The organism is Marinomonas sp. ABL3_031 (assembly GCF_056161265.1).
On the sequence record NZ_JBSWYU010000001.1, the window covers coordinates 400,776 to 458,446 of the forward strand.

The window sequence follows — 57,671 nt, forward strand, 5'->3', positions numbered from 1 at the left end:
TCACATCCATTGGGTGAGCGTCTTTAGGAATCAGTTCTAAACAGGCTTTTAGGGCATCGGGGAGGGGGCGTAATTGCGTCAATTTGGCCTGATAATTTTCCAGCTCATGACGATTGGGTAATTTGCCATAGAGCAGTAAATATGCCACTTCTTCGAAGCTAGCCTTGTCGGCCAATACGTCTATGCCATAGCCTCGGTAGGTGAGCCCAGCGGCGGCTTTGCCGACGGTACAGAGTGCGGTTTCACCTGCACTTTGACCGCGTAGGCCTGCGCCTGAAAGTACTTTTGCCATTGCCTATCTCCTTTTTTATTGTTACCAAGCTGCACTCAAGCAATGCGTTGGTGTTATTTGAGAATCGTGTCTAGCGTTTTGTTTTATCTGAAATTGTCTGATTATTTTTGGACTATTTTTTAGAGAAGAGCTGATCCAGCTTATCTTCGTAAGCGTGGTAATTTAAAAACTCATATAGCTCGCTTCGTGTCTGCATTTGCTCCACCACTTCTCGCTGGTGGCCATCTTGTAATAGGTGTTGATAGACATTCAGTGCGGCTTTGTTCATGGCGCGAAAGGCGCTCAAGGGGTACAACACCATGTCGACGCCAACACTGGCTAACTCTTCTTTGGAGAAGAGGGGCGTGGCGCCAAATTCGGTGATATTCGCCAACACAGGGACTTTCACCGCACTGACAAACTCTTGATATTGCTCCAATGTCAGCATGGCTTCTGGGAAAATCATGTCAGCTCCGGCTTCAACACAAGCAATGGCGCGTTCAATGGCGGAAGCCATCCCTTCTACTGCCAAGGCGTCAGTGCGCGCCATAATAACAAATTGCTCGTCTTGTCGAGCGTCGACACAGGCTTTGATGCGATCAACCATTTCACCTTGACTGACAATGGCTTTGTTTGGACGATGGCCACAGCGTTTCTGTTGAACCTGATCTTCAATGTGAACGGCAGCGGCACCGGCTTTCTCCATTTGTGCTATGGTCCGCGTGATGTTGAAAGCACCACCAAATCCTGTGTCTATGTCGACAAGAAGCGGTAAATCACAAGCAGAGGTGATGCGTTTTACGTCTTCTAACACATCGTGTAAATCCGTCATGCCAAGGTCGGGCAAACCGTATGAGGCATTGGCGACACCGCCACCCGACAGGTAAATGGCTTGATGGCCTGTTTGTTGAGCCATCATAGCGCAATAAGCATTAATGGTCCCCACGATTTGTAGCGGGGAGTGGCTGGCTACGGCTTGTCTGAATTTGGCTCCGGCTGAGAGTCGACTCATGCTGTTTTCCTTTTATTATTGTTTGCTGGGGCTGAGTTGAGCGGATTGCTCCATGGCTTGTTGTAATAAACGACAAGCTCGGCTGATATGGCGGCGCATTAACAGCTCGGCCAAATCCCCTTCTTGATTGGCAATCGCATCGAGTATGGCCTTGTGTTCACGTAATGCTTGGCGAGGGTCGCTTCGCTGATCAGCAGTGTGACGACGATACATACGAATCACAGCGTACAATTCATGACTTAACAAGCGGATGAGTTTTTGGTTACCACTGGCTTGAATGATACGCAGGTGAAAATCCTCATTACCACCTTGTTGCGCATAGTGTTCATCTTGATTGGCGTCTAAGAAGGCTTGATGTTTATCGAGTAATTCATATAGGCTGGCAATTTCGGTTTTATCCATGCGGCTGGCGGCCAATCTTGCGGCCATGCCTTCCAATGCTTCGCGCATGGTGAAGGTGTCTAGCATGTCAGACAAATTCAATTCAATAACGCGAGCGCCGACGTTTGCGGTACGAGTGACCAGTCCTAACCCTTCCAGTTTTACAATGGCTTCGCGTAAAGGCCCGCGGGAAATGCCATATTGTTTGGCAAGTTCGGGTTCGGAGATTTTACTGCCTTGAGGAATGTCGCCAGTGACAATGGCATTGATCAGCTGTTGGGCGATGTCTTCTGACAGTGTGGCGGACTTTATCGGGATGATCTGGCTCATAATATTGGACTAATTGTTGACAATGTTAGGTTTTATAGTCCTTAAAGAGACAGTTTTCAAGTTAAATTGTCGACAATTTTATTTTTCCTTATTTCATCTTTCCTATTGTAAGGCCTGTAATAGTGCTTTCATCGCAGTGCTTTACTATGCTTTCATGAGAATGTTTTTGGGAATGACTGCAAACAAAAAACACGAGATTGTCGACACTTTGACAAGCTAAGCAGAACAGAGGAAGCCAGATGAAAAAAATGAAAAATGAGGCGGCACTGAGCAAAAAAGCCATTCAGGTTGGGGAAAAATATGCTCTGAAGCGAGGTTATGCTGGTTTTTCGGCGACAATGTCCGCTAATGAAAAAGTCGAAGCCATTTATCGTTTATTGGTATTGGATAAACTCATCGTTGCCTTGCCAGCGGACAAAGAAGATCTACCGAATATGAAACATAAGTTGGCACTGTGGATACAAAAAAACCTGCCTAAAGATGACCCTCTCTTACAATAAACCAAGTTGATTATCCATCACTAAGCCGCTTTGCTGCTTAGTGATAGCAAACTCATTCCTTAAGTATTTAGCCTTGATCTTGGTGTGGACCGCTTTTTTTTATTGTTGTTATGATATAACATTTCTTTCGTGTGGGGTTTTGTATTCAAAGGGGAGATCGTCCATGTCAGCCTGTGTTCCGTTAGTTCAATCTGAGTTATCCACTCAAGATACTATTGCTTCCAGTCAGACGAATAGGTTCAGCAACAATAGAGAAGAGCTAGAGCAGAGAGAAGAGTCAGCGTCAGATCTCAGTATCATGGAATCTGACCCGGTATATTTGAGTGTAGTGAAGTCGACACAACAGCAAGTGCTTAGCGACATTTATCATCCACAAGTTGGCATGGTGGTCTGGCAAAGACCCTTGGACGAAGCATTTGAGTATGCGCAAAGCCTGATGACCAAAGTGCCGCAGTTTAGCTTCAAAGGACAACAAACGCCTCAGCTTGCTGCTAAGTTGTTAGAGAAATTGTTGCCAGAAGCGAAAGGTAAGCAGGCTTTTATTGAGGATGTGACCTTATTAATGGAAATGTTTGCTTGCCTGTTTGACTTACAAGAAGTTGGCTTGCGCTTGGATGTGTTGTCAAAAGCCATGTGCCCGCGTTTTCATGTGGACAAAATTCCTTGCCGCTTGATTACTACCTACGCGGGCGCGGGCAGTGAATGGTTACATGAAGCCCATGTGCAACGAGGGCGCTTAGGGCGAGGTGGTGATGCCAAAGATCACAACTCTGGATTGTTACATCAAGGTCGTATTAATCGCTTAAATGTCGGCGACGTGGCTTTGATGAAAGGCGATGATTGGCCTGCATCACAAGGTCGTGGCATGGTGCACAGATCGCCTTCGGCGAGCAGTGAACAGCCACGTTTATTCCTCAGTTTGGACATGGTATGACCTTACCAGTCGATTGCTTGATGATTCCAATCCCGATACGCTGCTTGAATGTCCATGGGAATGTTATTCATTAAATCAAGCAGTTGTTGGGCCACAAAATCAGGCGTAAAAAGCTTACCTTCGGGGACGGAGCGTTGGAAAGGTTGTGATAAAGGTGTGTCTGTGGTGCCTGGATGAAAGGCGATGAGTTTGACGTTCTTTGCTCTTCTGGCGTATTCAATAGCAGAAGTTTGAATCAGCATGTTAAGGGCGGCTTTGGAGGCGCGATAGCTGTACCAACCGCCCATTTTATTGTCGGCAATACTGCCCACTCGAGCACTAAAGACGGCTACTTGGGTCGCTATTGTGCCTTTTAATACAGGCAATAAATATTTTAACCACAACATGGGCGTAATACTGTTGGCTTCAAAACTCGCCGCCAATTGAGCTGCATTGACGCTTTCAATTTTTCTCTCTGGCTGCATACTGTCGTCGTGCAATAGCCCGTTGCAAATGAATACTTTATGAATTTTCCCTTGAAATGCTTGTAAGCTTTGGCACAGCTCAGCAATGCTGTCTTGCTGATAATCACAGGATATTGCGTTCACTTTATCCATGTTTGGCAGCACCATTTCAGAGCGAGAAACGGCGGTTATTGTCAGACAATCAGAATCCTGCTGTAACTTTTCTATAATGGCTTGAGCGATGGCACTGCTGGCCCCAATCACTAACGCGTGATAATTCGACATGCTGGTCAGTCCTATTATTTCAAATCACAACTGTCTTTCTGACAAGGCTCGCAACGCTTCTTGCCGCTCACAAAGGCGGAAATAGGGTGTCGATAACGGGCAAAAAATAAATACCCCTTGTCAGCAAAGAAGCGAATTACGGGCCAGCGTAAGACTTTCAGCCACTTGTGTTTATTGACTAATTTCCAAGCGGTGCAGGTTACATCGAGACCTTTGATAATGCGTCCATCCGCCAATTGACCATGCAACACTCTGTCAGCGGCAACTGGGTCAATGTGAGGAAAGCGTTGTTGAAAATCGTCGGCATGAAGGTCCTCTAAAATGAGTTGATGCTTGGTGTCGAACTTAGCCAAACTTTTCATCTCAGCGGCACACAAAGGACATTTGCCATCATAAAAAATGGTTAACATGGTTTTTCCCTATTGATTGAGCGTTATCAACTTAAATATACGCAGCACAAGGGAGAAAAGATCAGTCCTCCAACGTAAAGGAGGACGGTTGAGAATTAATAGCTAGGATAGAAAACCAACAGATGCAGTACGCAGACGATCAGTGTCAGTACAAAACGCATGGTGAGGTAAGGTGAGGTAGGAGACGCTTCTGATTCTTCTTGGCGTGTGAATCTGGCTTCCCCCCAAAAAGTGCTAATAAAGCCCAAGAACAATAGGGCAATGGACAACACTTGAATGTCGAGTAATAAAGAAAACCAGGCTGCGACGGCCACGACATTGCTGGAAATAAGTAGGTATTTACTGACTATGCTGGACTCTTTATGAATGAATTGTCCCCACAGAGTCCCTGACAAAAAACTCAAAATAATCGCACCATAGGTAATGAATAGGTACAAACCAGAACGATCAAATAGGGTTGTGTTAGTCCAGCTTAGATAGGTGGCAAACACGAAAGGGATCAAGCCCATGGCCCCCAGTATCATGGTGTAGGGAGAAGCGGAAGTGCGCATTGTTTTACAGCCTTATAAAATAAATGTGCAAATAAGGTGTATTCTAATACGATTGTTCTCATAACTACCAGCTATAAGAGACATACTTTCTGACTTTTTGCATTCGCTGAATCCGCGCTAGATGCCATTGAGCGAAATACGCTCAAAGAGTACAATGTGCGGCTATTAACTATCTTTCCACATTTGGTTGTATGCCAAGTGTCTCTAATTTAACCAATATTGCTTAAGGTGTGTTTAGAAATGCCAGCTAAAACGATGGATGAACTCGTCTCCCTTTGTAAACGTCGTGGATTTATTTTCCAAGGCAGTGAAATCTACGGTGGTATGCAGGGCGCTTACGATTACGGTCCGTTAGGTATTGAATTAAAAAACAACCTAAAAGCGGCTTGGTGGCGCTCTATGGTTTATGAGCGTGACGACGTTGAAGGTTTGGACGCGGCGATTATTCAAAACAAAAACGTGTACAAATACTCTGGGCACGAAGACACTTTCACTGACCCTATGGTGGATTGCCACGAGTGTAAATCTCGTATGCGTGCTGACCACATGAAAGACATCAAGGTATGTGATAACTGTGGTTCAACAGAGGTAACAGAGCCTCGTGACTTTAATTTGATGTTTAAGACTAACGTTGGCCCAATGGTTAACGAAGACTCTTACACTTACCTGCGCCCTGAAACCGCACAAGGTATCTTTACTAACTTCAAAAACGTGGTGGACTCTACATCGCGCAGCTTGCCATTTGGTATTGCACAAATCGGTAAGTCGTTCCGTAATGAAATCACGCCACGTAACTTCATTTTCCGTGTGCGTGAATTTGAACAAATGGAATTGGAATTCTTCTGTAAGCCTGGTGAAGATGAAAAATGGCACGAATTCTGGGTAGAAACCCGTAAACAATGGTGGTTAGACCAAGGTTTATCCGAAGAAAACATCCAGTTTGAATACGTGACGGGTGACGACCTAGCTCATTACTCTAAAGCCACTGTGGATATCTTGTACAAGTTTCCACACGGTTTTGAAGAATTGGAAGGGGTGGCAAACCGTACCGATTACGATTTGGGCTCACACACCAAAGCACAAGACGAATTTGGCTTGTCTGCAAAAGTGAAGAAAAACACCGACTCTACGGCTAAATTGGCGATTCGTGATCTAGAAGCCAACAAATGGGAAGTGCCTTTCTGTATCGAGCCTTCTGCTGGTTTGGATCGTGGTTTGTTGGCTGTCATGACGGAAGCTTACACAGAGGAAGAATTGGAAAACGGTTCAACCCGAACTGTGCTTAAGTTCAAGCCTCATCTAGCGCCGATCAAAGTGGCTATTTTGCCGCTGAAGAAGAACAAGCCTGAAATCGTTGCTTTGGCGAAAGAGCTGAAAAACAAGCTGCAAAAACTGGGTTTGGGTCGTATTCTTTACGAAAACACAGGTAACGTAGGTAAAGGCTACCGTCGTCACGACGAAGTCGGTACACCGATTTGTGTTACAGTAGACTTTGACTCTATCGAACAAGAAGGAGCACCAGTGACGGTTCGTGACCGTGACACCATGGAACAAGTGGTGGTGCCAGCCGCTGAGTTACCGGCTTATGTAATGAACTACTTCATCAATCAAGACTAATCTTTTTCTTGATCGCTTTAATTTATTGATAATCTTAAAAAGCCGTTGTGGAGCAATCCACAGCGGCTTTTTTATTGCTAAGTTTCAGCAATCTAATCCGTAAAATGACCTAACATGCTTATGCTTGATACACGTCATAAAACTGTCTTCTCATCGACTTAAAATCACGTTATATTTTGTAACTGAATAATGGAATAAATAAGGATTACCCCAGATGACATTAGTTAAAAGTACGTTTTTATTGTCGCTATTAATAGGTTTAACGGCCTGTGTTTCTAAGATCGCTGTCCCCCCAGATATGCCCAAAGCCAGTTTTACTGTAACAGTAAACGGCTTTATGGAAGACAGCGGTATCATGAACAATGAATACGTTCGCATCGATATGAACAATGCGGATGACACTTGGGAGGGCTATCATATCGTCAAGCCTGATCAGATTCGCTACGAGCTTGATATTCCTGCTGATCAAGCCTTAACCATGGTGGTAAATCAGATGCAAGGAGGCGGTAAAATTGAGCTTTTCGGAGGTGGCGGCAGCTTTTCAGCATCGTGCGGTATGATCATACCGATACAAGTTTCACCTGGTGATAAAGTGGATTTTGTCTTTAATCTTGAACATGAGAGTAATGAAGACAAGATTGCTGGTGCAGAGATCATTAGTGGTTGCAATGCTCAACTGACCATTAACGATACCGCACCTCAAAAATTGATTGGGGAAGCGTCATTCATAGAACATACTATGTAATTGTGATACTAAAAAAACAGGCCGTTGATTGGCCTGTTTTTTTGTACATTAGAAAAAACGATGGCACATTCATTAGGGAGCTAGCGGTTTGATTCGTATTGAAAAAATGACCACTAAGCATGTGGGTCGAGTCATTGATCTCAAGGTGATGCCAGAACAACAAAGGTTTGTGGGCACAATGACGGACATACTGGCGTTGGCCAATGCACAAATACGCCCTTATATCATTTGTGATCAAGACGAGATTGTTGGTTTTTTCTTATTAGACACAGTGTTCAACAAGTCCCATGACTTTGCCGACCGTCATGACCTTGGCTTAAGAAAGTTTTTCATTGACCAAGCCCATCAAGGAAAGGGTTTTGCCGGTCAGGCTTTGCAGGCTCTAGACTCGCATTTGGTGATAGAATACCGCAGATTCAAGCGTCTTTTATTGACGGTGAATTGTCTAAATACCGCAGCAAAAGCCTGTTATGAAAAAGCCGGATTTAAAGATTCGCAAACCTTATATGAAGGCGGACCATCAGGCCCGCAACACATCATGATCAAATCCTTTTGAGCTGCAGAACCTTTCCTTTCTGAAAATTACACCAATTCTCCACGCGCTGGATAATCTTTATTGATGGCGAAATCGATCGCGCCAAGTACCTCTTTGAAGTTGGGGCGAGCAAAGGGCATGGTACTGATGTTGCTCCAATACAAGGTGCCATCTGGACGCACGAGAAATAAGCCCGGCTCGGTAAATTCCGTTGGCTCTTCTATGCCAATACTGGTGAGACCACGACCCGCGCTACGATGTAATCCCCAATCCTGAGATTGCTTTACCGTTAAGCCGTATGCCAGAGGAAGGTTTTCAATCTCCCATTCGCTTGAAGCCTGTTGAGCGCGTTCTTGAGTGTCCGAGCTCAGGGCCAATACATTCACACCTTTGGCTTGGAAGTCCTCTAATAAGCGACTTAATTCACGCAAGTAATTCTTACAGATAGGGCAATGTAGGCCGCGATACATCACTAGCATAGTGAAATGTTCAGCGCTCTGGTCTGCCAAACGCCACTTGCCTTGTAATGAATCTAACGTGAGTTCGGGTGTGGCTTGTCGTGGTTTTAAAACCTGTGGAGTCATAATGCATCCTCTTGTGGGTGGCTTAACAATGAAGACATCATAGAAGATTAAATGATACGATAGGTGCTCTAAAATATCATAAATGTTGCAGATCGTATTTTTAAAGAGTCATTAATATGGACAGATTGTCTTCCGTGCTAAGTGCCTTTCGACCCAGAACGACGGCGGTGACCGGTATGTCTAGTAAGACAAGTGCACAGCCATTATCTCTGAAAAGCGCCGCTTGCTATTGGCTTTATGCTCTTGATGGGGAAGTACGTTTACATGATCAACAGGGTAAACAACTGACCCTGTGTCATGGTGAAGGCGTGTGGCTCGCATCCGGCATAGTATTTACCTTAACCGCTACAGATGCTCAGCCATCAAGTTTGTTGATCTGTGAATACGATTTTGCCAGCAAAGCACTGAATCCCTTGCTAGATGATGGCTTGCCTTGGGTGACCATTTTGCCGGGGGATGACATTGGCCAGCAATTGCAGCCTTTAAATAGTATTTTGGTACAAGAATTTATCCAAGCGCGTTGTGGTTCTCAAGTGGTTTTGGAACGCTTGGCTGAAGCTCTGTTAGTGCAAATGTTGCGGCTTTTTATGCAAACCAATCGGATACCATCGGGGTTATTGGCTGGGTTAAGTGATGCCAAACTGGCTCGTGCCATTGTTGCCATACATGAGCAACCGCAACAGCCTTGGCACCTAGACGATCTTGCGGCGTTGGCAGGCATGTCCCGTTCCAGCTTCAGTCGCGCCTTTCGTGAAACCCTCGCTATGACGTATCTCACCCTATGGCGCATGCGAGTGGCGGCGCAGAGATTAAAAAATGGCGATAAAAACCTAGCATTACTGAGTGATGAACTAGGCTATCAAAGTGAAGCCGCGTTTCGACGCAGTTTTAAAAAAGTCATGGGCGTGCCGCCCGGCGCGATTCGTAGAGCTTCCTAAGCCTCTTGCCTTAGCAGCCGATGATAGTGCCTCTTTGGCTAATTGCGTGAATTAACTCGCAAAAATCACATTACAGCTTGGCATCTTTATCGCTTGTCGCTATAATTCGTTCCGCTTTTCGGGCCTGTAGCTCAGTTGGTTAGAGCATCCGACTCATAATCGGCAGGTCCCCAGTTCAAGTCTGGGCAGGCCCACCATATAAATAAGCCCTAGTAGGTTAGTTCCTGCTAGGGCTTTTTTGTTCTTATGAGTTCTTAAACATTATCCAATTAATATCATTGAATATTTTTGGATTATTCAACTCAATCAAACATTTTTGATTCTTATCTGCTTAGGGATAAAGTCCTCTTGAAAATTACCTGCCGTTTTTTTACACATTTTGGTGATTTGCTTATTACTTTTCTTTATATAGGTTAATGAAAATCGATCTTATCCATTTAGTCAGGTTTTTGTTACCATGGCGCCGATTTGATCGACCTATGCCGTTTTACACGGAGTAAGCTGGTCTAAACGTCGATGTGTTTAGTTTTAAGGTATGGTTTTTTTATGTGGTTTCCCGTTTTAAATTTAGTGGTGTTTGCGATTTTGTTGGTGGTCTTGTTTCGCCAGCAAAAAGCGGAAAAGTCTTTGTCCGTTCGTGTTTTCACCGGTCTTGGTTTGGGCGTCTTGTTTGGCGCTGTGTTGCAGTTCTTTTATGGGGTGGGCAGTGAGTCGATCACGGCAACCCTTGAGTATGTGAATATTGTTGGTTCTGGTTATGTCAGCTTGCTGAAGATGATCATTATGCCACTGATCTTGGTGTCTATTATTAGCGCCATCGTCAAGGTAAAAGACACAGGTTCATTGGGTAAAATGTCTGGTTCCATTATCGGTATCTTGTTGGCCACCACGGCTGTGTCCGCTTTGATTGGTGTGTTTGTCAGCAACCTATTTGGTTTGTCTGCAGACGGCATAGTGCAGGGCGCTCGTGAGATGGCCCGTGGCGAAGTTTTGCAAACCCGTCTTGATGGTCTTGCCAATGTGTCTTTTGCTGACATGATTCGCTCTTTCTTCCCTGGTAATCCGTTTGCCGATCTAGCAGGTAGTCGTCCAACGTCGACCATTGCGGTGGTGATTTTTGCTGCCTTTATTGGTGTGGCGGGTGTAAAAGTAGCGAAAACTCAACCGGAAATCGGTGAGATTTTCGAGCGCTTTGTTGATGTGTCACAAGCCATTGTTCGTACATTGGTGCGTATGGTCTTGAGCCTAACGCCTTACGGTATTTTGGCGTTGATGACCAAAGTGGTGGCCGGTTCCAACGTGTCTGACATTTTGACTCTGCTGAATTTCGTTGTGGCCTCTTATGTTGGCTTGGCGTTAATTCTAGTGATGCATTTGGTGTTGTTGGCGTTTAATGGTATCTCGCCAATTCGTTACTTGAAGAAAGTCTCTCCTGTGCTCTTGTTTGCGTTCACGTCCCGTTCAAGCGCTGGTACGATTCCTTTAAACATCGAAACACAAACCAAGAGCCTAGGTAACGGTGATGGCGAAGCCAACTTCTCCGCTTCCTTTGGTGCCACCATGGGGCAAAATGGCTGTGCTGGTTTGTATCCTGCTATGTTGGCGGTAATGATTGCGCCGACCATAGGCATTAACCCACTTGATCCGTCTTTCGTCTTGTCTTTGGTGGCGATTGTGACCATCAGTTCATTCGGTATTGCAGGTATTGGTGGCGGTGCGACCTTTGCGGCCTTGATCGTATTGTCCGCGCTTGATATGCCGGTTGCCTTGGCGGGGTTATTGATCTCGATTGAGCCTCTAATCGACATGGGTCGAACGGCAGTCAATGTGAACGGTGCGATGACGTCAGGTACCATTACCTCGAAATGGTTGGGTCACACGGACACAGTGGCATTTGCCAGTGATAATGACGCCAGTGGCGAGCTGAAAAGCGGTTAAGTCATTGATCTAAATATAAAAAAACCACCTGCGGGTGGTTTTTTTATGCTTGTTTGCTTACCCATTAATGGAATGCGTTTGGTATTTTATTGACTGTTATTGGTTTTTTGGGCCACTACCATTCGGCTTAGCACCGCCGCTCGGCTTATTCGTACCGCCGTTCGTCTTATTCGTACCGCCGTTCGGCTTGCGATTACGTCTGGCAGGTGCCAAAGGCTTGCTGCGTAAACCTGGGCCGGGGGTAACATCGGCTTTTGGCGCTGGCTTTTTGGCTTTTTTATTGCCGTTCGCTGAGTTAGCGGCCGCATTGCCTGTTTTGGGTTTCTTAGGCTTTTTTGGTTTCTTCGGCTTAATAGGGCGCGTGTCCAGTGTGGTGTCTGGCAACATATGGGTCGGGAAAAAGTCATCCACATAACGACGTTCAATCAGCTTCTGAGTCAGACGTTCGATGGCTTTAAGTTGATCCAGTTCATCGGCAGACACCAAAGAGATGGCTTGCCCAGTGGCGCTGGCACGACCGGTACGGCCAATACGGTGAACATAGTCTTCCGCCACGTCAGGTAAATCAAAGTTCACCACATGGGGCAATTCTTCGATATCAATGCCGCGTGCCGCGATGTCGGTAGCCACCAGTATGCGAATGCGGCCTTCTTTGAAATCCGTCAGAGCACGTGTTCTGGCTCCTTGGCTTTTGTTGCCGTGAATGGCACTGGCGCGAATGCCGGCGTCTTCTAGTTGTTTGGTAATCTTGTTGGCACCGTGTTTGGTGCGAGAAAATACCAAGGCTTGTTGCCATTGACCTTGGGCAATCAAATCGATCAGTAGATGGATTTTTTGTTTCTTATCGACTGGGTGTAACCACTGTTCAACGGATTTGGCCGTCGCGTTGCGCGGTGTCACCGAAATTTCGACTGGGTTATTCACCAGACCTTTTGCAAGATCCCTGATTTCTGGCGAGAAAGTCGCGGAGAATAAAAGGTTCTGACGTTTCTTCGGTAAAATGGCCAAGACTTTTTTAATGTCGTGAATAAAGCCCATGTCGAGCATGCGATCGGCTTCGTCAAGAATCAAGACTTCCAGTTGATCGAATTTCAGGGCATTTTGATTGTATAAATCCAACAGACGACCTGGTGTTGCGATCAGTACATCGGCACCACGACGCAGTGCCATCATCTGAGGGTTGATTTTCACACCACCAAACACCACGGTCGATTTTAGCGGTAGATGCTGACCGTAGTTTTTCACACTTTCCGCCACTTGAGCTGCCAATTCTCGCGTTGGGGTTAATACCAAAGCGCGAACTTGGTTGCTTTTCGCCAATGGCCCAGCGCTGAGCTTTTCCAGCAGCGGTAGGGTGAAACCTGCCGTTTTACCGGTTCCCGTTTGTGCTGCAGCCATCACATCCTGACCTTCTAGAACGGCTGGAATGGCTTGTGCTTGGATAGGTGACGGTTCAGTGTAGTCTTGTTCTTCAATGGCTTTAAGAATAGGGGCGGACAGACCCAGTTTGGTGAAACTCATAGATGTACTCGTGTCGTGACAAAGGCGGGTGTACAGCTTGACTGTACAAGAATTGCGCGAAGCTTACCCTATATTCTGTTGTGTCGCCATTAAAGATGACATGAGTCGCTTTTTTTTACCTTTAAATTCGCTACCATGATGAACCAAAGTGACCGTATTCGTTAAAGGGCAAAGAGATTGGATCAAAAGAAGCAGGTAATTATTGCTGGTGCTGGCATTGGTGGCCTAACTGCTGCCTTAGCTTTGGCGCAACGTGGTATGCAGGTCGTGGTCTGTGAGCAGGCAGCTCAGTTAGGAGAAGTGGGCGCGGGGTTGCAGATTAGCCCGAATGCCAGCAAGGTATTGCGAGCCTTGGGTTTGGAAAGCCAGTTGCAAGCGCTTGCTTTTGAGCCGCAATACGCCAGCATTCGTGATTATCGCAGTGGCGAATATTATCTGCGCGCCCCTTTGGGTAAAGAGGCAGAATTCCGTTATCGCGCGCCTTATTGGCACCTGCATCGCGCCGATTTACACGCTGTGTTGGCAGAAGCCTGCCAATCCGCTGGCGTCGCCATCCGCTTGAATACGCAGGTGATGGGCTATCAACAAGAAGCGAGCTATCAGCAAGAAGCAGAGAACGTGGTGCTGCAACTGACCAATGGCGAAACCATCACAGGGGACGTATTGATCGGCGCGGACGGTATTCACTCCAAAATTCGAGAGTGCATGCTGGGTGCCGAGCAACCTAGTTTTATGGGGCAGGTGGCGTGGCGTGGCGTCATTCCTGTTGAGGAGTTGGCTGCGGCCATCCAACCGGAAGCCTGTGTTTGGGCTGGGCCAGGTAAACATTTAGTGACTTACTATGTGCGCGGTGGCAAGCAAGTGAACTTTGTGGCGGTGGAAGAGAAGGCCGTTTGGCGTTCTGAATCTTGGCGTGAAGAAGGCGATATTTTGCAATTGCGGCAAGCTTTTAAAGGCTGGCATCCTCAAGTTACTGGCTTGTTGGACGCTGCAAAAAGTAGCTTTATCTGGTCGTTAAATGCCCGTGCTGAGTTAAGTCAATGGTATGAACATCGAGTGGGATTGTTGGGTGATGCTTGTCATCCTATGTTGCCCTTTATGGCGCAAGGTGCGGCCATGGCCATTGAAGACGCTTATGTGCTGGCTGAGCAACTTGATACGTATGATGTCCCTACGGCACTAATAAAGTATGAGGTTATTCGCAAACCCAGAGCCACTAACATTCAACAAATGTCTGCGGCTAATGCGGGCTTGTATCATATGCATGGGGGAGTATTCGGTAAAGCCAAACTCAAAGCCATGCAGCTTGCTACTGCTGTTGCACCTAAGATAATTCAGTCTAAGTTGGACTTTGTTTATGGTCATGATGTCACAAGTTAACATGTCACAAGTTAATAAAAGCACTGGAAATACTAGGTTACAGAGAGAAAGCAAAAAATCGTTTTTTAAATGGTTAACTCATTCATATAAGGGCATCTCTTGAAACAGGCTAGTCACCTTAAAGCCGAAGTCATTTTAGTCTTAGTAACTATTATTGCCGGCCTAGGTTGGATTTTCTCAAAAGAAGCCTTGGTGGGCTTACCGCCTTTGTTTTTCATGGCGGTACGCTTTTTGGTGGCGGGTTTTGTGTTGTTTCTGGTAGGGCAAAAGTATTTTCGTGGCCTGAGTTGGCAAGGCGTGCGTCAGGCGTGTTTGGTTGGGGTCTTGTTTGGCGTCACCATGATGTTCTGGGTGACCGGTTTGGATCAAGGGTCAAATTTGGGTGTCGGCGCTTTTATTACTAGCCTGGGAATAGTGTTAACTCCTTTGGTGGCGCGTTTTATGTTTGCTGAACGGCCGTCCATGAATATTTGGGTTGCTCTGCCTTTTGCTGCTGTGGGGTTAGGCTTTCTGGCATTGAACAAGGGATTGGATTTTGAGTTGGCGCATTTTTATTTTTTAGGTGCCGCTTTGGGGTCTGCTTTGCAATTAAACCTGTTATCGCGTTTTTCGGTGCGCATGCATGTGCTGGTATTAACCGCCATTCAGTTGTTCGCCGCGGGGGCGGTATTGTTGGTTTTATCCTTGTTGTTTGAGCGCTTGCCGCACAGCATCAGTGTCAGTGTGGCAGGGTGGTTTTTAGCCAGTACATTGATTGCCAGCAGTCTGAGGTTTTTGCTGCAAACCTATGGTATGAGTTTGACGCCAGTCAGTCATGCCGCCGTGATTATGAATCTTGAGCCAGTGTGGACCGCCATATTTGCGGTGTTTTGGTTTAATGAAATCATGAGCGCAGGACAGGTGTTTGGTTGCTTGTTGATTTTTGTTGCCATGCTGGTCAGTCGATGGCCACAAATCCGCTCTATGGTACGCCGCTCCCGAGGTTATTAATCTGGCAAGATTTGATCAATCACCTGGTTGTAAAGCTGGATGATTTCTTGGCTCAGAGGGCGTTGCTGAAACTCCCAGCGAGCTAATAAGCCTTCGGTAAGGGTAACCAACATTTCGATTTTTGCACTCGCTTCAGCATGACTCATTGTTGGGGCTTTGTTTTTCAGCAGGGTTACGGCGTGTTCTTGCAGTCGCTTTTGAGAGTCCTGACAAATATCAAATACCACCGGATTGCGCGCCGCTTCGGCTTGAATCTCTGCGTGCATGATACGGATTTTCTGGGTTTCTTCGCTATCGTCTAAGAAATGGCGATCAAGCCATTTCTCCTTATCGAGAAAGGATGACATAAAGTGTAATTTTTTTTGCGTAGACTGCTCAACTAAGGCACGAATAATGTCGTCTTTGTGGGCAAAGTAACGGTAAATTTGTCCCACACTTAAGCCTGCCGATTTGGCAATATCACTCATACTGGCCTTATGGAATCCTTTGGTCAGTACATGCTGTTCCGTGGCATCAATAATTCTTTGTATGCGCTGGTCTTTGTGACGAGGCTCTTTATGACTTCTCATTTATTTGCACGTTTAGGTCGTATATTTGGTATTTGGCTTAGATTATAGTTTTGCGAATGATCATTCTCAATGTTTCTAAAGGAAGTCTCCTCAATGTTGTCTAAATTCAAATACGCATCGGTTATATTGCTTGTATTGTTACTGGCAGGCTGTCAGAAAGAAGCGGCAAATCCGTCTGACAATGCGGCGTCTGCTGCGCCTAAAGTGCCTGTTGGCGTCATCACCATAAAACCACAAACGACAGAGCTTGTGGCAGAATTGCCAGGCCGAACCAACTCCAGTTTGGTGGCAGAAATTCGTCCCCAAGTGGGCGGTATTGTGGAAAAACGTTTCTTTGAAGAAGGTCAAGATGTCAAAACCGGTGATGTTTTGTATGAATTGGATGATGCCACTTATTTGTCCTCTTATAAGCAAGCACAAGCAGACTTAGAATCCAGCAACGCCAGCTTACGATCTGCTCAGCTAAAATATGAGCGTTACCAAGAATTGCGTAAACAAAACAATGTATCGCAGCAAGATCTAGACGATGCGCAAGTCGCCTACCTTGAAGCGAAAGCAAAACAGCGTGGTTCAGAGGCTGCTTTAGAAAGCGCCAAGATAAACCTAGGTTACACTAAAATTCGTGCACCGATCGATGGACGTATTGGTATTTCACAAGTTACGGTTGGTGCTTTGGTAACTGGTAGTCAAGCGACAGTGATGACCACCATACGTTCTTTGGATCCTATTTTCGTTGATTTAGCACAAACCAGTTTGGATCAGTTAAAACAACGAACCCTGCTGCAGCAAGAAGGCGTTGAGAAAGGTTCAAACCGCGTTACATTGGTGTTAGAGGATGGAACCGAGTACGAATACCCAGGTCAGTTAAAAGCACGTGAAGTAAGTGTCGATGAAAACACGGGCAGTGTGACTTTGCGTGCCGAATTCCCCAACCCTGATGATTTACTGTTGCCCGGTATGTTCGTTCGCGGTTTGGTGCATGAAGCCACTCATACACAAGCTTTATTGGTACCTCAGCAAGGTGTTGCTCGTGATGTAAAAGGCAATCCAACGGCTTATGTTGTGAATGATAAGAATGTGGTGGAGAAGCGCATTCTGACAATAGACCGCGCCATTGGTAATCAATGGTTGGTGTTGTCTGGCATCAATTCAGGTGACAAGGTGGTTGTGGAAGGTTCTTTAAAAGTTCGTGCTGGCAGTGAAGTGATTCCTTCGCCTATGGTGCGTGACCCAAAAAGTGGTGACATTGTTGCCAGTGATAAGGCTTCCGCAGCACAAGGAAATTAATCTATGTTTGCTCAGTTTTTTATTAATCGTCCAGTGTTTGCATGGGTCATTTCCATTGCGATCATGTTGGCCGGTTTGGCATCCATTAATGCCTTACCTATCGCGCAATATCCGAATGTGGCACCGCCAACCATCAGTATTTCTGCTACCTACTCAGGGGCATCTGCAGAAACTGTTGAAAACAGTGTTACTCAAGTACTGGAGCAACAACTAACAGGGTTAGATGGGTTGTTGTACTTTTCTTCTTCGAGCAGCTCCTCTGGTCGTGCCAGCATCAATGTGACTTTCGAACAAGGAACCGACGCGGACATTGCGCAAGTTCAGGTGCAGAACAAAATTCAACAAGTCACCTCTAGCTTGCCAAATTCGGTGCAACAAAACGGTGTCACTGTGGCTAAGTCAAACTCTGACTTTCTAATGGTCGCAGCGATTTATGATGAAACCGATAAAGACACGGCGAATGATATTTCCGATTACCTTGTGTCCAGCATTCAGGATCCGATTGCCCGTGTGGATGGGGTAGGTAGCGTACGTGTTTTTGGTGCTGAGTATGCCATGCGTATCTGGTTGGATCCCCTAAAATTGGCATCGTACAAGCTGATTCCATCGGACATCTCTGCTGCTATTCAAGCGCAAAACACGCAAGTCGCCGCGGGTAGTTTGGGCGCTTATCCTGTCATTCAGGGGCAAGAGTTAAACGTGACGGTAACGGCTCAGTCCAAGTTGCAAACAGCCGATCAGTTTAAAAATATTATTTTGGCCTATGATGACAGTGGCGCTACTGTGCGTTTGAGCGATGTGGCGGAAGTGGAACTTGGCAGTGAAAGCTACTCTTTTATCCCGCGTCTAAATGGTCATCCAGCGTCCGGTATAGCGGTAATGTTGGCACCTGGTGCCAATGCATTATCAACATCGGAAGCCGTAAAAAATACCTTGGCCGCTTTAGAAAAGAACTTACCAGAAGGGTATAAGTTGTCTTTCCCTGTCGACAATACCAGCTTCATTAAAATCTCTATTGAAGAAGTGGTGAAAACCTTATTTGAAGCCATTGCTTTGGTGGTGATCGTGATGTTCGTCTTCTTACAGAATTGGCGAGCGACTTTGATTCCTGCGATTGCGGTTCCCGTTGTGTTATTAGGTACGTTTGGTGTGCTGGAGCTGTTTGGTTTCTCGATTAACACTTTGACCATGTTCGGTATCGTGTTATCGATTGGTCTGCTGGTGGATGACGCCATTGTGGTAGTGGAAAACGTAGAGCGTGTGATGGCTGAAGAGAAGCTGTCGGCCCGTGAAGCGACCATTAAATCCATGAAAGAAATTACCAGTGCCTTGATTGGGATTGCGGTGGTTTTGTCGGCGGTGTTCTTGCCCATGGCCTTTTTCAGTGGCTCCACAGGGGTCATTTATCGTCAGTTCTCGGTCACCATAGTAGCGGCGATGACTCTGTCTGTGTTAGTGGCATTAACCCTCACGCCAGCTCTGTGTGCAACCATGCTGAAAGCAAATCATCATGATGAGCAAAAAGGCCTAGGTGGTTGGTTTAACCGTAATTTTGATCGCCTTACCAATAAATATTTTGGCGGTGTGAGCAGCATCATTAAGCGTCCATTTCGTTGGATGCTGGTTTATGGTGCCATCGTTGCTGGTTTGAGTGGTTTAATGATGAACTTGCCTTCTGGTTTCTTGCCAACTGAAGACCAAGGGCGAGTGATGGTGATGGTCTCATTACCAGAAGGCGCTTCTATGTCTCGTACCGATAAGATAATGCGTCAAATAGAACAACATTTCATGGTTGCGGAAAAAGCCAATGTGGATGCTATTTTCACTATTTCTGGCTTTAATTTTATGGGTACAGGGCAAAACGCAGGTTTGGCCTTTATTGCACTGAAAGATTGGAGCCAACGAATTGGCCCTGCTAATAGTGCCAGTGCGATTGTCGGTCGTTCTTATGGTGCTTTTGCCGGCATAAAAGATGCCATGATTTTTTCCTTGATTCCGCCTTCCATACAAGGTTTGGGGCAGAGTAGTGGTTTTACTTTCCAATTGCTGGCTTCGGGCAATACTGATCGTGAAACCTTGATGTCGATGCGTGACACTTTGTTGCAAGATGCCAATGCTAGCCCATTATTAACCGGGGTGCGTTTAGGTGCGCAATCAGAAGCACCTCAGTTACATATTGATATTGATCAAGAAAAAGCGTCTGCATTAGGTTTGTCTATGGCTGATATCAGCTCGACTTTGAGTAGTGCTTGGGCTGGTAGTTATGTTAATGATTTTGTGGATCGTGGTCGTGTGAAAACCGTGTACATGCAAGGTGAAGCGGAATATCGTTCATCACCGGAAGACTTACAACACTGGTATGTGCGTGGAAGCGATAACACCATGACGCCATTCTCTGCGTTCGCGAAAAGCGAATGGACTTATGGGCCTAAAACCTTGAGTCGTTTTAATGGATCAGCGTCTTACGAAATTCAAGGTTCTGGTGCTGATGGTGTCAGTTCTGGGGCTGCCATGGATGAGCTGGAACGTTTGGCCAATGCTTTGCCTGCTGGTACAACGGGAGCATGGAGTGGTTTGTCTTACCAAGAGCGTTTGTCTAGCGGGCAAACGCAAATGTTGTATGCCATTTCTATCTTGGTGGTATTCCTATGTTTGGCGGCGCTTTATGAAAGTTGGACGGTACCATTATCGGTCATATTGGTGATCCCGCTGGGGGTAATAGGTTCTGCTGCAGCGGCGCATTTACGTGGATTGGAAAACGATGTGTATTTTCAGGTGGCCTTATTGACGACCATAGGTTTATCTTCGAAAAACGCCATTTTGATCGTTGAATTTGCGGAAGCAGGTTATCGCAGAGGCATGAACGTATGGGATGCAGCAGCACAAGCGGCACGTTTGCGTTTACGTCCAATTATTATGACTTCCATGGCCTTTATCGTAGGTACTTTGCCGTTGGCTCTATCTACTGGTGCTGGGGCAAACAGCCGTATCTCTATTGGCTCGGGTATTGTTGGCGGTACTTTGACGGCCACTTTCTTGGCCATCTTTTTCGTGCCTTTGTTCTTCGTCATTGTGCGTCGTATCTTTTCAAAACGACCAGAAGCTTTGTCGACTGCTAAGGTTGAAGAGGATATTGTAAGTTAAGACCGGATAAACAATTAAAAAGGAGCCTTGATTTTCTTGGCTCCTTTTTTTGTTTGGCTGAGATGCCGTTTGTTTTATAGACGTTGTAGGCCCCACAATAAATACAAGCCACCTAAAACGGAAGCGACCATACCGGCTGGAATTTCTTGCGGGTAGAGCCATTGTCTACCTAACCAATCAGCAAACAACATTAAGAAGCTGCCTACTAAGGCTGCAGCAACCAAATGTTCTTTAGCACGATTAAAACCTAATATGCGAGCTAGATGTGGGGCCATTAAACCAATAAAGCTGAGTGGTCCAACCACTAAGGTGGCAGAAACAGTTAAGCCGGCAGAGAGAGTCAATAGTAACAATCTAGAACGACTGACTTTCATCCCTAACGACTGGGCGCTCGCTTGGCCTAAAGGTAAAATGTCTAACCACTTTGTAAACAGAAAAACCATCGATACCAATGCTAAGGTAATGACTAGTGTCATGGATAAGGTTTGATAAGTGACGTTGTAAGTAGAACCTGACATCCATGCAAGGAATTGATAATTTCTCGGATCACCGCCTGCTAGTATGATGGTTTGAATCGCAGTCATCAAAGCGGTAATGGCAACACCAGTTAACAAGACCCGCTCTGGTTGGAAGCCAGACTTACGGTTGAGCAACACAATAATCAGCATGCTTAAAACGGCCCCGATCAAACCGCTTATGTACATTCCCGTAATCCCTGTGGCCAGCCCAGTGTATAAGGATAGAATTAAACCTATGGCGGTACCTGAGCTAATACCAATGACTTCAGGGCTCGCCATGGGGTTACCACTGATGCGTTGAATAATGGTTCCTGCTACCGCCAACATAGTACCCGCTAACACTGCGGTTAATAATCTGGGTAAACGCCAGTCCAGCATTGACCATTCACCGTTTAAAAGCAGCCATTGCCAACCTTGGTTTTGCAGTGAGACAGTGGAAAAAATGGCCAAGCCCAGTACTAACATTCCTGCAGTAACTAAAATGGACTTCTTCCCAAAGCGACGTATTCTCGGTGTGTGTCGAGTGAGCACGGTTTCGGTTTGTGTCTGGTTTTTCATGGCGAGTTTGGGCAATAACCACAGCATAAGAGGTGCTCCCAGTACTGCTGTGGCGGCACCGGTTTGAACGTACATCGGCATGTAACCTGGGAGTGCTTGTATCAACAAGTCCGCTAATGTGAGCAGTAGGGCGCCTATTATCATAGCTATGATGAGTTTGGGAGCCAGTCGACGCACGCCCAACAATCGTGTAATAGCAGGCGCTGCTAAGCCAATAAAGCCGATGACGCCCACACTTGCTACTACCCATGAGGTCAATAAAACGGCTAAACCTAGGCAAATAAAGCGCAGTTTGGCTAAGGATACGCCTAAACTTTTTGCCCCTGATTCTGTTAACTCCAAGAGACTTAAAGGCTTTAGGAAGAGGAAAGCAGCGCCAATTGCGAGGATGACTTTAGGGAATAAGTAATGAACATTTTCCCAACCCGTTTGTACAAGAGAACCCGCTCCCCAAATCATTAAGCCCGAGAGCTTTTCTTCATTCAGAATCAAAAGAACGGTACTAAAGGCACCAAAATAGAGATTGATCACCAAACCTGTTATGACCACAATGGTGGGTGATAGAGCACGTCGCCATGACAAAGCAAAGACCAATGCCATAGTGATCAGGCCCCCCATCAGCGCAACCAGACTGTGTGATATTTCGATTAACCAAGGGGCGTATAAGGTGGCTAGCATTAAGCTAAAGCTGGCACCAGTAGCAACTCCTAAAGTGGATGGCGAAGCAATGGGGTTGCGCAAGACTTGCTGCATTAATACGCCAGCGACTGCCAGTGCGGCACCACAAATTAAGGTGGTGAAGACCCTTGGCCACCAAGTTAAAGATAACTTTATGGATACGACCGACTGCCAGTCCGTATTGATCATACTTTGTAGAGCCAAATTCAATGGTAACTGCGCCGTCAGTTGTGCATAGCTGATGGCCAACACGGCTAAAAAGAGAAGGGTGATGAAGCTAAAAGGTAAAATGCGCATTAGTTTGCCTCCTGCTCTTGTATGGCGTGCGTAATGAGTTTGGCAAAGCGCACGGTAGATGGAATAGCACCAAAGCTCCATACCGGTTCAATGTGCAACACTGGGTGCCCTGATTGTTTTATTAGGTATTGCCAGAGTTGATCATGTTGAAGATGATTTTGGGCGCCAGCAGGCAGTGGATCAACCACCACAAATTGTCCTTTTATGCCCAATAACTGATCAATCCCAATTAGGGTAAAGCCCCATGTATTTGTGTCCCCAAGCCAAGCATTTTTGATGCCCAGCTGATTCAGGGCAATTTGAAACATACTGTTTTGACCGAATATGCGCACATGGCGAGCATCCATAAACTGGATCATCAGCATATTGGTTTTAGCCTTGGCTGATAATGATTTTTTAAGTTGCTGGAAAGTGTTTTCGGCAGAGTCAATGAGTTGTTTTGCGACCTTTTCTTTACCAGTAGCGGATGCCATGGTTTGGGTAAAGTCTTTTAAAGCTTGCCAATTTGCTTTGCCATCAGCGTAGATGGAAATCGCGCTAACAGGTGCGATTTTTTCCAGTCTAGTTTGGTGATATTGGTAGGCAGGTGAGACAAAAATGTGATCGGGTTTTATTTCAGCCAAACGTTCCAAATTGGGTTGCGTTCGTAATCCGATATCAACTGTATCTTTTGGAATTTTAGGTTCTTTAACCCATGCGTTATAGGTTGTTATATGGGTTGCACCAACTGGTGTTACACCTAAACCTAGCAAGGTTTCTGTGTGAGACCAATCAATGGCTGCAAAGCGTTGTGACTCAGCAGCATGCAGTGTCCAACTGCTTAGGCACAAGAATAAGCTCATCAGCCCTAAACGTATTATCGAATGAACAATCATGGGAATTCTCATTAAGTTGAGTACGAGGCAGTTAATTTGGCATGGCAACTGGGTAGCCAGCTGGGTGATCGGCTACGTGCATGTCAATGTCGTAAATTTGTTTTAAATGTTGTTGATCAAATAGGTCATCAACAGCGCCAGCCGCAATTAACTTGCCACTGTGTAAGGCGATAATCTCATCACAAAAGCGGGCCGCCATATTGATGTCGTGGATAACAATAATGACGCCAAGATTGAGCTGTTTGCTGAGTTTTTTGATTAGGTTAAGCATGTCCACTTGGTGAGCAATGTCCAATGCGGAAAGGGGTTCATCAAGCAGCAGGTATTCGGAGCGTTGCGCTAATAGCATGGCCAACCACAGACGTTGACGTTCTCCACCTGACAGTGTGTCTACCATTCGATCCGCGTATGCTAAGGTGTCGGTTAACTGCATGGCTTCTTCAATAATGTCTTTATCTTGCTTGGTTAAACGGCCTAACAGTCCGTGCCAAGGGTAGCGCCCAAATCCAACCAAATCACGTCCAGTGAGGGTGTCTGTTGAAGGAGTATGTTGAGGGAGGTAAGCCACTTTTTGCGCGAACTTCTTGCTTGGCCAAGCGGATAAGATTTTATTGTCTAACAAAACCTTACCATCAGTTGGTGACTCTTGCTGTGCTAAAAGTTTTAGCAAGGTTGATTTACCTGAACCGTTGTGTCCGACCAGTGCGTAAATCTTACCAGGTTTAAATTGCATGGAAAAATCGGATAAAAGTGAGCGGTCACCAACGCGGAACTGCAGATTCTTAGATTCAATCATTCTAGAAAGCCAAATTAGAGTTGAGTGAAGACTGAGCTTATTATTTAACAAGCCTATTCAAGGTTACATTTTATTAGTCTTATAAATGATAATGCAAATTGTTTGCAATAGTAATCTATCTCTCAATAAATAAACCTTGTTCAGTCTAGTGTATCGATTTAAATAGTGATTCAAGGTGTGCCTTTAATGAGCAGAAGCGTATAATACGCACAATTTTTAACAGCTCCTGTGGCAGACCTTGCTCGGAGCAGGCGTTCATTTTTGTTTGTACTCATATGGAGTGCAAAGCGGAGAATTGTTTACATGGCTGAAGCCAACTTTATTAGTGAAGTGAATAAGCGTCGCACCTTTGCGATTATTTCCCACCCGGATGCAGGTAAAACGACTATAACTGAAAAAGTGTTATTGTTCGGACGCGCGATCCAATCTGCCGGTACGGTAAAAGGTCGTGGTTCAAATCAGCACGCTAAGTCGGACTGGATGGACATGGAGAAAGAGCGTGGTATCTCCATTACGACTTCTGTAATGCAGTTTCCGTATAATGATAGTTTGGTTAATCTGTTGGATACACCGGGGCACGAAGATTTCTCGGAAGATACTTACCGTACCTTAACCGCAGTAGACTCCTGTCTTATGGTGATTGACGCAGCGAAAGGGGTTGAGGATCGTACTCGTAAACTGATGGAAGTGACGCGTTTGCGCGACACGCCGATTGTGACCTTCATGAACAAGTTGGACCGTGATATTCGTGATCCAATGGAATTGCTGGATGAAGTGGAAAACGAACTCAACATCATGTGCGCGCCGATTACCTGGCCAATAGGCTGTGGTAAGGAGTTCAAAGGTGTTTATCACATTCACCGTGATGAAACGGTGCTTTATTCCACAGGACAAGGTCATACGATTCAAGAATTGCGTGTGGTAAAAGGCTTAGATAACCCAGATTTAGATGAGGCTGTCGGTGATGAACTGGCTGCTCAATTGCGTGAAGAACTTGAGCTAGTCATGGGGGCGTCGAATGAGTTTGATAAAGAGCTTTTCTTAGAAGGCGAGCTGACGCCAGTATTCTTCGGCACGGCATTGGGTAACTTTGGTGTTGACCATATGTTGGATGGCTTAACGGAATGGGCGCCTGCTCCAATGCCTCGTCAAACAACGGAGCGTGCGGTTGCAGCGCAAGAAGAGAAGTTCTCTGGTTTTGTCTTTAAGATTCAAGCCAATATGGACCCGAAACATCGTGACCGTATTGCTTTTATGCGTATTGTGTCGGGTACTTATAAACAAGGTATGAAGATGAACCATGTGCGTATTGGGAAAAATATCAGTATTTCCGATGCGGTTACCTTTATGGCAGGAGATCGTTCTCGTGCCGAAGAGGCGTTTGCCGGAGACATTATTGGTTTGCATAACCATGGAACGATCCAGATAGGCGATACCTTTACGCAAGGCGAAAATTTGAAGTTCTCTGGGATTCCAAATTTTGCGCCAGAACTATTCCGTCGTATTCGTTTGAAAGATCCGTTGAAGCAAAAGCAGTTGCTGAAAGGTTTGGTGCAGCTTTCTGAAGAAGGTGCTGTGCAGGTGTTCCGCCCATTGCAAAGTAATGATCTTATTGTTGGTGCGGTTGGTGTGCTGCAGTTTGATGTGGTTGTGGCGCGTTTAAAAGCAGAATACAACGTAGAAGCCATTTATGAAGCCGTCAATGTCGCAACAGCACGTTGGGTGAATTGTGAAGATGGCAAGAAGTTGGAAGAGTTTAAGCGTAAAAACCAAGCGAACTTGGCGTTGGATGGCGGTGATAATTTATCTTACATCGCACCTACTATGGTGAATTTGAATTTAGCGCAAGAGCGTTTTCCCGATGTGACTTTCCGAGCCACTCGCGAACACTGATCAATACTTGACTAAATTACTAGGTTAAGCGGATAATTTAGACATTCAAATTTTATATGGTGCTAAAAACATGAGTGGGGTTGAATCAGTCGATCCAATTGAGTTTACAGAAGCAGCGGCGGCAAAGTTAAAAGCCCTGATTGAAGAGGAAGAAAACGAACGCTTGATGTTGCGTGTTTACGTGACTGGCGGTGGTTGCTCTGGCTTTCAATATGGCTTTACCTTTGATGAAGAGCATCAGGAAGATGATACCGAAGTCGTACGCGATGGTGTGACCTTAGTGGTGGATCCTTTGAGTTTTCAGTATTTGGTTGGTTCAGAAGTGGATTACAAGGAAAATTTAGAAGGTTCTCGCTTTACGGTACAAAACCCAAATGCCACCTCTACTTGTGGCTGTGGTGCCAGCTTTAGTATTTAATTTTTCAAAGCTTAGCCAATGATTAAAAAAGGCTTTCATCTTGGTGAAAGCCTTTTTTGTTTTCTATCCCCATTTACATTTCTATAGGGTTATGTCATTCAAGCTTTGGTGTAGAGTTTGTTGGCTTGGCGAGCGCGTTCTTGCTCGCTGATGATGCTACTGTCGATAGGCTTGTGGTGACCAATGAAAATAAGTCCAATTTTTTCATCACCTAATATTACGGGTGTCAGTACCTTATTGCGTACTTTCCAAATTCTCAGACCGCGTATGGCTGTGGGCTGATTTATTTCAAGCAGTTTGCTTTGGTTTATTTGTGCATAAAAGGCTGAAAGTTGGTCTGCCTCACCATCTTGATCTAAAAGAATATGATAGTGAGTTAGTTGTTGTTCAATGAATTCTGGTGAATAGGGGGTATTCAACGTTGATAAATGCGTTTCTTTTGGCAAGTTATAGAAAAAACTTGGTACTTCTGGTGAGCCTTGATGAGGTGACATTAACAAGGTCATCTCAGTTGCTAAACCATAAGCAGGTTTTACCGGAATATGAAAAATAAGCTGCTTAGCGGGTGGGTGGTTTTTTATAGCCGGTGCACCATAGCCTGCTTTAGGGTGATTGTTATTCATTCCAAGCGGAGGAACTTGTAAAAAAAGTTGCCAATCTTTTTGATCCAATTCGAGTTCTTCTGGCGAATACACTTTGAGGTTAGCTTGGATTAAATAGTGTAAAACGTGCTCCAGTAAGTTGGCAAAAATACTGTTGGCAGCAGTTAAAGGCTCTTTTACATTGGCGTCTACATGAATTTCTTTCACTTGGTGAGCCGCGCTGCTGAGATCCACTAAGTCTTTATTGCTAATGAACAAGCGTGACTTACCTCTGCTCAGAATTTTTCTTTCAGTCGGTTTAGTACGGGTTCTGTTCAATGCCTCAATGAATAGCATGGTGCGGCTCCTTTGATCGCTGTGCAAAGCTATCGGCAAAGGTGATTAAGAGTTTAGTATTTTGCGCACTTATTGCACAAAAATACTATCATAAAGACGTAAACTTACGGGAAGTAGTGGGAAAATTGGGTTATGGCGAGCCTACATCCTTGTAGGCTTTGTGCGTGCGTAATTAACGCAATAGGTTTGATAACTTTGGATTGGGTTCTAATGCAGCGCGGTACAAAAGGGCTACTTTACCGATAACTTGTACTGTCTCGCATTTCATTATTTTGCTGATTTCAGCAATGATGGCACTGCGCACATCGCGATCTGTAATGCTGATGCGAACCTTGATCAATTCGTGGTCTTCTAGAGCTCGGTCGATTTCTGTTAGGACAGCTTCAGTAAGACCGTTTCCTGCGATCATGACGACAGGATTAAGGCCGTGACCGATTAAACGGTACTGTTTTTTTTGGACGTTTGTTAGACTCATAGTAAATTTTTCTCATCTTGGTTAATCCTCTTTATTGGAGGCTTAAGAGGTTAAGCGATATTATAGCGGAATATTGATTGATTTAGGTATGATGAAAACGTGGCAAGGTCAAAAAGTAGTAACAATTGGATGAAGGAACATTTTGACGATCCTTATGTCAAAAAATCCCAACAAGATGGCTATCGCTCCAGAGCGAGCTACAAGTTGATCGAAATCAATGAAAAGGATAAGTTGATTCGCCCCGGAATGACGGTGGTGGATCTGGGTGCCGCGCCTGGCGGTTGGTCGCAAATTGCGGCTAAGTTGGTCGGAGATAAAGGTACCATAGTGGCCTCAGATATTCTCGAAATGGCGCCATTGCCAGGTGTGCGTTTTGTAAAAGGGGACTTCACTGAACAAGAAGTGTATGAAGCAATACTAATGGAAATTGGTGATCAGAAAGCCGATCTTGTAATTTCCGATATGGCCCCCAATATGAGTGGTAATAGTTCCTCAGATCAGCCTCAGGCAATGTATTTAGTGGAACTTGCTCTCGATATGGCGGCCCATGTATTGCGTCCTGGTGGTAATTTTTTGGTTAAGGTGTTCCAAGGCGAAGGCTTTGAAGACTATCTAAAAGCCATGCGAGCCCAGTTTGGCTCTGTTGTCACGCGAAAACCGGATGCTTCTCGGGCGCGAAGTCGTGAAGTTTATTTATTAGGAAGACAATATAAGGGTTAATGGGGAATGTTCTGGTATGATAGCCGGAATACTTAAAATTAACCGTTAAGAGGTGTGCTCTTGAACGATATGCTAAAAAATATACTGTTGTGGTTGGTCATTGCGGCTGTGCTACTAACGGTTTTTAATAATTTTAATACCACGTCGGAAACAAACCGGATTTCTTATTCTGAATTTGTGAAAGAAGTGCAAGACGGTCGCATCGCCAAAGTGGTTGTCGATGGCTACACCATTAGCGGTACTCGTAGTAACGGTGACAGTTTTGATACAGTGCGTCCAGCGGCATCGGATCCTAAATTAATGGATGACTTGCTGAATAAAAATGTGGTTGTTGAAGGTCGTATGCCTGAGCAACAGAGTATTTGGACGCAATTATTGGTAGCCAGTTTCCCGATTCTGTTGATTCTTGCCATCTTCATGTTCTTCATGCGTCAAATGCAAGGCGGTGGCGGTGGTAAAGGCGGTCCAATGTCCTTTGGTAAGTCCAAAGCGCGTCTGCTGCCAGAAGATCAAATTAAAACCACTTTTGCGGATGTGGCGGGTTGTGATGAGGCCAAAGAAGACACAGAAGAATTGGTGGACTTTCTTCGTGAGCCAAGCAAGTTCCAACGTTTGGGTGGTAAAATTCCACGCGGTATCTTGATGTGTGGTCCACCAGGTACGGGTAAAACCTTGTTGGCAAAAGCCATTGCTGGTGAAGCGAAAGTACCTTTTTTCACGATTTCTGGTTCGGATTTCGTTGAGATGTTTGTCGGTGTGGGCGCGTCACGTGTGCGTGATATGTTTGAGCAGGCTAAGAAGCACGCGCCTTGCATCATCTTTATTGATGAGATCGACGCGGTTGGTCGTAATCGTGGCTCTGGCATGGGCGGCGGCAATGACGAGCGTGAACAGACCTTGAACCAGTTGTTGGTTGAAATGGATGGTTTTGAAGGTAACGAAGGTATTATCGTTATTGCGGCTACTAACCGCCCAGATGTGTTGGACCCGGCTTTGTTGCGTCCAGGTCGTTTTGACCGTCAGGTAACCGTTGGTTTGCCAGATATTCGCGGTCGTGAGCAAATTTTGAAAGTGCATTTGCGTAAAGTGCCATGTGATGATGATGTTGAGCCAAAAAACATTGCTCGTGGTACTCCTGGATTTTCTGGTGCAGACTTGGCGAACTTGGTAAACGAAGCGGCTCTGTTCGCTGCACGTTCTAATCGTCGCCTGGTGAATATGGAACAGTTGGAATTAGCCAAAGATAAAATTTTGATGGGTGCTGAACGTAAGACCATGGTAATGAGCGACGAAGATAAGCTGAATACAGCATATCACGAAGCAGGTCATACTATTATTGGTTATTTGGTGCCTGAGCATGATCCGGTTTACAAGGTGTCGATCATCCCACGCGGTCGTGCTTTAGGGGTCACAATGTATTTACCAGAAGATGATAAATATAGTGTAAGCAAACGCGGATTAGAAAGTCAGGTTTGTAGCTTATATGGTGGCCGTATCGCGGAGGAAATGATTCACGGTTTTGATGGGGTGTCGACAGGAGCCTCTAATGATATAGAGCGTGCTACTAGTATTGCTCGTAACATGGTGACCAAGTGGGGCTTGTCTGAGAAATTGGGCCCGTACGCTTACGAAGAAGACGATAATAGTGGCGGTTATTTAGCAGGTCCTACTGGCAGTAAGTCGAATTATTTCTCACCGGAAACCGGTAAAATAATTGACGCTGAGGTACAGGACATTATTAATCGTTGTTATCAGAAAGCGACTCAAATTTTGACTGATAATCGTGATAAGTTGGATGTCATGGCGGACGCTTTGATGCAGTACGAAACCATTGATGCGAAACAGATTAAAGAAATCATGGATGGTAAAAAACCTTCTGCGCCGGAAGGTTGGTCTGATCCAAGTGCTAATTCTCCTAAGGGGGGCGAGCAAACTCCTGTTGAAGATGCGTCAAAGGATGAGGTGTCAATGGACAGTGTAAAGGGTTCATCTGACACTGATGGTGTGGTTGGTGGAGCTTCTTCGCGACCAGCTGGTGAATAATGCAAGTTAACTTAGATATGGATTTTTCATGTCGTTAATGTCATTTGGGGATAAGTCGCTCGACTTATCCCTTCCTCATGTTATGGGGATATTGAATGTCACTCCAGACTCTTTTTCAGATGGCGGTGCTTTTAATTCCTTCGATTCTGCGTTACGTCAAACCGAGAGAATGATCAGTGAAGGCGCTAGCATGATAGATGTGGGTGGAGAATCTACTCGCCCTGGCGCTTCACCTGTGTCTTTACAGGAAGAGTTAGATCGTGTGTTGCCTATTGTTGAGGCAATAAAATCTCGTTTCGATACCATAGTGTCGGTTGATACCAGTGCACCTGAAGTGATTTTAGGGGCAGCAAAGCTACATGCTGGCTTGATTAATGATGTACGTGCTTTAGAGCGTCGTGGCGCTTTGCAGGCAGCCGCTCAAACAGGCTTACCTGTATGTCTGATGCACATGAAAGGCATGCCACAAACCATGCAGAATCAAGCTGATTATCAGGCCGTTGTTAAAGAAGTGAGTGATTACTTGCTGTCGCGAGTATCGGCCTGTGAAGAAGTGGGCATTTTTGCCGATAAGGTTTTGCTGGATCCTGGTATAGGTTTTGGTAAGCAGTTGACGCATAATCTACAATTGTTGCAGCACACGGAAGATTTTAAACGGCTAGGTTTTGAAATATTAATCGGTGTGTCGCGTAAAACCATGATAGGTGATGTATTGGGTTTGCCTTTAGAAGAGCGCTTGTATGGCACGATGGGTGCAAATGCTGCTGCATTTGCTCGCGGTGCAAGAATATTTCGAGTTCATGATGTTAGGTCACATGTGGACATGTTGACGTTAATGTCGCGTATTGAGAGAGAAGGATAATGCGTAAGTATTTTGGAACAGATGGCATTCGTGGCAAGGTGGGGACTCATCCTATTACACCGGAATTTATGTTAAAACTGGGCTGGGCAGCAGGTCAGGTATTTAAGGAAAAAGACAAGAAAATACTGATAGGCAAAGATACGCGTATTTCTGGCTATATGTTTGAATCCTCCCTTGAAGCGGGTATCGTTGCAGCGGGCGCGGATGTGCGTTTGGTCGGTCCAATGCCTACGCCTGCTATTGCGTATTTGACGCGAACTTTTCGTGCCAGTGCTGGTATTGTCATCAGTGCTTCTCACAATCCTTTTTACGATAATGGTATTAAATTCTTCTCTGCAGAAGGTGGCAAGGTTTCCGATGAGATTGAAGAGCGCATTGAGTACTACCTAGATCAGCCAATGGAAGTGGTAGAGTCCAGTTTGATTGGTCGAGCGCGTCGCGTCGATGATGCTGCTGGTCGTTATATTGAATACTGTAAAGGTACTTTTCCAATTGGCCTGCAATTAAGTGGTTTGAAAATCGTAGTCGATTGCGCAGATGGCGCGACTTATCATGTTGCACCGCGGGTATTTTCTGAATTGGGTGCCGAAGTCATTACAGTGGGCACTAACCCAGATGGGTTGAATATTAATGAATTTAGTGGTGCGACTAAGCCAGAAACCTTGTGTGAACATGTATTGGCGAATGAGGCTGATATAGGTATTGCATTGGATGGTGATGGCGATCGTCTGATTTTAGTTGATCGTAACGGAATAGTGCGAGATGGGGATGATATTCTCTATATTATAGCCAATCACCTTATGTCGACAGGTCGCTTTAGTGGTGGCGTTGTGGGCACCTTGATGAGTAATTTTGGTTTAGAGTTGGCCTTCTCTGAAACAGGGATTGGTTTCAGTCGAGCAGCAGTGGGTGATCGTTATGTGAACGAAAAGCTGGTGCAGCATGGCTGGGTGTTAGGTGGTGAACCCTCAGGGCACATTGTGTGTCGATCTATTACCACCACCGGAGACGGTATCGTTGCGGCTTTGCAGGTGTTGCAGGCAATGGTCGAAGGAGGCAAAGCATTGGATGAGTTGCTTACTGGGTTGGTGAAGTTCCCGCAAAAACTGAAAAACATTCGTGTCGCAGAAAGTTTTGTGCCAAACGAAGAGCCTGCTTTGCAAAAAGCCATCGCGGTAGCGAATGAAAAATTAAATGGTTTGGGGCGAGTGCTGTTACGGGCGTCTGGTACTGAACCATTGATTCGAGTCATGGTTGAAGGTCGTGACGATGAAACCGTAGATGAACTGGTGGAATATTTAGTTGAAGAGGTAAAAGCTGTCGTAGCAGCAAAACAAGCAGCTGAATAACCAACTGGGTTTATCATTCCATAAAAATAAATACTTGAAACCAATGGAGGCTTTCCATAGAATGGGCGCCTCGAATTTAAGGGCTAGATTATGATTCGACAAAAAATAGTGGCTGGAAACTGGAAGATGAACGGCTCGAAAGAGTCTATTTTGAATTTGGTTAATGGTTTGCTAGAAGGATCTCAGTCTAGTGCTGAAGTGGTCATCGCTCCATCATTCCCTTATTTGTCTCAGGTCGCAGGCTTAGTGGCAAAGGGTTCATTTGTATTGGCTGCACAGAATGTCAGTGAGCAAGTGAAAGGGGCGTATACGGGTGAGGTTTCTTGCTCAATGTTGGCCGACTTCAATGTGAAGTATGTACTGATTGGTCACTCAGAGCGTCGCTCTTTGTACGGCGAATCAGATCAACTGACCGCTGAAAAAGTAAAGGCATGTTTGGCGTCTGGTTTTAAACCTATGTTGTGTATAGGAGAGACCCTCGTTGAGCGTGAAGCAGAGCAAACCATTGCGGTGTGTGAGCGTCAAGTGGCAGCGGTTGTCGATACGGTTGGTATCGAAGCCTTTAAAGATATTGTTATTGCATACGAACCTGTGTGGGCGATTGGAACCGGATTATCTGCCAGCGCGCAGCAGGCTCAAGAAGTGCATCAGGCGATTCGAGCGTATCTCGCTGGTTTGTCTGCGTCAGTTTCTGAAGGGGTTCAGATTCTTTATGGCGGAAGTGTAAAAGCCTCAACCTGTGCTGAGTTGTTTACCATGCCAGATGTTGATGGTGCCTTAGTAGGCGGTGCGTCGTTAGATGCAAAAGAGTTTTTAGACATTATTAAAGCAGCAGGTTAATTGATGGAAGCGCTAATTTTAGTTTTTCATGTTCTCGCCGCAGTTGCGATCATTGCATTGGTGTTATTGCAGCAAGGTAAAGGCGCAGACGCTGGTGCTTCGTTCGGTGGTGGTGCATCACAAACGGTTTTCGGTAGTCAAGGCGGCAGTAGTTTCTTTGGTAAGCTAACTGCAGTGTTTGCATTGGTTTTCTTCATTACTAGCTTCGGTTTGGCCTTTTATGCCAGTGAGCAAGCAAAAAGTGTATCTGGTGGTATTGATTTACCTAGCGCGACGCAAGTGCAAGAAGATGTCGTTGAGTTGCCCATTTTAGGTGAAGAGAAAAAAGTGTCGTCTGACCTCCCTGTTACGGAGTAACGACAAGATAACAGGTTTTGCCGATGTGGTGGAATTGGTAGACACGCCATCTTGAGGGGGTGGTGGCCTACGGCTGTGCCGGTTCGAGTCCGGCCATCGGCACCAATCTTGAATTGACGTCTTACTTTCTGTATGATGTCGGCTATTACTACAGAGTTGTTTGGGACTCTGCTAATAGTCTGGATTGACTGCCTTCTTTGATGGTAAAGAAGGAGGTTTGCAGCTGAGTCAGCATGCAAGCACCGAGAGCCCCTTTATGGGGTTTTTTGTTATCTGAACTGCATAAATGGGCCTTGAGCCCGTTTTTTGTTTCTGCGTTTTGCAAATGAAAACGTAATTTTCGGAGAAAACGATTGTCAGCTAAATTTACGGTTTTAGAAGAACTTGTTCGCCCGGTCGTGGAAGGCTTAGGGTTTGAGTTTTGGGGGATGGAGTATTTATCGCAAGGTAAAGATTCTGTGCTGCGTATTTTTATTGAAACTGATGCTGAAAAAGGGATCGACGTCGAGGATTGTGCTCGAGTCAGTCGTCAAGTGAGTTCCATTCTAGATGTTGAAGACCCTATTACTGGGGAATATAACCTAGAAGTGTCTTCACCAGGACTTGATCGACCTTTGTTTAGTTTGGCTCAATATCAAGCCTATGTTGGCGCCATTGTGTCTTTGCGTTTACGTGTGCCATTTGATGGTCGTCGTAAGTTTAAAGGCCAATTAGTGGGCGTTGAAAATGAGGATGTCGTCGTTCGCGTCGATCAAGAAGAATACTTGTTGCCAATCGATTTAATCGATAAAGGTAATATTGTTCCACAATTTTAAAAATTAACCTTTAAGAGAGGCTAAAAGGATGAGCAAAGAAATTCTTTTGGTAGTAGAAGCCGTTTCCAACGAAAAAGATGTTCCGAAACAAGTTATTTTCGAAGCTGTTGAAATTGCTTTAGCCAGTGCTGCCAAGCGGCGTTTTGAAGAAGATGCATTAATTCGAGTGTCTATTGATCAGCGTTCTGGTGACTATCAAACTTATCGTCAGTGGAACATTGTTGCTGACGAAGATTATTCAAACCCGGCGTTTGAATTGACCATTGACGATTCTGAAGAGCAAAACCTAGGCCTTGGCATAGGGGAAGTGTATGAAGAAGAAGTGGAATCTGAAGAGTTCGGTCGTATTGCTGCACAAACCGCGAAGCAAGTTATCGTGCAGAAAGTTCGTGAAGCAGAGCGTGCCAAAATGGTTGCTTTGTACGCGGAAAAAGTGGGTAAGCTAGTTCACGGTCAAGTGAAGAAAGTGACTCGTGATAGCTTGATTATTGATCTTGGTGAGAACGCCGAAGCAACTTTGCCGAAAGACCAATTGATTGCTCGTGAAACTTTCCGTATGAATGATCGTATTCGTGCATTGTTGTTGGAGATTCGTGAAGACAACCGCGGCGCGCAATTAATTCTGTCGCGTAATGATCCTGCTTTCATGGTGGAATTGTTCCGCTTAGAAGTGCCTGAAATTGCTGAAGAAGTGATCGAAATTCGTGGTGCTTCTCGTGATCCTGGCTTGCGCGCTAAGATCGCAGTCAAAACCAACGATCGCCGTATCGACCCAATTGGTGCTTGTGTTGGTATGCGTGGTGCACGAGTTCAAGCCGTTTCCAATGAAATGAATGGCGAGCGTGTCGACATCGTATTGTGGGACGACAACCCAGCGCAATTGGTTATCAATGCCATGGCGCCAGCAGAAGTTGACTCTATCGTAATTGATGAAGATGCACATTCTATGGATGTTGCGGTAAAAAGCGACAACTTGGCGCAAGCCATTGGTCGTAACGGTCAAAACGTTCGTTTGGCTTCTTCCCTAACGGGTTGGACATTGAATGTCATGACCAGTGAAGATGCTCAAGTGAAACAGCAGGAAGAGTCGCAGAAATTGATTGACCTATTCGTTTCTGGTTTGAATATCGACGACGACCTGGCCATCCAAATGGTAGAAGAAGGGTTCACGTCACTTGAAGAAGTGGCTTATGTGCCTATGGAAGAAATGTTAGACATCGACGGATTTGATGAAGATTTGGTAAATGAACTGCGTTCACGTGCTAAAGAAGCGCTGTTAAACCAAGCTCTGCAAGCAGAAGAACAGCTTGATGGTGCTAAACCAGCCGAAGACTTGTTGACTATGGAAGGCATGGATAATCACCTTGCCCTAGTACTTGCTTCTAAAGGTATCATCACAATGGAAGACCTAGCTGAGCAATCGGTAGACGAATTGTTTGACGTGGAAGGCATGACGGAAGAACGTGCTGCCAGCCTAATTTTGACAGCGCGCGCACCATGGTTTACTGAATCTGAATAAAATCTGAGTACAAGAGGGGGAACTTAATGACAGTTCAAACCGTAAAGATACTATCCGAACTGGTTAATAAGCCAGTCGATAAGCTACTAGCTCAGATGAAAGAAGCTGGCTTACCACAAACTAGTGCGGAGCAAGAAGTTTCTGAAGTTGAAAAGCAAGTGTTATTGAACTATTTAAAACGCCAACACGGTGAAGAAGGTGATGGTAATCAACGAATTACGCTACAACGTAAGAAAACCAGCACCCTAACGAGCGGTGATGGTGGTAAAGCGGTCAATGTTGCGGTAAAGAAAAAACGTACCTACGTTAAGCGTGATGATGTTGACGAAGAGGCGCAAAAACAGGAAGAATTGGCAAAACGTCTTGCTGAAGAGCAAGCTCGTCAGCAAGCGGAAGAACAGGCTCGCTTAGAAGCCGAGCGTAAGCTTGAAGAAGAGAAGGCAGCCAAAGCGCAAGCAGAAGCTGAAGAAAAAGCGCGTCAAGAAGCGGAAAAAGCCGCAGCCACTTTGGACGAAGACGTGCAAAATGCAACGGAGCAAAATGTTTCCGATCTAGGAGCGGCTGAACCCGTGGAAGAAGCAAAACAGAAAAAAGCGCCTAAAAAAGCATCTCAGCCAGCGACAGACAATAAAAAGTCTAACGCTTCACCTAAAGGCAAAAAAGGATCTCGTCATGATAATGACAAAGAGAAAGATAAGCCTCGTGGTCGTAACAACCCTGAGAACAAGCGTACTCGTATCAACGTAAACGATGAAGAAGAGTTTGGTCGTCGCGGTGGTAAACTGGGTCGTAAGCATAAAAAGCCAGTGAAACAAGAACACGGTTTCCAAAAACCAACGGCGAAAATAGTTCACGAAGTGGCTTTGCCTGAAAGTATTACTGTTGCGGATTTAGCAGAAAAAATGGCTGTTAAGGGCGCAGAAGTAATCAAGGTGATGTTTAAAATGGGTGCCATGGCAACAATCAACCAAACAATCGACCGTGATACGGCGACTTTGGTGGTTGAAGAAATGGGCCACACAGTTAAGTACATCGATGAAAATGCCGTCGAAAATGACGTTATGGACGCCATCGATTATGACGGTGAAGCGATTAAGCGAGCGCCTGTTGTTACCGTAATGGGACACGTTGACCACGGTAAAACTTCTTTGCTTGACTACATTCGTACCACACGCGTTGCCGCTGGTGAGTCGGGTGGTATTACCCAGCACATCGGTGCTTACCACGTTGAAACACCGCACGGCATGGTCAGCTTCTTGGATACGCCTGGACACGCGGCCTTTACTTCTATGCGTGCTCGTGGTGCCAAAGCGACTGATATCGTTATCCTAGTGTGTGCGGCAGACGATGGTGTAATGCCACAAACGATTGAGGCTATCCAGCACGCCCGTGCGGCTGAAGTGCCAATGGTCGTTGCCATCACTAAGGTTGACAAAGAAGGGGCTGACATTGAGCGCGTGAAAAACGAGCTGGTTGCCCAAGAAGTTGTACCTGAAGAATGGGGCGGTGATATCCAATTCGTTGGTGTCTCGGCTAAGTCTGGTCAAGGTATCGAAGAGCTGTTAGAAGCGGTACTGTTACAAGCGGAAGTATTGGAATTAAGTGCTGTACCAAGTGCGCCAGCAAAAGGTGTAGTGGTTGAAGCACGACTAGACCGTGGTCGCGGTTCTGTAGCAACCTTGTTGGTACAAAACGGTACTTTGCGTAAAGGTGACATCGTGCTTGCGGGTCTGCAAATGGGACGTGTACGTGCCTTACTAGATGAGAACGGTAAGTCAATCGACGAAGCGGGTCCATCTATTCCTGCGGAAATTCTTGGCTTAGATGGTACGCCAGAAGCCGGTGAAGAATTCATCGTAGTGGCTGATGAGCGTAAAGCACGTGAAGTGGCGAACTTCCGTCAAGGTAAATACCGTGAAGTGCGCTTTGCTCGTCAACACTCTGCTAAATTGGAGAACTTGTTCTCTGAAATGGGTAAAGATGAAGTTCGTACTTTGAATGTGGTATTGAAAGCCGACGTACGTGGTTCATTGGAAGCCTTGATCAAATCATTGACTGATTTAAACACAGACGAAGTTAAAGTGAACGTCGTCTCTAGCGGTGTTGGTGGTATCACAGAAACAGATGCGACTTTGGCCTTGGCTTCAGAAGCGGTTATCTTCGGTTTCAACGTGCGTGCGGACAGCTCTGCTAAGCAATTCATTGAGCGTGAAAGCATTGATCTACGTTACTACAGTGTTATCTACAACATCATCGACGATGTGAAACAAGCCTTGTCTGGCATGTTGACGCCGGATCTTCGTGAAGAGATTCAAGGTACCGCTGAAGTACGTGATGTATTCCGTTCGCCTAAGTTCGGTTTGATCGCTGGTTGTATGGTCATCGAAGGGACAGTTTACCGTAACAAGCAGATTCGTGTATTGCGCGATGACGTGGTGATCTACGAAGGTGAATTGGAATCTCTACGACGCTTCAAAGACGCGGTTAATGAAGTTAGCCGTGGTATGGAATGTGGTATCGGTGTGAAGAACTACACAGATGTCAAAGTAGGCGATAAGATCGAGGTTTTTGAAACCATCGAAGTTGCGCGTACACTCTAATAGGACAAAATCATGGCAGGCGAATTTAGTCGTACTAGTCGGATTGGTGACCAGCTCCAAAAGGAGCTGGCGTCCTTGATCCAGTTTGAAGTGAAAGATCCTCGTTTAGGCTTGGTGACCATTAATGAAGTGCGTGTGGCCAAAGATCTTGGTTATGCGGACGTATATTACACTGTGTTAGGTAAAGATGATCAGCCAGAAGTGTTGGCTGAGAATCAAGCGGCGTTAGACAGCTCAAAAGGTTTTTTACGCCGTCGCCTGTCTCAAGAAGTGAAATTGCGAGTGATGCCTCATTTGCGCTTTCACTACGACCAGAGTGTAGTGAATGGTTCTCGTATGTCAGCTTTGATTGACGAAGCAATTCGTGATGATCAAAGCAAAAGTGGAAACGAAGACGAGTAATCCAGTTTTATGTCAAAAACCAAATGGCGTTCAGTAGACGGTATCGTACTACTGAACAAGCCACTCGGCTTAAGTTCAAATCAAGCGTTGCAAAAAGTCCGTCGCTTATATCGAGCGGCAAAAGCGGGCCATACTGGGGCGCTTGATCCTTTAGCGAGCGGTATGTTGCCGCTTTGTCTTGGTGAAGCCACCAAATTTTCACAATTCCTTTTAGACGCTGATAAGCGTTATATCACTTGTTTGAAGTTGGGCATACGAACCACAACAGGGGATATGGAAGGTGAGGTTTTGAGTGATGAGGCCGTGCCGTCATTATCCGATGCCGATTTAGAACGCATATTGGATCGTTTTCGCGGTGAGATTGAGCAAGTGCCTCCTATGTATTCGGCGTTGAAACACGAGGGTAAACCTCTTTATGAATACGCGCGAAAAGGCATTGTGATTGAGCGCAAACGCCGCCAAGTAAGCATATCCAATCTGACATTGGTGTCCCGTACAGAAGACACTTTGACGCTTGATGTGCAGTGTTCAAAAGGCACTTACATTCGCACCATTGGCGAAGACATAGGTGAGGCTTTGGGCTGTGGTGCGCATTTGCAATCCCTGCATCGCGTGTCGACGGCGGGTTATGATCCGCAAGACATGATGATGCTTGAGGAATTTGTTGAATTAGCGGAAGCCGGTGAAGCGGAATTAGATGCAAAATTAATGTCGATGGATACTGCCGTTGTGCATCTAGATCAGGTAGAATTGTCGGCGCTCGAAGCAAGAGAAATGGTGTACGGTAGAATGGTTGAAAATCATACCAATTTACCGAAAGACAGTTTGGTGAGATTGTACAATCTCGCTGAAAACCGTTTTTTGGGTCTGGGAATGATAAAAGATCGTTTTATTAAGCCACATCGACTCATAAATACCAGTGAGTTAGCGAACAAACAATGTTAAACTAGCTCACTTAGGGTAACTGAAAATATGCTCGGCTATCCTTTATTTTAAATCGCATATTATTATTTGGAGATAAAGATTATGGCATTGTCTGCAGAAGCTAAAGCAGCATTGGTAAAAGAGTTTCAAGTTGCTGAAGGCGACACTGGTTCACCTGAAGTACAAGTAGCATTGTTGACTAAGAACATCGAAGGTCTACAAGGTCACTTTAAAGCTCATATCCATGACCATCATTCTCGTCGCGGTCTAATCCGCATGGTAAACCAACGTCGTAAATTGTTGGATTACCTAAAGCGTAAAGACGCAGCACGTTACACTAGCTTGATCAAAAAGTTAGGTCTACGTCGCTAAGACTGAAGAAGGGCCATAGAAATCTATGGCCCTTTTTTTATTGGCCTCCCAAGGGACAGCCTGTACTTCAAATATGTTTTTCTCACTAAGCCTTTATGGTGAATCGTGAGGCAGCAAGAACATATTTGAGTACTGGCTACTAAAGAATGTCTTTGGGAGAAAGTTACAAAAAAATAAGTTAAGGAATACCTGTGAGTATTACAACGAAAACTTTCCAATACGGAAACCAAGAAGTTACCTTGGAAACGGGTCGTATCGCCCGTCAAGCGACTGGTGCTGTGCTTTGTACAATGGGCGACGCACAAGTGCTTGCAACTGTGGTTGGTGCTAAGAGCGCTAATCCTGGTCAAGACTTCTTCCCATTGTCTGTCCATTATCAAGAGCGTACTTACGCGGTTGGTAAAATTCCTGGTGGCTTCTTAAAGCGTGAAGGCCGTCCTTCTGAAAAAGAAACCCTAACCTCTCGTTTGATCGACCGTCCAATTCGTCCATTGTTTCCAAAAGGCTTCATGAACGAAGTGCAAGTTGTTTGTACGGTTATGTCGACAAACACAGACCTAGATGCTGACATTCCAGCTATGCTTGCCACTTCTGCTGCGCTTGCGATTTCTGGTATCCCGTTCAATGGCCCAATTGGTGCTGCGCGTGTTGGTTTTACTGATGAAACTGGCTACCTACTAAACCCATCAAACTCTGAATTGACTGAGTCTTTACTGGACATGGTGGTTGCTGGTACAAAAGATGCGGTATTGATGGTTGAGTCTGAAGCTCAAGAGTTGACGGAAGACGAAATGTTGGGTGCGGTTTTGTTCGCACACAAAGAAATGCAAGCGGCAGTAAATGTCATCAATGAATTTGCCGCTGAAGCTGGCAAGCCTCGTTGGGACTGGGCGCCAGAGGCCACTAATGAAGAACTAAAAGCGGCTGTTCAGTCTGGTTTCGCAGCGCACATCGAAGAAGCTTACACTATCAGTGATAAGATGGATCGTTACGCTAAATTGGGCGAAGTGCGTGAAGCAGCCATTGCTGCTCTTGTTACTGAAGAAGGTCCATATTCTGAAGCGGATGTTGCGGCTACTTTCGGTAAGCTTGAGAAAAACATCGTGCGTCGTCGAGTGATCGATGGCAAGCCACGTATCGATGGTCGTGACAACAAAACCGTTCGTCCGATCGCCGTTGAAGTGGGCATGTTGAAGAAAACTCACGGTTCTGCTTTGTTCACTCGTGGTGAAACACAAGCCATTGCAACTTGTACTTTGGGCACAAGCCGTGATGCGCAAATCGCGGATGGTCTTGCTGGTGAGTCTAAAGACAGCTTCATGTTGCACTACAACTTCCCTCCATACTCTGTAGGTGAGTGTGGTCGTATGGGTGGTGTTGGTCGTCGTGAAATTGGTCACGGTCGTTTAGCGCGCCGCGGTGTACAAGCGGTTCTGCCAACAGAAGAAGAATTCCCATACACAATTCGTATCGTATCTGAGATCACTGAATCGAACGGTTCTAGCTCGATGGCATCGGTATGTGGTGCGTCTTTGTCTATGATGGATGCTGGTGTTCCTCTTAAAGCGCCTGTTGCTGGTATCGCCATGGGTCTGGTTAAAGAAGACGACGGTTTTGCTGTCCTAACTGACATTCTAGGTGACGAAGACCATCTAGGTGACATGGACTTTAAAGTAGCGGGTACAGAAGAAGGTATCACTGCGCTGCAAATGGACATCAAGATCGAAGGTATCAATGAGGAAATCATGGATATCGCCTTGAGTCAGGCGTTGGAAGCACGTACCCATATCCTACGTGAAATGGCGAAAACCATTGGTTACGCTCGTCCAGAAGTGTCTCCAAATGCACCTTCTATGGCGACGATTAAGATCGATCCTGAGAAAATTCGTGATGTTATCGGTAAAGGCGGAGCAACGATCCGTTCTATCACTGAGCAAACAGGCGCTTCTATCGATCTTGATGATGACGGTACAGTACGTATTTACGCAGCGGACAAAGCGGCTTCTGATGCGGCATTGCTGAAGATTCATGAAATCACAGCTGAAGCAGAAGTAGACAAACTGTACAAAGGTAAAGTTGTGCGTTTGGCGGAATTTGGCGCCTTCGTAAACATCTTGCCAGGTAAAGATGGTTTGGTTCACATCTCACAAATCGCTGAAGAGCGCATTCGTGCGGTAACGGACTTCCTTGCAGAAGACCAAGAAGTCATCGTTAAAGTATTGGATGTGGACGCGCGTGGCCGTATCAAGTTGTCTATGAAAGACGTAACCGAAGAAGAAAAAGCGGCGTTTGCTGAGTAATATCAGTTCGCAAGTCTAATTCTGAAAAAAAGGTGCTGAAAAGCACCTTTTTTGTTATTAATAAGCATAGATAACGATTTTCTTATCTTTCCATGTCGCTGGGTATAAAAGGAAAAAGTCATGAAACTAAAATTAGTGAGTGTGATGGCCGCTGGCGTATTGTTGGCCGCTTGTAGTAAAGACGTAGTGCAACAAGATGTTGCCGCGCCTAGCTGTGTATTTGCCGATGGTTCAAACCAAGCCGCTCCTGATTGGGTATGTGGTGCACCGGTAGAAGGTGTCGCTTTGTCTGCGGTGGGGTACAGTGAAAAGTCGGCAGCAGGCCCGAATTACATGAAGCAAATGGCAGCGACCTCTGCTCGTGTTGAATTGGCGCAGATTCTAAGTGTTGATCTTCAAAACATGGTGAAGCAGTACGTTGAGACAACAGGCGCTGCTGACGCTGAAACAGTTGATCGTGTGAATAGTGTTGTGACCAAGCAAATCACAGAGCAACAGCTAGTAGGCTCCCGTGTGATACGTCAAATGCCGACACCAAGTGGTGGACTTGTGGTATTGGTTGGTCTAGATCCATCACAAGTGGAGGGAGTCGCTGAGAGTATTTTGCGCACTTCCATGAAGAATGAAGCAGCTTTATATCAGAAACTTGAAGCTGAAAAGAGCTTTGAAGAGTTGGCTGCAGAAATCGCGAAACGTCACTCAAATTGATCTAATGATTAGATAAAAGCGGCTATTCTCTGAAAGGGGAATGGCCGCTTTTTTTTGGTGTATGAAAGAGACTCTGTTGAAGTTATAAATTGCCCTCCTCGTCAAATATTGGTGTGGCCTTTTTGTTCTCATCAACCGCAACGAAGTTAAAATGCCCTGTAATCGCCTTAGTGCGTTTGTCACTGTGCAACTCTTCTAGAAATATAATTACTTCGACTTTCAAAGAAGTTCTGCCAACATGAACGACACGAGCCACAAGCTCGACTAAAATACCTGATGGGATAGGCTGTTTGAAATCCACTTTTTCAGTGGAGATAGTGACCATGGGTTTGCGGGAAAAACGTGTTGCTGCTATGTAAGCCACTTCATCCATCCATTGCAAAGCGATGCCACCAAATAGCGTATCATAATGATTGGTTGTTCCGGGGAAGACCATTTTGGCCACACGAGTTTCGGAGATTTCTTCACGCTTCTGAATGAGTAGCTTGTTCATGTACTTAAAACCTTTTAAAACCATAATCTTGTTAGGCATCATTATACTGATAAGTGGTTGTGATAGTCGTTATCAAGCTCAAAACTTGTTGGAAGAGTATGTGGTGGATTTAAATCGATCTAAGTTAATTCGTTTGGATTCACCGCCAATACTAATGCCTGTCAGCTTGCCAACAGCACGTGATAGAGCAAATAGTTTATCTACCTTTGACGTAAGTTTATTGGATTTTTTATCACTGCAGCTTTGTGATGTAGGCATTGTGGCAGGTAGAAAAAACAGCATTCTTGGGCGTGTCATGGCAGACAGTCAACGTTTTCTCTATGAAATGGACATAATTAGAGCCATAGAGAGTTGTCCTATTGAGGATGAAAAACTTGCGCAAACCCTCCGTTACGTCGCCCAACAAAAACGCACTGAGCTGCCCAAAGCCTTTGCTAACGCTCTTTTTAACGGTGCGGAAAGTGAAGCCTTTTTTAGTTTATCGAATGGTTTTCTCCCTCTTACTTACACGACTGCCGATCAACAGGCTTTGATTAATGCCTTAACGCAATTGGTTCAACTTGGGAAGCACATGGAGACTTTGCCTAAGCTAGACAGTGAACAGTTTGAACAAAACTTAAAAGTTATGATGGACAGTGAATATGCTGGAAGACTCTTATACAGCTTGGTTCAAATTCGAGTTTATCTCAAGGCGGTAGGACAACAAATTCAGGCATTAACAGTAGAGGATTGTGGTGCTCCTATGGCCTATCTGAGACAACAGTTTGAGCGGCATTATGTAAAACAAATTCAGCCTTATATGGGACGCATTAGTCAGACGGCTTATCAGGCGTTACCTTTGTTAAATCAGCTGACGAAACTGTCCTTTCTTAGTCCTAAGTTGATGGCGTTTTTGATGCAGTTCAATATGTCTGCAGAACAAAGTGAATGGCGTCGTTATCAGCTTGCTTCACAGCAACATGCTAGGGCGTGGAGCCAATGGTTTACTACTTGTGGCGTTGGTGTAACGCCGAGTAACTAGCCAAAGTATCAGATATGAGTGTTGATTTGATTTTCTAGGCTTTCTACTAAGTCATACTCAAAGCTTGGGCCGTCGGCTAAGGGTTCTTCATTTAAGGCTTTTAATAAAGCAATATTGGCCTCAGGATTACTGGCGATACCATTAGCAAACTGCAGAGGACGAGTAATAGCATGAGGTGAGTGTGCATTTAATTTGTCCTTGGTATTGATTAGAGAAGGGCCTGGTTGGCTGAATAAGCTCATCATCAAAGCAAACTGTGGGCTGCCTGAAACAGACCGGCCAGCAATGTTGCTTTGTGTGACTTGTGTCTCGACGATTTCTCTGATGCTCATCAAGCTACCTATTGAATGGATTTGTCATTTCTATCGGCATTGATGGGTTTTTCTTAAGTGAGACAATGAAATATTTCTATCTTTGAAAGAAAGGGGTATGCGTCGGAATCTCTTGATCTGATTGTAATTTTTTGTAGAAAGCCCGCTTAATTACATGCTAAATATGGCCGAAATTGCTCAAGCATCGTACTATAAGATCTTGTAGTGATATTTTCTGATTGCTGGTTATTTTGAATCAGGGACTAGTTTGACGCTAGGTTCTTGTGGCAGGGCGTTATGAATGCAGGATATTAACGAATTAATTGACAATGTTAGGCACAATGAAGCCATTGCACGCAAGTTTTTTGAAATAGAGCGTTGCATTTTGTCGATTGGACGTTGCGATCAATTTGTTTCAACTCTGACTAAAGAAGTTCAGAAACAGTTCAATGTACCTCATGTTTGGGTCAATTTAATTAACGAAGCCCCTTTATCTCATCTCATTGAAAGCTTAGAGAAATTACCAGATTTACGTGATCGAGTATTGTTTACTCGCCGTAGTGCGATGGTAGACATCATTAAATCAAGCAGTAAAACTATTTTAGTGAATACTAACCTGAGTTTTTGTCGAGAAATTATTCCCCCTGTATATCGTGATGTGATTGGGTCCGTGGCGATTTCTCCTCTAACGATTGATGGAGAATTAGTTGGTTTATTTTGTCAGGCGGATGCAGACATCAGTCGTTACGATGCCAATACTAAGGACACCTTTTTACTAGATCAATTGGCAATCAAGATTTCCATTTGTTTGAGCAATGTGACGGCCAGAGAAAAACTGGAGTATTTGGCGACCCGTGATCCTTTAACAGGCTTATTGAATCGTCGACAATTAGAGCTAATGTTAGATCGCGAATTCGCTCGTTCTAAGCAACAAGAACGTGATCTTACAGTCGTGTTTATTGATTGTGATGCTTTTAAGTCGATCAATGATACTTTAGGTCATAACTGTGGTGATGAGGTGTTAGAGTATATTGCCAAGCGATTACTCAAATACGTACATAAACAAGGTTTAGCATTTCGCTTTGCCGGCGATGAATTCGTTTTCGTTATGCCTGGTAAAAGTTACGAGCAAGCCATTGTGGTGGCCGAATCCATTCAAGAATATCTCCAGTCTAACCCTTTAAGGTATAAATCAAATTTGGTTCCTATTACAATTAGCTATGGTGGGGCCAGTGTTTTATCCGATGTTCCAAGCAACTACAAACATCTGCTCAAAGTTGCAGATGAGCGTCTCTACGACTATAAAAATAACCGTAAAAGATTGGTGCCAACCAAGGTCTTTAAATTTTTAAATAAGCTAAGATAGTTTTGTAATTTTATTACATTTAATCCTATTGGCTTTATAGAAATCGGTATTTTTTGCCTTTATTTTGTTGTAAAATTTCAAAAAAATGAATTTAGGGTTCACATATGTCCCATGCTTTAATTGCCGATCTTGGCGGCACTAATGCGCGTTTTGCCTTAGTACCTATTCACCAATTTGAGCCACTTGAAGTAAAAGTGTTAGCCTGTAAGAACTACACTAATTTCTTTGATGCTGCAGCCGATTATATTGCTCATTGCAGTGTTGATATGAAAGATATTGATGCTGTTGTGCTTGCTATCGCAGGCCCAGTCAATCAGCCTGTGATACGTTTTACTAATAATCCTTGGCAGTTCAGTCGTGAAGAAGTACAAAATTATTTCGGCGCGGATAAAAAGGTTGCCTTGTTGAATGATTTTGATGCCATCGGTCATTGTCTTGAGGTCTTGCCTGAAGCAGATAAAGTTCAATTAGGCGAACCAAGTGAAGTGGATTCACAAGGTGCCAGCTGGGTGATAGGAGCGGGTACTGGATTGGGCGTCGCTTGCGTAGTGCCACAAGATAATGGACCAAACATTGTGCTGCCCGGAGAGGGGGGGCATGTGGACTTATCTACGTGCAATGATGTTGAAGATGATGTTCTGGTATTTTTACGCAAACGGCACAAAAGAGTGTCAGCAGAACGTGTTTTATCTGGCATGGGATTGGAAAATATTTACGAAGCCCTTGCCGCTCGGGAAGGTATTGAAAAGCGTCTTAGCGCCCCAGAAATTGGAGAGGCGTTAAAAGTGGGAAATGACCCTATTGCAAAAGCCGCACTAGAACAGTTTTTTGTTTTCTTAGGGCGGGTGATAGGTAACTTAGTATTATCGGTTGAAGCCCGTGGTGGTGTTTATATTGCCGGTGGTATAGTGCCACGTTACTTGAAGGACATATTATGCAGTGGCTTCCGTGAAGCTATGCAGGATAAAGGACGTATGAAAGAGTTTGTATCACCTATACCAACCTTTGTAGTGATGTCTGAATACCCAGGCCTGATGGGATGTGCATGTTATGCTTCCTATCTTGTGTCGAAAGCCTAGATTAGTTGGAGATAAAAGAATGAAGGCCAGTTTAAAAGCCTGTGATGTGGTTATCTTTGGTGGCGGTGGCGACCTCGCCATGCGTAAGTTATTGCCCGCTTTGTATCATTTAGATATGGATGGCTTGTTAGCACCAACTACTCGCATTATAGGGGCTTCTCGACGTGAAGTGAGCGATGTGGATTACCAAGCTAAAGTACGTGATGCTTTGGATGAGTTTGTCCCCTCGAGCATAGGTGACACCAAAACTTGGCCACGTTTCAAGGAGCGTTTAAGTTACGTTTCTGTTGACGCTCAACAAGAATCTGATTTTGTTCGTTTGAACGATCATCAAGTTGGCGGCGATGATCGAGATGTTGTTTTCTATTTGGCCACTTCTCCAGATTTGTTTGGTTCCATTTGTTCTTCGTTGGCGACTCATGGTTTAAACCAAGATCGTATGCGTGTGGTCTTGGAAAAACCACTGGGTCGCGATTTAACCTCTTCTCGTGCGATCAATGACGAAGTAATGAAAAATTTCAAAGAACAACAAGCGTTTCGTATTGATCATTATCTGGGTAAAGAAACGGTACAAAATCTGCTGGCAATTCGCTTTGGTAATACCTTGTTTGAACCTCTTTGGGACAGTGCGCACATTGATAATGTGCAAATCACTGTGTCTGAAACGGTCGGTGTTGAAGGTCGTTGGGGTTACTATGATAAAGCCGGTGCCATGCGTGACATGGTGCAAAACCATTTGATTCAATTGTTGTGCTTGGTGGCAATGGAGCCTCCTGGTCGAATGGACTCGGATTCTGTTCGTGATGAAAAAATCAAAGTATTGAAAGCGTTACGTCCAATTCTAGGGGCCAATGCCTATACTAAAACTGTTCGTGGTCAATACGCAAAAGGCGTGATCAAAGGTGAAGAAGTGCAAGGTTACTTTGACGAAGAGGGCAGTAACCCTGATTCTCGTACAGAAACTTTCGTTGCTTTGCGTGCAGATATTGATAATTGGCGTTGGGCGGGCGTGCCTTTCTACTTGCGTACAGGTAAGCGTCTAGGTCAGCGTTACTCAGAAATTGTTATTCAGTACAAGTCAGTCCCGCACAGTATTTTTAGTGATGAAAGTAATCGTCAACTGCAGCGTAATCAGCTAGTGATTCGTCTTCAGCCAGAAGAAAAAATTTCCCTTACAGTGATGAATAAGGTGCCGGGTGCGAGCGAAGGGATGAACTTGCAGCCTGTTGATCTTAACTTGAGTTTAACAGAAGCCTTTAATGATAAGCGTAGTCCTGAAGCATATGAGCGTCTGTTATTAGACGTTATGCGTAACGATGCAACCTTATTTATGCGTTATGATGAAGTAGAAGCAGCGTGGAAATGGGTGGATGGCATTATGTCAGCTTGGAGTCAGACCAGCGAACGTCCAAAAGAATACGCTGCGGGTTCTTGGGGGCCAGCTGCTTCTATGGCATTACCAATTAAAGACGGCCGTAATTGGCATGACTACTGAGTTCGTTTAGGCAGTAGTAATCGATAGAATAAGCTTAAGCAAAAGAGTCGAAAAAGGAAAATAAAATGACGCAAACTTATACTGCAGAACAGGTGATGACAGCCACACCTGTTGTGCCTGTTATTGTTGTAGATGATGTTGAGCAAGCAGTAGCTTTAGGTAAGGCATTGGTTGCCGGTGGCGTGCCGGTACTGGAAGTGACCATGAGAACTCCAGCAGCACTAGACGCTATTAAAGCGCTGCGTAAAGAAGTTCCTGAAGCCATTGTTGGTGCTGGTACCGTTTGTTCTCGTGAGCAGTATATACAAGCCATTGAGGCTGGCTCTCAGTTCATCATCAGTCCTGGAATGACAGCGGACTTATTGGCGGTTGGTAAAGAATTTGATGTGCCTTATTTACCAGCAGTGGCAACCATTTCTGATGTGCTTTTGGGCATGGAATATGGCTATGATCGCTTTAAGTTTTTCCCTGCTGAAGTAAATGGCGGTGTAAAAGCCTTAAAAGCCTTTGGTGGTCCTTTGCCACAGATTAAGTTCTGTCCTACTGGTGGCATTGGTGCGAATAATTTTCGTGACTATTTGGCATTGGATAACGTGCTATGTGTTGGTGGCTCTTGGATAGTGCCGACGGATTTGGTTCGAGCTGGTAAGTGGGATGAGATCACTGAGCTGGCAAAATCGGTCGCTCAATAACATGAACAAATGAATTATAAAAAAGGGAAGATGATTGGTCATCTTCCCTTTTTTATATTATAGATTTTCTTCTGCAAATTCCGCTAAACGACTTCTTTCAATGCCGTTAACATGCATGATGCTCGCGTACTTAAAGGATTTTGACTTTTCTACTAAGTAAGTTAATCCTGAAGTAAGCGGTGTAATGTACTTGTTGTCTATTTGAGCTAAGTTACCTAAAACAATGATTTTAGAGTTACTACCAATTCGCGTCACAATGGATTTGAGTTGGAACTGAGTTAAACCTTGTGCTTCGTCAATGATAATCAAGGCGTTATTGAAGGAGCGGCCACGCATAAAATTCAATGATTTGAATTGAATGTTGGCTTTTTGTTTTACGTAATCAATGCTGCTAATGGAATGCTCGTCAGCGCCATGGAGGATTTCCAGGTTGTCATCAAATGCCGCTAGCCAAGGCGCCATTTTTTCTTCTTCCGTTCCCGGTAAAAAACCAATGTCTTCTGCCATAGGAGGTGTTGAGCGAGCGACGATAATTTTATTGAAGCGTTTCTCTTCCATGGTGACCTGTAAACCATAAGCCAGCGCTAACAGGGTTTTACCTGAACCAGCTGGTCCTGTCATGACCATTAAGTCGGAGTTTTCGTGGCGCAACAAATAAAATGCCATGGCTTGTTCTAGATTTCTAGGTTGGATTCCCCAGAAATTTTGATGCATTAAATGTTGTTTATTGATGTCCAATAAATAAACGTATTCCTGATCTATATTGACGACAAAGCCGACAAAATCCTCGTCATCGATAACAAACATATTTAAATACAGATTATTGAGTAAACTTTTACTGATAATGTGGACTGTATGCTGACCGTGAGCTTCGGTTCTGACGCTGTCGATGCTAGACCAAAAGCTGCCACTGAACTCGATGTAACCCTTGGTCATTAAATCTAAATCGTCTAACACCTTGTCTTTACGGTAGTCTTCTACCCGTTCTAAGCCTGAGCCCTTGGCTTTGATGCGCATATTAATATCTTTGGTGACCAAGCAGACGGAAGATCTTAGATGCGTTGCCTGAAGACTGAGTGCCACGTTAATTATACGATTATCATTAGCATGGTCATGGTTACCATTCAGAAAGGGAACATTGTCAGTTGAAGTGATTTGTTGGTCAGGAAAAATGGCTAGGGAGCCTTCGCAGGCCTTAGTTTGCTCAGTGTTATCGTTACTCTTATCAATGGTGCGAATTGGTACGCCCGCTTGCAGTTCTCTTGGTGTGGCGTCACCTACAATTTTGTCTATGGTGTTGATGGCTAATCTGGCTTCTCGGCTGACATCTTTATCACGCCTATCTTTGATGATATCGAGCTCCTCCAATACTGTCATTGGAATGACGACCATATGCTCGGCAAAAGCATAGATGGCTAATGGATCATGAAGTAATACATTGGTATCGAGAACGTAGATTTTTTCCATAGACAAGTACTCCTGTAGTCAGGGTGAAGTTTTTGAATTGTTAAGAATCGGCTTCGAAAAATGCTCTGGACTGAATAATAAATACGAGAATTTGCAGCGTAAAATGTGTTTCTGCCACGTGTTAAAGTGCAGAAGGAGGGGAGGATGTGTGGATAATGTTGGCTTTTGTACAAGCTAAACCTCGCTGTCTTTATCCAAACTCTAATTTGAGTGTATGACAATTTGGTGTCTGATGCTTGTTTTTATTTAAGTTTTTGAATAAAAAGCAATAAAAAAGCCGTTACGGTCAGTAACGGCTTTTCGTATTGGAGTGATATTTACTCGTCTAAGAAGCTGCGTAAATGCTCTGAGCGACTTGGATGTCGAAGTTTACGTAGAGCTTTCGCTTCGATCTGACGAATACGCTCACGCGTTACATCAAACTGCTTACCGACTTCTTCCAGTGTATGATCTGTGTTCATGTCGATACCAAAACGCATACGCAATACCTTGGCTTCACGGGCTGTTAAGCCTGCAAGAACTGTGGTCGTAGACTCACGTAAACCTTCGATTGTCGCAATGTCGATAGGTGACTCTGCGCCATCGTCTTCAATGAAATCACCGAGATGCGAGTCTTCATCGTCACCGATCGGTGTTTCCATAGAGATAGGTTCTTTTGCTATCTTCAAGACTTTACGAATCTTGTCTTCAGGCATATCCATTCGAGCGGCTAGTTCTTCTGGTGTCGCCTCTCGTCCCATCTCCTGAAGCATCTGACGAGAGATACGATTCAGTTTGTTGATGGTTTCGATCATGTGTACTGGGATACGGATAGTACGTGCTTGGTCAGCAATCGAACGAGTGATCGCCTGACGAATCCACCAAGTGGCGTAAGTCGAGAACTTATAACCACGTCGATATTCGAACTTATCCACGGCTTTCATTAAACCTATGTTGCCTTCTTGGATCAGATCCAAGAATTGTAGGCCACGGTTAGTGTACTTTTTAGCGATAGAGATAACCAAACGTAAGTTGGCTTCAACCATTTCTTTCTTAGCACGGCGAGCACGAGTTTCACCAATCGAAATACGGCGGTTAATTTCTTTGAGCTCAGCGATGGTTAGGTCAGTGTCTTTCGCGACAGCGCGCAATTTACGCTGGCTGCGCATGAATTCTGCTTCGTTTTCTTCTAACGCGCTCGAGTAGTCTGCCCCTAAAGCGATTTGTTCTTGCAGCCAATCAGGATTGGTTTCATTGCTTGGGAAGCGCTTTAAGAACTCAGTTCTTGGCATACCAGATTTACGCACACAAACTTGCATGATCAATCTTTCCTGCTCACGAATTTTTTCCATTCGAGAGCGTACACGATCAATAAGTTCGTCAAACAGTTTTGGAACCAATTTGATTGGGGCAAACGCAATACTGAGCTCTTCTTGTTTGCTTAATACGTGAGAGTCTTGGCGATTGCGAGTTTCCAACAAGACTTTCAACTCATCGTAAATTCGCGAGATCTCATTAAAGCGAAGGGCTGTTTCCTCTGGGTCTGGGCCATTATCTGTCTCTTCTTCGCTCGTTTCAGAATCGTCATCATCGTCGTTATCAGCTTCTTCTGCTTCGTCTTCGATTGGCAATTCATCAGCACTGTCTTCAAATACTGGCTCTTCACCATCACCGTCAATGAAACCGCTGAAAATATCACTTAAACGACCTTCTTCTTCCTGTACCTTAGCGTAAGCATCAAGCAATACGTCAACCGCACCTGGAAAGTATGAAATGGCCGCCATGACTTCACGTGTACCTTCTTCGATACGTTTAGCAATGGCAATCTCACCGGCGCGAGTCAATAGCTCAACCGTACCCATTTCGCGCATGTACATTCGCACAGGGTCTGTTGTTCTAGTAATATCGCCTTCTACCGCAGCGAGGGCAGCAGCGGCTTCTTCAGCAGCCGCTTCATCTGTTGTGTCACCTTCTTCCATAAGAAGGCTTTCTTTATCTGGAGCGTACTCTGAAACCGTGATGCCCATGTCATTGATCATGGCAATGATTTCTTCGACCTGCTCTGGGTCTGAAAGGTCATCGGGGAGGTGGTCATTAACTTCTGTAAAAGTTAGGTAACCTTGTTCTTTACCCTTAGAGATCAACTCTTTAAGACGTGACTGTTGAGTGTCTGGCATTCGACAACCTATCGTTAGAAATTCAATTGAAGTTTTGCAAGCCGCATATTATAACAAAATCAATGAGTTTTATCCACTTAATCCTGTCTTTTTTGAGTGAATTTTAGACAGAATTTATGACTTTTTCTGCCGGATTAAATCCATCAAATTACGCAGTTCTTGTTTGCTGCTCGTATCCTTTATGGATTCGTTGCCCTTATTTTTCAAGCGTTCGATACTGTTACTTAAACCCAAATTTCGCTCAAGCACCGATACCATATCTTGTACTTCTTGTTTGGAATTGCTGATTTTTTGCTTATTTATCGCATCTTGGTGGTTTAATAAATCAATAACCCCAAAATATATGGCATTATCTACCAATTCACCAAGTAGATGACCCGCATTGTTTTTCGGATTTTTTGCGAAATATCTCCATATTTTGCTAAAAATTTTTATTTCATCATTTGCCTGATTGATAATAGGATCTGGAATCTCAAGTTGTTGCGCGATGTGAGGATGCAGTAGTAAGCATAAAGAAGCCTGTTTGATTTTACTCAAACTAGATGGGGCCGGTGGCAAGGGTTTTTCGTCCCTGCGCTTAAACCTTCCCTTGTAACCAGATTGTTTATTAGTATCTGTGTATGCTTCAGAAGAATAAGCTGGATGATAGCTATCATTTGCTAAGTAATCGCCATGAGTATTATAGATTTGGCCCTGATCAAAATGATTATTGATCTCTGTTTCGGTGTTATGTGCAGTGGTACTAACAGAATGGCCGGGCTTGTTTTTAGGAAGGGCAGTGTGTCCTAAGGTCTCACTATCAATGCCGGATTGTTCACTGAGTTGCTTAATTAAGATTGAGCGAAATGTCAATTCTTTCGGGATTTGCTGAATCAATCCCATGGCATTGCGAGCAAATTGCGCTTCGCCTTCTTCGTCTGCCAGTGTGACTTGGTTTCTGGCATGTTCGAAGAGAACGTGTGACAAGGAAGCGGCATCTTCTAGCCGATGATTGAAAACATCTTTTCCTTCCTTGCGTACCAGTGAGTCGGGGTCTTCTCCTTCTGGTAAAAATAAAAAGCGAACTTGTTTCTCATTTTGCATGACAGGTAAAGACGCCTCTAAACCGCGTATTGCGGCTGAGCGTCCGGCCTTGTCTCCATCAAAACAGAGAATGACTTTGCTTACTAACTTGAATAATTTGCGAATGTGGTTGCTATTAACAGATGTGCCCAAAGTGGCAACCGCATTGGTAATACCGTGTTGTGCTAATACGATAACGTCCATATAGCCTTCAACAACGATGATTTGATCCAGCTGTTGAGTGTTTTGTTTGGCTTCAAATAGTCCATAAAGTTCTTGGCTTTTTTGGAAAACAGGCGTTTCAGGAGAATTAAGGTATTTAGGTTTTTCATCACCAAAAGCGCGACCGCCAAAACCAATCACACGGCCACGAGAGTCGCGTATAGGGAAAATAATACGGTCACGGAAGCGGTCGTAATAGTGCCCAGCCTGATCTTTCTTTTCGATCAGCATACCGCCACTGAACAATTGTTCTTGATGTTCCGCTCTTTGACCAACGGCTTTTAATAAATTGTCCCATCCGCTAGGTGCATAACCCAAACCAAACACTTTGGCGATTTGACCAGATAAACCGCGTTCTTTGGATAAATAGTCTGTGGCTTTACGTTTGTCTGGGTGCTCAATTAACTGGCGCTGAAAGAAGGTAGAACTTTCAGCAAGTCGTTTAAGCAATTCTGCGTTTTGCTCATAACGATCAGGGGCACCTTGTTCCCGTGGCACTTCCATGCCCGCGTCTTTGGCAAGGACTTCAATGGCTTCAACAAAATCAAGATGATCGTGTTCCATGACGAAAGAAATGGCGTTACCGCCTGCACCACAGCCGAAGCAGTAATAAAATTGCTTGTTAGGGTTAAGACTAAAGGAAGGGCTTTTTTCGTTATGAAATGGGCAGAGTGCGCTGTAGTTCTGACCGGTTTTTTTCAGGCTGATACGGGACGACACCACGTCGGTTAAGTCGGTGCGAGCTAATAGCTCATCAATAAACTGATCCGGAATGCGTCCCGCCATAGGATTTAGCCTAACTGTGCTTTAACTTGTTTGCTGATTTGTCCCATATCGGCACGACCTTGCACTTGAGGCTTAACAATGGCCATCACAGCACCCATTTGTTGCATGGATGTGGCACCAGTTTCCGCAATGGCTGCTTTTACAATCTCCGCAATTTCATCGTCACTTAACGGCGTCGGTAAGAATTCAGCAATGATGGCTAATTCGTCTTGTTCTACTTGAGCGAGATCGTCACGACCGCCGTCTGTAAATTGCTGAATAGAGTCTTTTCTTTGTTTGCTCATTTTGTCGAGAATGGCAATCACACGAGCATCATCTAACTCGATACGTTCATCGACTTCTACGCGCTTGCATTCTGCTAAGATGGTTCGAATAACAGTGACGCGATGCTTTTCTTTTGCACGCATGGCGGTTTTTAACGTATCGGAAATATGTGCTTTTAATTCTGACATGAGGGCCTCTTGATGGTTAAGCAAAAGCGGTTAAATAAAAAAACGGCTAGTTTTTAAAACTAGCCGTTTTTATAAACCTAATCTTGGAAAAGGTCTAGGCGTTTGTATATAGCAAGTGTGCCAAATGGCAGGCTAGCTTAGTACAAACGTTGGAATTTTTTCTGCTCGCGAGAAACTTTTTTAGCGTGACGTTTAACCGCAGCGGCTGCAGCACGTTTGCGAAGAGTGGTTGGTTTTTCGTAGCATTCACGACGACGAACTTCAGCCAAAACACCTGCTTTTTCACAAGAACGCTTAAAGCGACGTAGAGCGATGTCAAATGGTTCGTTATCTTTTACTTTAACTGCTGGCATGTTTTTACCTTTAATAATCTGTTTTAAGTTTAAGTTATTCACAAAAACGGCGTGCATCATACCTTGTATTGTATGCGCTTTCAAAGCTCGTTTCTGTTGGACAGAGAGTGGGCCAAAATTGGCCGATTTTTCTAACCCTTAAAGACGCTATTTTCCGTCTATGTGTATTAGTTTTCTATCATAGGGTGTTCGGTCATTTCACTATCACATTTACTTATTGCGAAGTGTTCAGTGCCAAACGAGAAAAATCACCTGCCTTTTAATAAACAAATAAACATTGAAAACGCGCGCATTATAATGTCTCAATTACTCATTGTCCAGTCCGTCATGCGGCTAACGCTGCCAAGCGGTATGGAACTGAGGTACAATGCAGCGCAAATATAGAATGAGATTGTTTCGATGAAAGTATTGGGGCTTGAAACTTCCTGCGATGAAACAGGTATCGCTATTTACGATACCGAAAACGGTTTGTTGGCACATAAAATTTACTCGCAAATTGCACAGCATGCGGAATACGGTGGTGTTGTGCCTGAGTTAGCATCACGTGACCATGTGCGTAAAACTTTACCCCTTATCGATGAGGTGTTGGCTGAAGCGGGTATTAGTAAGCAAGAATTGAACGCTGTGGCTTACACTAGTGGCCCAGGTTTGGTGGGAGCACTAATGGCGGGAGCGACCATTGGTCGTTCATTGGCTTACGCGTTAAATATTCCGGCTTTGGGGGTGCATCATATGGAAGGTCATTTGTTAGCTCCCATGTTGGAAGAGAGTCAGCCAAGTATGCCTTTTATTGCTTTATTGGTATCTGGTGGTCACACGCAATTGGTGCGTGTGGATGGTATTGGTCAATATAAGTTGCTCGGTCAATCTTTGGATGATGCCGCGGGGGAAGCCTTTGATAAAGCGGCAAAAATGATAGGTTTGCCATATCCTGGTGGTCCGCAGATTGCCAAGTTAGCACAACAGGGCAATAAAGAGTCTGGCTTGAAGTTTCCGCGTCCTATGACAGATCGTCCAGGTTTGGATTTTAGTTTCAGTGGCTTAAAGACGGCCTTCCTCACAGCGGTACACGAAGCTTTGGATGAAGATCGTTG

The 57,671-nt window shown here is 44.9% G+C and carries 54 protein-coding genes and 2 tRNA genes (2 of these 56 cut by a window edge); 35 read left to right on the top strand and 21 right to left on the bottom strand.

The features are described 5' to 3' along the window. The 3 genes from prpC to ACXAH2_RS01950 all read right to left on the bottom strand — a co-directional run. Window positions 1-292, bottom strand: partial view of a bifunctional 2-methylcitrate synthase/citrate synthase gene (gene prpC, locus ACXAH2_RS01940; RefSeq protein ID WP_475076228.1) — the 5' end (the start) only. The gene continues 836 nt to the left of window position 1, outside the view; only the first 292 of its 1,128 coding nucleotides appear in the window; the start codon lies at window positions 290-292; the stop codon falls past the left edge of the window. A gap of 112 nt (window positions 293-404) precedes the next feature. Further along, complete coding sequence (gene prpB, locus ACXAH2_RS01945; protein ID WP_475076229.1) at window positions 405-1,283, bottom strand: methylisocitrate lyase; 879 nt, start codon at window positions 1,281-1,283, stop codon at window positions 405-407. Window positions 1,284-1,298: 15 nt separating this feature from the next. Then, on the bottom strand, window positions 1,299-1,994 hold the full coding sequence (locus tag ACXAH2_RS01950; RefSeq protein ID WP_475076231.1) for a GntR family transcriptional regulator: 696 nt from the start codon (window positions 1,992-1,994) through the stop codon (window positions 1,299-1,301). A 239-nt stretch (window positions 1,995-2,233) separates the two neighbouring features. Here ACXAH2_RS01950 and ACXAH2_RS01955 point away from each other — a divergent pair, with 239 nt between their 5' ends. Together ACXAH2_RS01955 and ACXAH2_RS01960 are read left to right on the top strand one after the other, a co-directional pair. Then, window positions 2,234-2,494, top strand: a complete 261-nt coding sequence (locus ACXAH2_RS01955; RefSeq protein ID WP_394181977.1) for a DUF5062 family protein — start codon at window positions 2,234-2,236, stop codon at window positions 2,492-2,494. Window positions 2,495-2,657: 163 nt separating this feature from the next. Next, entirely contained in the window at window positions 2,658-3,428 is a 771-nt protein-coding gene (locus tag ACXAH2_RS01960; protein ID WP_475076233.1) for a DUF1826 domain-containing protein, read from the top strand. Between the two features lie 2 nt (window positions 3,429-3,430). On the opposite strand, the gene ACXAH2_RS01965 is transcribed toward ACXAH2_RS01960, so the two are convergent. The 3 genes from ACXAH2_RS01965 to ACXAH2_RS01975 form a co-directional block, all read right to left on the bottom strand. Continuing rightward, window positions 3,431-4,156: an SDR family NAD(P)-dependent oxidoreductase gene (locus ACXAH2_RS01965; RefSeq protein ID WP_475076234.1), complete on the bottom strand. Its 726-nt coding sequence runs from the start codon at window positions 4,154-4,156 to the stop codon at window positions 3,431-3,433. A 14-nt stretch (window positions 4,157-4,170) separates the two neighbouring features. Beyond that, window positions 4,171-4,566 (bottom strand): thiol-disulfide oxidoreductase DCC family protein, encoded by a 396-nt coding sequence (locus ACXAH2_RS01970; RefSeq protein WP_475076236.1) that lies wholly within the window; start codon window positions 4,564-4,566, stop codon window positions 4,171-4,173. A gap of 95 nt (window positions 4,567-4,661) precedes the next feature. Next, the gene (locus ACXAH2_RS01975) at window positions 4,662-5,117 is read right to left on the bottom strand and encodes a DUF3429 domain-containing protein (protein ID WP_475076237.1); all 456 of its coding nucleotides are present in this window, start codon (window positions 5,115-5,117) and stop codon (window positions 4,662-4,664) included. A 240-nt stretch (window positions 5,118-5,357) separates the two neighbouring features. On the opposite strand from ACXAH2_RS01975, the gene ACXAH2_RS01980 reads away from it, so the two are divergent. From ACXAH2_RS01980 to ACXAH2_RS01990, 3 genes are all read left to right on the top strand, one after another. Continuing rightward, complete coding sequence (locus tag ACXAH2_RS01980; protein WP_475076238.1) at window positions 5,358-6,734, top strand: glycine--tRNA ligase; 1,377 nt, start codon at window positions 5,358-5,360, stop codon at window positions 6,732-6,734. A gap of 214 nt (window positions 6,735-6,948) precedes the next feature. Further along, window positions 6,949-7,479, top strand: coding sequence for a hypothetical protein (locus ACXAH2_RS01985; protein ID WP_475076240.1), 531 nt, complete (start codon window positions 6,949-6,951; stop codon window positions 7,477-7,479). 88 nt (window positions 7,480-7,567) lie between these two features. After that, complete coding sequence (locus ACXAH2_RS01990) at window positions 7,568-8,035, top strand: GNAT family N-acetyltransferase (protein ID WP_475076241.1); 468 nt, start codon at window positions 7,568-7,570, stop codon at window positions 8,033-8,035. Window positions 8,036-8,061: 26 nt separating this feature from the next. Here the strand turns inward: ACXAH2_RS01990 and ACXAH2_RS01995 are convergent, their stop codons facing one another. After that, a complete protein-coding gene (locus ACXAH2_RS01995) occupies window positions 8,062-8,598 on the bottom strand; it encodes a peroxiredoxin-like family protein (protein WP_475076242.1) in 537 nt (178 codons plus the stop codon). Between the two features lie 116 nt (window positions 8,599-8,714). Here ACXAH2_RS01995 and ACXAH2_RS02000 point away from each other — a divergent pair, with 116 nt between their 5' ends. The 3 genes from ACXAH2_RS02000 (at window position 8,715) to ACXAH2_RS02010 (ending at window position 11,474) form a co-directional block, all read left to right on the top strand. Next, window positions 8,715-9,536 (top strand): cupin domain-containing protein, encoded by an 822-nt coding sequence (locus ACXAH2_RS02000; protein WP_475076244.1) that lies wholly within the window; start codon window positions 8,715-8,717, stop codon window positions 9,534-9,536. A gap of 120 nt (window positions 9,537-9,656) precedes the next feature. Further along, window positions 9,657-9,733, top strand: a tRNA-Ile gene (locus ACXAH2_RS02005). 349 nt (window positions 9,734-10,082) lie between these two features. Continuing rightward, window positions 10,083-11,474, top strand: coding sequence for an L-cystine transporter (locus tag ACXAH2_RS02010; RefSeq protein WP_475076245.1), 1,392 nt, complete (start codon window positions 10,083-10,085; stop codon window positions 11,472-11,474). 96 nt (window positions 11,475-11,570) lie between these two features. Here ACXAH2_RS02010 and ACXAH2_RS02015 read toward each other — a convergent pair whose 3' ends face one another. After that, on the bottom strand, window positions 11,571-12,995 hold the full coding sequence (locus ACXAH2_RS02015; RefSeq protein ID WP_475076247.1) for a DEAD/DEAH box helicase: 1,425 nt from the start codon (window positions 12,993-12,995) through the stop codon (window positions 11,571-11,573). Window positions 12,996-13,172: 177 nt separating this feature from the next. On the opposite strand from ACXAH2_RS02015, the gene ACXAH2_RS02020 reads away from it, so the two are divergent. Both ACXAH2_RS02020 and ACXAH2_RS02025 read left to right on the top strand, forming a co-directional pair. Further along, window positions 13,173-14,375 (top strand): FAD-dependent monooxygenase, encoded by a 1,203-nt coding sequence (locus ACXAH2_RS02020; protein WP_475076248.1) that lies wholly within the window; start codon window positions 13,173-13,175, stop codon window positions 14,373-14,375. 99 nt (window positions 14,376-14,474) lie between these two features. Continuing rightward, entirely contained in the window at window positions 14,475-15,365 is an 891-nt protein-coding gene (locus tag ACXAH2_RS02025) for a DMT family transporter (RefSeq protein ID WP_475076249.1), read from the top strand. Here the strand turns inward: ACXAH2_RS02025 and ACXAH2_RS02030 are convergent. Further along, window positions 15,362-15,934 (bottom strand): TetR/AcrR family transcriptional regulator, encoded by a 573-nt coding sequence (locus ACXAH2_RS02030; protein ID WP_475076251.1) that lies wholly within the window; start codon window positions 15,932-15,934, stop codon window positions 15,362-15,364. The two genes, ACXAH2_RS02025 and ACXAH2_RS02030, sit on opposite strands and share 4 nt — an antisense overlap. A gap of 93 nt (window positions 15,935-16,027) precedes the next feature. On the opposite strand from ACXAH2_RS02030, the gene ACXAH2_RS02035 reads away from it, so the two are divergent. Beyond that, complete coding sequence (locus ACXAH2_RS02035; RefSeq protein ID WP_475076253.1) at window positions 16,028-17,221, top strand: efflux RND transporter periplasmic adaptor subunit; 1,194 nt, start codon at window positions 16,028-16,030, stop codon at window positions 17,219-17,221. Between the two features lie 3 nt (window positions 17,222-17,224). Continuing rightward, complete coding sequence (locus tag ACXAH2_RS02040) at window positions 17,225-20,365, top strand: efflux RND transporter permease subunit (RefSeq protein WP_475076254.1); 3,141 nt, start codon at window positions 17,225-17,227, stop codon at window positions 20,363-20,365. 74 nt (window positions 20,366-20,439) lie between these two features. Here ACXAH2_RS02040 and fhuB read toward each other — a convergent pair whose 3' ends face one another. The 3 genes from fhuB to ACXAH2_RS02055 are packed head-to-tail and all read right to left on the bottom strand — an operon-like array spanning window position 20,440 to window position 24,087. Beyond that, complete coding sequence (fhuB, locus tag ACXAH2_RS02045; RefSeq protein WP_475076255.1) at window positions 20,440-22,416, bottom strand: Fe(3+)-hydroxamate ABC transporter permease FhuB; 1,977 nt, start codon at window positions 22,414-22,416, stop codon at window positions 20,440-20,442. After that, a complete protein-coding gene (locus tag ACXAH2_RS02050) occupies window positions 22,416-23,291 on the bottom strand; it encodes an ABC transporter substrate-binding protein (RefSeq protein ID WP_475076257.1) in 876 nt (291 codons plus the stop codon). The genes fhuB and ACXAH2_RS02050 overlap by 1 nt, the downstream gene beginning before the upstream one ends. Before the next feature lie 31 nt (window positions 23,292-23,322). Further along, on the bottom strand, window positions 23,323-24,087 hold the full coding sequence (locus ACXAH2_RS02055) for an ABC transporter ATP-binding protein (RefSeq protein WP_475076259.1): 765 nt from the start codon (window positions 24,085-24,087) through the stop codon (window positions 23,323-23,325). 303 nt (window positions 24,088-24,390) lie between these two features. Between ACXAH2_RS02055 and prfC the strand changes: the two genes are divergently transcribed. Further along, window positions 24,391-25,980: a peptide chain release factor 3 gene (prfC, locus tag ACXAH2_RS02060; RefSeq protein WP_475076260.1), complete on the top strand. Its 1,590-nt coding sequence runs from the start codon at window positions 24,391-24,393 to the stop codon at window positions 25,978-25,980. A 70-nt stretch (window positions 25,981-26,050) separates the two neighbouring features. Next, window positions 26,051-26,398, top strand: coding sequence for an iron-sulfur cluster insertion protein ErpA (gene erpA / locus ACXAH2_RS02065; protein WP_353667366.1), 348 nt, complete (start codon window positions 26,051-26,053; stop codon window positions 26,396-26,398). Window positions 26,399-26,496: 98 nt separating this feature from the next. Here the strand turns inward: erpA and ACXAH2_RS02070 are convergent, their stop codons facing one another. After that, window positions 26,497-27,336 (bottom strand): hypothetical protein, encoded by an 840-nt coding sequence (locus tag ACXAH2_RS02070; RefSeq protein WP_475076261.1) that lies wholly within the window; start codon window positions 27,334-27,336, stop codon window positions 26,497-26,499. A gap of 172 nt (window positions 27,337-27,508) precedes the next feature. Next, the gene (locus tag ACXAH2_RS02075; protein ID WP_475076263.1) at window positions 27,509-27,811 is read right to left on the bottom strand and encodes a YhbY family RNA-binding protein; all 303 of its coding nucleotides are present in this window, start codon (window positions 27,809-27,811) and stop codon (window positions 27,509-27,511) included. A 99-nt stretch (window positions 27,812-27,910) separates the two neighbouring features. On the opposite strand from ACXAH2_RS02075, the gene rlmE reads away from it, so the two are divergent. The 15 genes from rlmE (at window position 27,911) to ACXAH2_RS02150 (ending at window position 43,622) form a co-directional block, all read left to right on the top strand. Beyond that, window positions 27,911-28,531 (top strand): 23S rRNA (uridine(2552)-2'-O)-methyltransferase RlmE, encoded by a 621-nt coding sequence (rlmE, locus tag ACXAH2_RS02080; protein ID WP_475076265.1) that lies wholly within the window; start codon window positions 27,911-27,913, stop codon window positions 28,529-28,531. Between the two features lie 60 nt (window positions 28,532-28,591). After that, complete coding sequence (ftsH, locus tag ACXAH2_RS02085) at window positions 28,592-30,574, top strand: ATP-dependent zinc metalloprotease FtsH (protein ID WP_475076267.1); 1,983 nt, start codon at window positions 28,592-28,594, stop codon at window positions 30,572-30,574. A 28-nt stretch (window positions 30,575-30,602) separates the two neighbouring features. Then, on the top strand, window positions 30,603-31,436 hold the full coding sequence (gene folP, locus ACXAH2_RS02090) for a dihydropteroate synthase (protein ID WP_475076269.1): 834 nt from the start codon (window positions 30,603-30,605) through the stop codon (window positions 31,434-31,436). Then, entirely contained in the window at window positions 31,436-32,785 is a 1,350-nt protein-coding gene (glmM, locus tag ACXAH2_RS02095) for a phosphoglucosamine mutase (protein ID WP_475076271.1), read from the top strand. The genes folP and glmM overlap by 1 nt, the downstream gene beginning before the upstream one ends. 90 nt (window positions 32,786-32,875) lie before the next feature. Next, window positions 32,876-33,625, top strand: a complete 750-nt coding sequence (gene tpiA, locus ACXAH2_RS02100; protein ID WP_475076273.1) for a triose-phosphate isomerase — start codon at window positions 32,876-32,878, stop codon at window positions 33,623-33,625. Window positions 33,626-33,628: 3 nt separating this feature from the next. Then, window positions 33,629-33,982, top strand: coding sequence for a preprotein translocase subunit SecG (gene secG, locus ACXAH2_RS02105; protein WP_475076275.1), 354 nt, complete (start codon window positions 33,629-33,631; stop codon window positions 33,980-33,982). A gap of 19 nt (window positions 33,983-34,001) precedes the next feature. Then, window positions 34,002-34,087, top strand: a tRNA-Leu gene (locus ACXAH2_RS02110). Window positions 34,088-34,335: 248 nt separating this feature from the next. Beyond that, window positions 34,336-34,797, top strand: a complete 462-nt coding sequence (rimP, locus tag ACXAH2_RS02115; RefSeq protein WP_475076278.1) for a ribosome maturation factor RimP — start codon at window positions 34,336-34,338, stop codon at window positions 34,795-34,797. A gap of 28 nt (window positions 34,798-34,825) precedes the next feature. Next, the gene (gene nusA / locus ACXAH2_RS02120) at window positions 34,826-36,316 is read left to right on the top strand and encodes a transcription termination factor NusA (RefSeq protein ID WP_475076280.1); all 1,491 of its coding nucleotides are present in this window, start codon (window positions 34,826-34,828) and stop codon (window positions 36,314-36,316) included. 26 nt (window positions 36,317-36,342) lie between these two features. Then, entirely contained in the window at window positions 36,343-38,916 is a 2,574-nt protein-coding gene (gene infB / locus ACXAH2_RS02125; RefSeq protein ID WP_475076281.1) for a translation initiation factor IF-2, read from the top strand. Window positions 38,917-38,928: 12 nt separating this feature from the next. Beyond that, entirely contained in the window at window positions 38,929-39,318 is a 390-nt protein-coding gene (rbfA, locus tag ACXAH2_RS02130; RefSeq protein WP_353667378.1) for a 30S ribosome-binding factor RbfA, read from the top strand. Between the two features lie 9 nt (window positions 39,319-39,327). After that, window positions 39,328-40,263 (top strand): tRNA pseudouridine(55) synthase TruB, encoded by a 936-nt coding sequence (gene truB / locus ACXAH2_RS02135; protein WP_475076284.1) that lies wholly within the window; start codon window positions 39,328-39,330, stop codon window positions 40,261-40,263. Between the two features lie 81 nt (window positions 40,264-40,344). Continuing rightward, the gene (gene rpsO, locus ACXAH2_RS02140) at window positions 40,345-40,614 is read left to right on the top strand and encodes a 30S ribosomal protein S15 (RefSeq protein WP_353667380.1); all 270 of its coding nucleotides are present in this window, start codon (window positions 40,345-40,347) and stop codon (window positions 40,612-40,614) included. A gap of 191 nt (window positions 40,615-40,805) precedes the next feature. Next, window positions 40,806-42,914: a polyribonucleotide nucleotidyltransferase gene (gene pnp / locus ACXAH2_RS02145; RefSeq protein WP_475076285.1), complete on the top strand. Its 2,109-nt coding sequence runs from the start codon at window positions 40,806-40,808 to the stop codon at window positions 42,912-42,914. Window positions 42,915-43,034: 120 nt separating this feature from the next. Continuing rightward, window positions 43,035-43,622 carry an LPP20 family lipoprotein gene (locus tag ACXAH2_RS02150; RefSeq protein ID WP_475076287.1) on the top strand — a complete coding sequence of 196 codons (588 nt, stop codon included), beginning with the start codon at window positions 43,035-43,037 and terminating at the stop codon, window positions 43,620-43,622. Window positions 43,623-43,704: 82 nt separating this feature from the next. On the opposite strand, the gene ACXAH2_RS02155 is transcribed toward ACXAH2_RS02150, so the two are convergent. After that, window positions 43,705-44,115 carry an acyl-CoA thioesterase gene (locus tag ACXAH2_RS02155; protein ID WP_475076289.1) on the bottom strand — a complete coding sequence of 137 codons (411 nt, stop codon included), beginning with the start codon at window positions 44,113-44,115 and terminating at the stop codon, window positions 43,705-43,707. Between ACXAH2_RS02155 and ACXAH2_RS02160 the strand changes: the two genes are divergently transcribed. Beyond that, entirely contained in the window at window positions 44,114-45,136 is a 1,023-nt protein-coding gene (locus ACXAH2_RS02160; RefSeq protein WP_475076291.1) for a DUF3080 family protein, read from the top strand. The genes ACXAH2_RS02155 and ACXAH2_RS02160 overlap by 2 nt on opposite strands. Window positions 45,137-45,144: 8 nt before the next feature. Here the strand turns inward: ACXAH2_RS02160 and ACXAH2_RS02165 are convergent, their stop codons facing one another. After that, window positions 45,145-45,468, bottom strand: a complete 324-nt coding sequence (locus tag ACXAH2_RS02165) for a hypothetical protein (RefSeq protein ID WP_475076293.1) — start codon at window positions 45,466-45,468, stop codon at window positions 45,145-45,147. A 280-nt stretch (window positions 45,469-45,748) separates the two neighbouring features. Between ACXAH2_RS02165 and ACXAH2_RS02170 the strand changes: the two genes are divergently transcribed. The 4 genes from ACXAH2_RS02170 to ACXAH2_RS02185 all read left to right on the top strand — a co-directional run bounded on the left by ACXAH2_RS02170 (window position 45,749) and on the right by ACXAH2_RS02185 (window position 50,079). Further along, window positions 45,749-46,813, top strand: a complete 1,065-nt coding sequence (locus tag ACXAH2_RS02170; RefSeq protein ID WP_475076294.1) for a diguanylate cyclase — start codon at window positions 45,749-45,751, stop codon at window positions 46,811-46,813. A gap of 104 nt (window positions 46,814-46,917) precedes the next feature. After that, window positions 46,918-47,892: a glucokinase gene (glk, locus tag ACXAH2_RS02175; RefSeq protein WP_475076296.1), complete on the top strand. Its 975-nt coding sequence runs from the start codon at window positions 46,918-46,920 to the stop codon at window positions 47,890-47,892. A gap of 19 nt (window positions 47,893-47,911) precedes the next feature. Beyond that, window positions 47,912-49,387: a glucose-6-phosphate dehydrogenase gene (gene zwf / locus ACXAH2_RS02180; protein ID WP_475076297.1), complete on the top strand. Its 1,476-nt coding sequence runs from the start codon at window positions 47,912-47,914 to the stop codon at window positions 49,385-49,387. Between the two features lie 65 nt (window positions 49,388-49,452). Next, on the top strand, window positions 49,453-50,079 hold the full coding sequence (locus ACXAH2_RS02185) for a bifunctional 4-hydroxy-2-oxoglutarate aldolase/2-dehydro-3-deoxy-phosphogluconate aldolase (protein ID WP_475076299.1): 627 nt from the start codon (window positions 49,453-49,455) through the stop codon (window positions 50,077-50,079). Between the two features lie 57 nt (window positions 50,080-50,136). On the opposite strand, the gene ACXAH2_RS02190 is transcribed toward ACXAH2_RS02185, so the two are convergent. From ACXAH2_RS02190 to rpsU, 5 genes are all read right to left on the bottom strand, one after another. Next, complete coding sequence (locus tag ACXAH2_RS02190; RefSeq protein WP_475076300.1) at window positions 50,137-51,546, bottom strand: PhoH family protein; 1,410 nt, start codon at window positions 51,544-51,546, stop codon at window positions 50,137-50,139. Between the two features lie 317 nt (window positions 51,547-51,863). Beyond that, the gene (gene rpoD, locus ACXAH2_RS02195; protein WP_475076302.1) at window positions 51,864-53,702 is read right to left on the bottom strand and encodes an RNA polymerase sigma factor RpoD; all 1,839 of its coding nucleotides are present in this window, start codon (window positions 53,700-53,702) and stop codon (window positions 51,864-51,866) included. A gap of 114 nt (window positions 53,703-53,816) precedes the next feature. Further along, a complete protein-coding gene (gene dnaG, locus ACXAH2_RS02200) occupies window positions 53,817-55,772 on the bottom strand; it encodes a DNA primase (protein WP_475076304.1) in 1,956 nt (651 codons plus the stop codon). 5 nt (window positions 55,773-55,777) lie between these two features. Next, window positions 55,778-56,224 (bottom strand): GatB/YqeY domain-containing protein, encoded by a 447-nt coding sequence (locus tag ACXAH2_RS02205; RefSeq protein ID WP_475076305.1) that lies wholly within the window; start codon window positions 56,222-56,224, stop codon window positions 55,778-55,780. 137 nt (window positions 56,225-56,361) lie between these two features. Continuing rightward, a complete protein-coding gene (gene rpsU, locus ACXAH2_RS02210; protein ID WP_009835737.1) occupies window positions 56,362-56,577 on the bottom strand; it encodes a 30S ribosomal protein S21 in 216 nt (71 codons plus the stop codon). A gap of 399 nt (window positions 56,578-56,976) precedes the next feature. Here rpsU and tsaD point away from each other — a divergent pair, with 399 nt between their 5' ends. Further along, window positions 56,977-57,671: the 5' portion of a tRNA (adenosine(37)-N6)-threonylcarbamoyltransferase complex transferase subunit TsaD gene (gene tsaD / locus ACXAH2_RS02215; protein ID WP_475076308.1), read on the top strand. The gene runs 352 nt beyond the window's last position; 695 of the gene's 1,047 nt are visible here — the first part of the coding sequence; it begins with the start codon at window positions 56,977-56,979; its stop codon lies beyond the right edge, outside the window.

Excerpts from the sequence above, each read along its gene's own strand:
- prpB (WP_475076229.1), bottom strand. The coding sequence starts at position 1,283 with ATGAGTCGACTCTCAGCCGGAGCCAAATTCAGACAAGCCGTAGCCAGC.
- ACXAH2_RS01950 (WP_475076231.1), bottom strand. The coding sequence starts at position 1,994 with ATGAGCCAGATCATCCCGATAAAGTCCGCCACACTGTCAGAAGACATC.
- ACXAH2_RS01955 (WP_394181977.1), top strand. The coding sequence starts at position 2,234 with ATGAAAAAAATGAAAAATGAGGCGGCACTGAGCAAAAAAGCCATTCAG.
- ACXAH2_RS01960 (WP_475076233.1), top strand. The coding sequence starts at position 2,658 with ATGTCAGCCTGTGTTCCGTTAGTTCAATCTGAGTTATCCACTCAAGAT.
- ACXAH2_RS01965 (WP_475076234.1), bottom strand. The coding sequence starts at position 4,156 with ATGTCGAATTATCACGCGTTAGTGATTGGGGCCAGCAGTGCCATCGCT.
- ACXAH2_RS01970 (WP_475076236.1), bottom strand. The coding sequence starts at position 4,566 with ATGTTAACCATTTTTTATGATGGCAAATGTCCTTTGTGTGCCGCTGAG.
- ACXAH2_RS01975 (WP_475076237.1), bottom strand. The coding sequence starts at position 5,117 with ATGCGCACTTCCGCTTCTCCCTACACCATGATACTGGGGGCCATGGGC.
- ACXAH2_RS01980 (WP_475076238.1), top strand. The coding sequence starts at position 5,358 with ATGCCAGCTAAAACGATGGATGAACTCGTCTCCCTTTGTAAACGTCGT.
- ACXAH2_RS01985 (WP_475076240.1), top strand. The coding sequence starts at position 6,949 with ATGACATTAGTTAAAAGTACGTTTTTATTGTCGCTATTAATAGGTTTA.
- ACXAH2_RS01995 (WP_475076242.1), bottom strand. The coding sequence starts at position 8,598 with ATGACTCCACAGGTTTTAAAACCACGACAAGCCACACCCGAACTCACG.
- ACXAH2_RS02000 (WP_475076244.1), top strand. The coding sequence starts at position 8,715 with ATGGACAGATTGTCTTCCGTGCTAAGTGCCTTTCGACCCAGAACGACG.
- ACXAH2_RS02010 (WP_475076245.1), top strand. The coding sequence starts at position 10,083 with ATGTGGTTTCCCGTTTTAAATTTAGTGGTGTTTGCGATTTTGTTGGTG.
- ACXAH2_RS02015 (WP_475076247.1), bottom strand. The coding sequence starts at position 12,995 with ATGAGTTTCACCAAACTGGGTCTGTCCGCCCCTATTCTTAAAGCCATT.
- ACXAH2_RS02030 (WP_475076251.1), bottom strand. The coding sequence starts at position 15,934 with ATGAGAAGTCATAAAGAGCCTCGTCACAAAGACCAGCGCATACAAAGA.
- ACXAH2_RS02035 (WP_475076253.1), top strand. The coding sequence starts at position 16,028 with ATGTTGTCTAAATTCAAATACGCATCGGTTATATTGCTTGTATTGTTA.
- ACXAH2_RS02040 (WP_475076254.1), top strand. The coding sequence starts at position 17,225 with ATGTTTGCTCAGTTTTTTATTAATCGTCCAGTGTTTGCATGGGTCATT.
- fhuB (WP_475076255.1), bottom strand. The coding sequence starts at position 22,416 with ATGCGCATTTTACCTTTTAGCTTCATCACCCTTCTCTTTTTAGCCGTG.
- ACXAH2_RS02050 (WP_475076257.1), bottom strand. The coding sequence starts at position 23,291 with ATGATTGTTCATTCGATAATACGTTTAGGGCTGATGAGCTTATTCTTG.
- ACXAH2_RS02055 (WP_475076259.1), bottom strand. The coding sequence starts at position 24,087 with ATGATTGAATCTAAGAATCTGCAGTTCCGCGTTGGTGACCGCTCACTT.
- prfC (WP_475076260.1), top strand. The coding sequence starts at position 24,391 with ATGGCTGAAGCCAACTTTATTAGTGAAGTGAATAAGCGTCGCACCTTT.
- erpA (WP_353667366.1), top strand. The coding sequence starts at position 26,051 with ATGAGTGGGGTTGAATCAGTCGATCCAATTGAGTTTACAGAAGCAGCG.
- ACXAH2_RS02070 (WP_475076261.1), bottom strand. The coding sequence starts at position 27,336 with ATGCTATTCATTGAGGCATTGAACAGAACCCGTACTAAACCGACTGAA.
- ACXAH2_RS02075 (WP_475076263.1), bottom strand. The coding sequence starts at position 27,811 with ATGAGTCTAACAAACGTCCAAAAAAAACAGTACCGTTTAATCGGTCAC.
- folP (WP_475076269.1), top strand. The coding sequence starts at position 30,603 with ATGTCGTTAATGTCATTTGGGGATAAGTCGCTCGACTTATCCCTTCCT.
- glmM (WP_475076271.1), top strand. The coding sequence starts at position 31,436 with ATGCGTAAGTATTTTGGAACAGATGGCATTCGTGGCAAGGTGGGGACT.
- tpiA (WP_475076273.1), top strand. The coding sequence starts at position 32,876 with ATGATTCGACAAAAAATAGTGGCTGGAAACTGGAAGATGAACGGCTCG.
- secG (WP_475076275.1), top strand. The coding sequence starts at position 33,629 with ATGGAAGCGCTAATTTTAGTTTTTCATGTTCTCGCCGCAGTTGCGATC.
- nusA (WP_475076280.1), top strand. The coding sequence starts at position 34,826 with ATGAGCAAAGAAATTCTTTTGGTAGTAGAAGCCGTTTCCAACGAAAAA.
- infB (WP_475076281.1), top strand. The coding sequence starts at position 36,343 with ATGACAGTTCAAACCGTAAAGATACTATCCGAACTGGTTAATAAGCCA.
- rbfA (WP_353667378.1), top strand. The coding sequence starts at position 38,929 with ATGGCAGGCGAATTTAGTCGTACTAGTCGGATTGGTGACCAGCTCCAA.
- truB (WP_475076284.1), top strand. The coding sequence starts at position 39,328 with ATGTCAAAAACCAAATGGCGTTCAGTAGACGGTATCGTACTACTGAAC.
- rpsO (WP_353667380.1), top strand. The coding sequence starts at position 40,345 with ATGGCATTGTCTGCAGAAGCTAAAGCAGCATTGGTAAAAGAGTTTCAA.
- ACXAH2_RS02150 (WP_475076287.1), top strand. The coding sequence starts at position 43,035 with ATGAAACTAAAATTAGTGAGTGTGATGGCCGCTGGCGTATTGTTGGCC.
- ACXAH2_RS02160 (WP_475076291.1), top strand. The coding sequence starts at position 44,114 with ATGTACTTAAAACCTTTTAAAACCATAATCTTGTTAGGCATCATTATA.
- ACXAH2_RS02155 (WP_475076289.1), bottom strand. The coding sequence starts at position 44,115 with ATGAACAAGCTACTCATTCAGAAGCGTGAAGAAATCTCCGAAACTCGT.
- ACXAH2_RS02165 (WP_475076293.1), bottom strand. The coding sequence starts at position 45,468 with ATGAGCATCAGAGAAATCGTCGAGACACAAGTCACACAAAGCAACATT.
- ACXAH2_RS02170 (WP_475076294.1), top strand. The coding sequence starts at position 45,749 with ATGCAGGATATTAACGAATTAATTGACAATGTTAGGCACAATGAAGCC.
- glk (WP_475076296.1), top strand. The coding sequence starts at position 46,918 with ATGTCCCATGCTTTAATTGCCGATCTTGGCGGCACTAATGCGCGTTTT.
- zwf (WP_475076297.1), top strand. The coding sequence starts at position 47,912 with ATGAAGGCCAGTTTAAAAGCCTGTGATGTGGTTATCTTTGGTGGCGGT.
- ACXAH2_RS02185 (WP_475076299.1), top strand. The coding sequence starts at position 49,453 with ATGACGCAAACTTATACTGCAGAACAGGTGATGACAGCCACACCTGTT.
- ACXAH2_RS02190 (WP_475076300.1), bottom strand. The coding sequence starts at position 51,546 with ATGGAAAAAATCTACGTTCTCGATACCAATGTATTACTTCATGATCCA.
- rpoD (WP_475076302.1), bottom strand. The coding sequence starts at position 53,702 with ATGCCAGACACTCAACAGTCACGTCTTAAAGAGTTGATCTCTAAGGGT.
- dnaG (WP_475076304.1), bottom strand. The coding sequence starts at position 55,772 with ATGGCGGGACGCATTCCGGATCAGTTTATTGATGAGCTATTAGCTCGC.
- ACXAH2_RS02205 (WP_475076305.1), bottom strand. The coding sequence starts at position 56,224 with ATGTCAGAATTAAAAGCACATATTTCCGATACGTTAAAAACCGCCATG.
- rpsU (WP_009835737.1), bottom strand. The coding sequence starts at position 56,577 with ATGCCAGCAGTTAAAGTAAAAGATAACGAACCATTTGACATCGCTCTA.